General features: G+C 36.3%; 50 protein-coding genes, 2 tRNA genes and 1 rRNA gene. 52 read left to right on the top strand and 1 reads right to left on the bottom strand.

Features of this window, described 5'->3' with window-relative positions:
* From rrf to rsmI, 10 genes are all read left to right on the top strand, one after another.
* Nucleotides 1-92, top strand: a 5S ribosomal RNA gene (gene rrf / locus ABH959_RS28440); the annotation flags it as partial.
* 199 nt (nucleotides 93-291) lie between these two features.
* Nucleotides 292-471, top strand: coding sequence for a sigma factor G inhibitor Gin (locus tag ABH959_RS28435; protein ID WP_002091596.1), 180 nt, complete (start codon nucleotides 292-294; stop codon nucleotides 469-471).
* Nucleotides 472-550: 79 nt separating this feature from the next.
* Nucleotides 551-1,972, top strand: coding sequence for an aminotransferase class I/II-fold pyridoxal phosphate-dependent enzyme (locus tag ABH959_RS28430; protein ID WP_113938532.1), 1,422 nt, complete (start codon nucleotides 551-553; stop codon nucleotides 1,970-1,972).
* Nucleotide 1,973: 1 nt separating this feature from the next.
* Nucleotides 1,974-2,600 carry a dTMP kinase gene (tmk, locus tag ABH959_RS28425; protein ID WP_002009634.1) on the top strand — a complete coding sequence of 209 codons (627 nt, stop codon included), beginning with the start codon at nucleotides 1,974-1,976 and terminating at the stop codon, nucleotides 2,598-2,600.
* Nucleotides 2,601-2,635: 35 nt separating this feature from the next.
* Nucleotides 2,636-3,619: a DNA polymerase III subunit delta' gene (holB, locus tag ABH959_RS28420; RefSeq protein WP_113938530.1), complete on the top strand. Its 984-nt coding sequence runs from the start codon at nucleotides 2,636-2,638 to the stop codon at nucleotides 3,617-3,619.
* 5 nt (nucleotides 3,620-3,624) lie between these two features.
* Entirely contained in the window at nucleotides 3,625-4,452 is an 828-nt protein-coding gene (locus ABH959_RS28415; protein WP_002009637.1) for a PSP1 domain-containing protein, read from the top strand.
* Between the two features lie 14 nt (nucleotides 4,453-4,466).
* On the top strand, nucleotides 4,467-4,817 hold the full coding sequence (yabA, locus tag ABH959_RS28410; protein WP_002009639.1) for a DNA replication initiation control protein YabA: 351 nt from the start codon (nucleotides 4,467-4,469) through the stop codon (nucleotides 4,815-4,817).
* Between the two features lie 120 nt (nucleotides 4,818-4,937).
* Nucleotides 4,938-5,678, top strand: coding sequence for a tRNA1(Val) (adenine(37)-N6)-methyltransferase (locus ABH959_RS28405; RefSeq protein ID WP_002138893.1), 741 nt, complete (start codon nucleotides 4,938-4,940; stop codon nucleotides 5,676-5,678).
* Complete coding sequence (locus ABH959_RS28400) at nucleotides 5,665-5,955, top strand: GIY-YIG nuclease family protein (RefSeq protein WP_002130207.1); 291 nt, start codon at nucleotides 5,665-5,667, stop codon at nucleotides 5,953-5,955. Before ABH959_RS28405 ends, ABH959_RS28400 begins: the two co-directional genes overlap by 14 nt.
* Nucleotides 5,924-6,799: a 16S rRNA (cytidine(1402)-2'-O)-methyltransferase gene (gene rsmI, locus ABH959_RS28395; protein WP_219300699.1), complete on the top strand. Its 876-nt coding sequence runs from the start codon at nucleotides 5,924-5,926 to the stop codon at nucleotides 6,797-6,799. The genes ABH959_RS28400 and rsmI overlap by 32 nt, the downstream gene beginning before the upstream one ends.
* Before the next feature lie 20 nt (nucleotides 6,800-6,819).
* Here rsmI and ABH959_RS28390 read toward each other — a convergent pair whose 3' ends face one another.
* On the bottom strand, nucleotides 6,820-7,104 hold the full coding sequence (locus ABH959_RS28390) for a transition state genes transcriptional regulator AbrB (RefSeq protein WP_000843037.1): 285 nt from the start codon (nucleotides 7,102-7,104) through the stop codon (nucleotides 6,820-6,822).
* A gap of 520 nt (nucleotides 7,105-7,624) precedes the next feature.
* On the opposite strand from ABH959_RS28390, the gene metG reads away from it, so the two are divergent.
* The 42 genes from metG (at nucleotide 7,625) to lysS (ending at nucleotide 48,130) form a co-directional block, all read left to right on the top strand.
* The gene (metG, locus tag ABH959_RS28385) at nucleotides 7,625-9,607 is read left to right on the top strand and encodes a methionine--tRNA ligase (protein ID WP_235661827.1); all 1,983 of its coding nucleotides are present in this window, start codon (nucleotides 7,625-7,627) and stop codon (nucleotides 9,605-9,607) included.
* A 165-nt stretch (nucleotides 9,608-9,772) separates the two neighbouring features.
* A complete protein-coding gene (locus tag ABH959_RS28380; RefSeq protein WP_113938527.1) occupies nucleotides 9,773-10,540 on the top strand; it encodes a TatD family hydrolase in 768 nt (255 codons plus the stop codon).
* Between the two features lie 260 nt (nucleotides 10,541-10,800).
* Nucleotides 10,801-11,358, top strand: coding sequence for a ribonuclease M5 (gene rnmV / locus ABH959_RS28375; protein WP_002029323.1), 558 nt, complete (start codon nucleotides 10,801-10,803; stop codon nucleotides 11,356-11,358).
* The gene (gene rsmA, locus ABH959_RS28370; RefSeq protein WP_002091590.1) at nucleotides 11,355-12,233 is read left to right on the top strand and encodes a 16S rRNA (adenine(1518)-N(6)/adenine(1519)-N(6))-dimethyltransferase RsmA; all 879 of its coding nucleotides are present in this window, start codon (nucleotides 11,355-11,357) and stop codon (nucleotides 12,231-12,233) included. Before rnmV ends, rsmA begins: the two co-directional genes overlap by 4 nt.
* Nucleotides 12,234-12,350: 117 nt before the next feature.
* A complete protein-coding gene (yabG, locus tag ABH959_RS28365; protein ID WP_113938526.1) occupies nucleotides 12,351-13,214 on the top strand; it encodes a sporulation peptidase YabG in 864 nt (287 codons plus the stop codon).
* A gap of 238 nt (nucleotides 13,215-13,452) precedes the next feature.
* Nucleotides 13,453-13,716 carry a biofilm formation stimulator Veg gene (gene veg / locus ABH959_RS28360; protein ID WP_002009653.1) on the top strand — a complete coding sequence of 88 codons (264 nt, stop codon included), beginning with the start codon at nucleotides 13,453-13,455 and terminating at the stop codon, nucleotides 13,714-13,716.
* Between the two features lie 92 nt (nucleotides 13,717-13,808).
* Entirely contained in the window at nucleotides 13,809-13,988 is a 180-nt protein-coding gene (gene sspF, locus ABH959_RS28355) for an acid-soluble spore protein SspF (protein WP_002094215.1), read from the top strand.
* 196 nt (nucleotides 13,989-14,184) lie between these two features.
* The gene (ispE, locus tag ABH959_RS28350; protein WP_012260164.1) at nucleotides 14,185-15,054 is read left to right on the top strand and encodes a 4-(cytidine 5'-diphospho)-2-C-methyl-D-erythritol kinase; all 870 of its coding nucleotides are present in this window, start codon (nucleotides 14,185-14,187) and stop codon (nucleotides 15,052-15,054) included.
* Nucleotides 15,055-15,108: 54 nt separating this feature from the next.
* Nucleotides 15,109-15,957, top strand: coding sequence for a pur operon repressor (gene purR / locus ABH959_RS28345; protein ID WP_002091587.1), 849 nt, complete (start codon nucleotides 15,109-15,111; stop codon nucleotides 15,955-15,957).
* A gap of 123 nt (nucleotides 15,958-16,080) precedes the next feature.
* Nucleotides 16,081-16,455, top strand: a complete 375-nt coding sequence (locus ABH959_RS28340; RefSeq protein ID WP_000869819.1) for a RidA family protein — start codon at nucleotides 16,081-16,083, stop codon at nucleotides 16,453-16,455.
* A gap of 152 nt (nucleotides 16,456-16,607) precedes the next feature.
* Nucleotides 16,608-16,901 (top strand): septation regulator SpoVG, encoded by a 294-nt coding sequence (gene spoVG, locus ABH959_RS28335; RefSeq protein ID WP_000454042.1) that lies wholly within the window; start codon nucleotides 16,608-16,610, stop codon nucleotides 16,899-16,901.
* A 325-nt stretch (nucleotides 16,902-17,226) separates the two neighbouring features.
* Nucleotides 17,227-18,606 (top strand): bifunctional UDP-N-acetylglucosamine diphosphorylase/glucosamine-1-phosphate N-acetyltransferase GlmU, encoded by a 1,380-nt coding sequence (glmU, locus tag ABH959_RS28330; RefSeq protein WP_002091584.1) that lies wholly within the window; start codon nucleotides 17,227-17,229, stop codon nucleotides 18,604-18,606.
* Between the two features lie 18 nt (nucleotides 18,607-18,624).
* Nucleotides 18,625-19,578 (top strand): ribose-phosphate diphosphokinase, encoded by a 954-nt coding sequence (locus ABH959_RS28325; RefSeq protein ID WP_002091580.1) that lies wholly within the window; start codon nucleotides 18,625-18,627, stop codon nucleotides 19,576-19,578.
* A gap of 72 nt (nucleotides 19,579-19,650) precedes the next feature.
* Nucleotides 19,651-20,211, top strand: coding sequence for an aminoacyl-tRNA hydrolase (gene pth / locus ABH959_RS28320; RefSeq protein WP_002144538.1), 561 nt, complete (start codon nucleotides 19,651-19,653; stop codon nucleotides 20,209-20,211).
* Nucleotides 20,212-20,281: 70 nt separating this feature from the next.
* Complete coding sequence (locus ABH959_RS28315) at nucleotides 20,282-20,506, top strand: anti-sigma-F factor Fin family protein (protein ID WP_002091576.1); 225 nt, start codon at nucleotides 20,282-20,284, stop codon at nucleotides 20,504-20,506.
* Between the two features lie 105 nt (nucleotides 20,507-20,611).
* Nucleotides 20,612-24,142, top strand: coding sequence for a transcription-repair coupling factor (gene mfd / locus ABH959_RS28310; RefSeq protein ID WP_113938525.1), 3,531 nt, complete (start codon nucleotides 20,612-20,614; stop codon nucleotides 24,140-24,142).
* Nucleotides 24,143-24,277: 135 nt separating this feature from the next.
* A complete protein-coding gene (gene spoVT / locus ABH959_RS28305) occupies nucleotides 24,278-24,814 on the top strand; it encodes a stage V sporulation protein T (protein ID WP_002009670.1) in 537 nt (178 codons plus the stop codon).
* Nucleotides 24,815-25,045: 231 nt separating this feature from the next.
* On the top strand, nucleotides 25,046-26,647 hold the full coding sequence (locus ABH959_RS28300; protein ID WP_404493477.1) for a putative polysaccharide biosynthesis protein: 1,602 nt from the start codon (nucleotides 25,046-25,048) through the stop codon (nucleotides 26,645-26,647).
* A gap of 12 nt (nucleotides 26,648-26,659) precedes the next feature.
* Nucleotides 26,660-28,120 carry a bifunctional methyltransferase/pyrophosphohydrolase YabN gene (gene yabN, locus ABH959_RS28295; RefSeq protein WP_404493475.1) on the top strand — a complete coding sequence of 487 codons (1,461 nt, stop codon included), beginning with the start codon at nucleotides 26,660-26,662 and terminating at the stop codon, nucleotides 28,118-28,120.
* 14 nt (nucleotides 28,121-28,134) lie between these two features.
* The gene (locus tag ABH959_RS28290) at nucleotides 28,135-28,410 is read left to right on the top strand and encodes an RNA-binding S4 domain-containing protein (protein ID WP_002009677.1); all 276 of its coding nucleotides are present in this window, start codon (nucleotides 28,135-28,137) and stop codon (nucleotides 28,408-28,410) included.
* Between the two features lie 58 nt (nucleotides 28,411-28,468).
* Entirely contained in the window at nucleotides 28,469-28,777 is a 309-nt protein-coding gene (yabP, locus tag ABH959_RS28285) for a sporulation protein YabP (RefSeq protein WP_001059101.1), read from the top strand.
* Nucleotides 28,774-29,427 carry a spore cortex biosynthesis protein YabQ gene (yabQ, locus tag ABH959_RS28280; RefSeq protein WP_404493473.1) on the top strand — a complete coding sequence of 218 codons (654 nt, stop codon included), beginning with the start codon at nucleotides 28,774-28,776 and terminating at the stop codon, nucleotides 29,425-29,427. The genes yabP and yabQ overlap by 4 nt, the downstream gene beginning before the upstream one ends.
* Nucleotides 29,424-29,783 carry a cell division protein DivIC gene (gene divIC, locus ABH959_RS28275; protein WP_002124547.1) on the top strand — a complete coding sequence of 120 codons (360 nt, stop codon included), beginning with the start codon at nucleotides 29,424-29,426 and terminating at the stop codon, nucleotides 29,781-29,783. Before yabQ ends, divIC begins: the two co-directional genes overlap by 4 nt.
* A gap of 87 nt (nucleotides 29,784-29,870) precedes the next feature.
* Nucleotides 29,871-30,359 carry a S1 domain-containing RNA-binding protein gene (locus ABH959_RS28270; protein WP_002063394.1) on the top strand — a complete coding sequence of 163 codons (489 nt, stop codon included), beginning with the start codon at nucleotides 29,871-29,873 and terminating at the stop codon, nucleotides 30,357-30,359.
* 159 nt (nucleotides 30,360-30,518) lie between these two features.
* Nucleotides 30,519-30,592: transfer RNA gene (locus ABH959_RS28265), tRNA-Met, on the top strand.
* 13 nt (nucleotides 30,593-30,605) lie between these two features.
* A tRNA-Glu gene (locus ABH959_RS28260) sits at nucleotides 30,606-30,677 on the top strand.
* Nucleotides 30,678-30,938: 261 nt separating this feature from the next.
* Nucleotides 30,939-33,410 (top strand): stage II sporulation protein E, encoded by a 2,472-nt coding sequence (spoIIE, locus tag ABH959_RS28255; protein WP_113938521.1) that lies wholly within the window; start codon nucleotides 30,939-30,941, stop codon nucleotides 33,408-33,410.
* A 203-nt stretch (nucleotides 33,411-33,613) separates the two neighbouring features.
* Nucleotides 33,614-35,044: a tRNA lysidine(34) synthetase TilS gene (gene tilS, locus ABH959_RS28250; protein ID WP_113938520.1), complete on the top strand. Its 1,431-nt coding sequence runs from the start codon at nucleotides 33,614-33,616 to the stop codon at nucleotides 35,042-35,044.
* On the top strand, nucleotides 35,041-35,583 hold the full coding sequence (gene hpt / locus ABH959_RS28245) for a hypoxanthine phosphoribosyltransferase (RefSeq protein WP_002124550.1): 543 nt from the start codon (nucleotides 35,041-35,043) through the stop codon (nucleotides 35,581-35,583). Before tilS ends, hpt begins: the two co-directional genes overlap by 4 nt.
* Nucleotides 35,584-35,668: 85 nt before the next feature.
* On the top strand, nucleotides 35,669-37,570 hold the full coding sequence (gene ftsH, locus ABH959_RS28240) for an ATP-dependent zinc metalloprotease FtsH (RefSeq protein ID WP_002091565.1): 1,902 nt from the start codon (nucleotides 35,669-35,671) through the stop codon (nucleotides 37,568-37,570).
* 221 nt (nucleotides 37,571-37,791) lie between these two features.
* Nucleotides 37,792-38,580 carry a type III pantothenate kinase gene (locus ABH959_RS28235; protein WP_002009692.1) on the top strand — a complete coding sequence of 263 codons (789 nt, stop codon included), beginning with the start codon at nucleotides 37,792-37,794 and terminating at the stop codon, nucleotides 38,578-38,580.
* A 6-nt stretch (nucleotides 38,581-38,586) separates the two neighbouring features.
* Nucleotides 38,587-39,462 (top strand): redox-regulated molecular chaperone HslO, encoded by an 876-nt coding sequence (hslO, locus tag ABH959_RS28230; RefSeq protein ID WP_002091564.1) that lies wholly within the window; start codon nucleotides 38,587-38,589, stop codon nucleotides 39,460-39,462.
* A 117-nt stretch (nucleotides 39,463-39,579) separates the two neighbouring features.
* Complete coding sequence (gene cysK / locus ABH959_RS28225; RefSeq protein WP_113938519.1) at nucleotides 39,580-40,503, top strand: cysteine synthase A; 924 nt, start codon at nucleotides 39,580-39,582, stop codon at nucleotides 40,501-40,503.
* Nucleotides 40,504-40,726: 223 nt separating this feature from the next.
* The gene (gene trpE, locus ABH959_RS28220) at nucleotides 40,727-42,124 is read left to right on the top strand and encodes an anthranilate synthase component I (RefSeq protein WP_404493472.1); all 1,398 of its coding nucleotides are present in this window, start codon (nucleotides 40,727-40,729) and stop codon (nucleotides 42,122-42,124) included.
* A 5-nt stretch (nucleotides 42,125-42,129) separates the two neighbouring features.
* Nucleotides 42,130-42,717: an aminodeoxychorismate/anthranilate synthase component II gene (gene pabA, locus ABH959_RS28215; protein WP_002113273.1), complete on the top strand. Its 588-nt coding sequence runs from the start codon at nucleotides 42,130-42,132 to the stop codon at nucleotides 42,715-42,717.
* Nucleotides 42,711-43,583 carry an aminodeoxychorismate lyase gene (gene pabC, locus ABH959_RS28210; protein WP_404493470.1) on the top strand — a complete coding sequence of 291 codons (873 nt, stop codon included), beginning with the start codon at nucleotides 42,711-42,713 and terminating at the stop codon, nucleotides 43,581-43,583. The genes pabA and pabC overlap by 7 nt, the downstream gene beginning before the upstream one ends.
* Entirely contained in the window at nucleotides 43,558-44,418 is an 861-nt protein-coding gene (folP, locus tag ABH959_RS28205) for a dihydropteroate synthase (protein ID WP_113938516.1), read from the top strand. The genes pabC and folP overlap by 26 nt, the downstream gene beginning before the upstream one ends.
* Nucleotides 44,419-44,781 carry a dihydroneopterin aldolase gene (gene folB / locus ABH959_RS28200; protein WP_000358063.1) on the top strand — a complete coding sequence of 121 codons (363 nt, stop codon included), beginning with the start codon at nucleotides 44,419-44,421 and terminating at the stop codon, nucleotides 44,779-44,781. It abuts the gene before it with no gap.
* A complete protein-coding gene (folK, locus tag ABH959_RS28195) occupies nucleotides 44,778-45,293 on the top strand; it encodes a 2-amino-4-hydroxy-6-hydroxymethyldihydropteridine diphosphokinase (RefSeq protein ID WP_002138868.1) in 516 nt (171 codons plus the stop codon). Before folB ends, folK begins: the two co-directional genes overlap by 4 nt.
* Nucleotides 45,245-45,448 (top strand): helix-turn-helix domain-containing protein, encoded by a 204-nt coding sequence (locus ABH959_RS28190; RefSeq protein WP_000387027.1) that lies wholly within the window; start codon nucleotides 45,245-45,247, stop codon nucleotides 45,446-45,448. Before folK ends, ABH959_RS28190 begins: the two co-directional genes overlap by 49 nt.
* Nucleotides 45,449-45,471: 23 nt before the next feature.
* Complete coding sequence (dusB, locus tag ABH959_RS28185) at nucleotides 45,472-46,470, top strand: tRNA dihydrouridine synthase DusB (protein WP_113938515.1); 999 nt, start codon at nucleotides 45,472-45,474, stop codon at nucleotides 46,468-46,470.
* A 160-nt stretch (nucleotides 46,471-46,630) separates the two neighbouring features.
* Nucleotides 46,631-48,130 (top strand): lysine--tRNA ligase, encoded by a 1,500-nt coding sequence (lysS, locus tag ABH959_RS28180; RefSeq protein WP_002009709.1) that lies wholly within the window; start codon nucleotides 46,631-46,633, stop codon nucleotides 48,128-48,130.
* Nucleotides 48,131-48,449 lie beyond the last annotated feature (319 nt).

The following is a 48,449-nucleotide window of genomic DNA, read 5'->3' as shown; positions in this document are numbered from 1 at the left end:
ACACCCGTTCCCATACCGAACACGGAAGTTAAGCTCTCTAGCGCCGATGGTAGTTGGGACCTTGTCCCTGTGAGAGTAGGACGTCGCCAAGCAAGATAAAAACACAAGTCTTTTGACTTGTGTTTTTTTGTTTTTAAACGGTACATGAAAGAAGTAAAGGGAATACATAAGTAATACAAACACGTTGCCCAAGAATAAATCATATTATATAAGAAATTGATGTATATTTTCCAGAAATTTGTTAAGGAATAGAGGTATATAATATGTTTATTTAAAAAGGGAGGAAAGATTATGAAATTACCAAGTGAAATTTGCATCGTTTGTGAGACAAAAAGAGGGGAAGGAATATATGTATATAATAATTTAATATGTTACGAGTGCGAAAGAAATCTGGTGAATACTGAGACAAATGACCCGAAGTATATACATTATTTAAAACAACTGCGAAAATTAGAAGTATCATATTTTTAAATAGGCATTATGCCTATTATTTTTTTTGCCCTAATATCTGTATAATAGATACACAATGAATAATAAGGAAGAGATATATATGAATCAAAATCGTATGCCTTTATATGAGGCGCTAATAGAATTTAAAGAAAGGCGACTACTATCTTTTCATGTTCCGGGTCATAAGAATGGTTTAAACTTCCCTCAGAAAGCTTCAGGGGGGTTTAAGGACATATTATCAATTGATGTAACAGAGTTAACAGGATTAGATGATTTACATAGCCCGTTTGAATGTATAGATGAAGCACAGCAATTATTAGCTGAAGTATACGGCGTGCACAAAAGTTATTTTTTAATTAATGGTTCAACAGTTGGAAATTTAGCAATGATTTTATCTTGCTGCGGCGAACATGATATTGTCCTCGTACAAAGAAATTGTCATAAATCGATCATTAATGGTTTGAAATTAGCAGGGGCGAATCCGGTCTTTTTAAATCCATGGATTGATGAAGTATATAACGTACCAGTAGGTGTTCGTGATGAAGTTATTAAGGAGGCAATTACAAAGTATCCAAATGCAAAAGCACTTATTTTAACACATCCTAATTACTATGGTATGGGCATTGATTTAGAGGCAAGTATCGCTTACGCACATGCACATAAAATTCCTGTTCTAGTAGATGAAGCCCATGGGGCGCATTTTTGTATAGGGGACCCCTTCCCGAAGTCAGCATTAGTTTATGGTGCGGATATTGTGGTTCATTCCGCACATAAAACATTACCTGCGATGACAATGGGATCTTATTTACATATAAATAGCCGTTTGGTGAGCGAAGAAAAAGTTTCCTCCTATTTAAGTATGCTACAATCTAGTAGCCCATCGTATCCAATTATGGCTTCTCTTGATATAGCACGTTTTGCAATAGCAGTTATAAAGGAAGAGGGTCATGATGAAATCGTTGAGTTTTTACGCCGATTTAAAGAAGGATTGCGATCTATCCCACAAATAGCCATTTTGCAATATCCATCGCAAGATGAATTAAAAGTTACGGTGCAAACTCGCTGTCAGTTATCGGGGTATGAATTACAGTCTGTATTTGAAAAAGTCGGTATATATACGGAAATGGCAGATCCATATAACGTCCTACTTATATTGCCGTTACAAGTAAATGAGGGGTATATGAAAGCCATAGAGATCATTCGATTAGCTATGCAGCAATATAAGGTAAAAGACAAGACAGCATCAATTCGTTATACTTATAAAGGGGAGATTTCCTCTTTACCGTATACGTATAAACAATTAGAGAGATACGAAACGAAGTTAGTATCTATAGAAGAAGCCGTTGGTATGATAGCTGCAGAAATGGTGATTCCGTATCCACCTGGAATTCCATTGATCATGTATGGAGAGAGAATTACTCAAGAACATACAAAGCAAATTACTCATTTAGAGAAAACAGGGGCTCGTTTTCAAGGTAGCACGAAATATATGAACGTGTATGATATAGAAAGTAGGTTTTAGGATGAAGGGATTATTTGTAACAATTGAAGGGCCAGAAGGTTCGGGTAAAACAACATTAATTAAAAGTTTATTACCATATTTTGAGCAAAAGGAACAAAAGGTAATGGCGACCAGAGAACCGGGTGGTATTGCAATTTCTGAAGATATTAGAACAATTTTACATAAACAAGAGTATACGATGATGGAAGCACGTACAGAGGCGCTCTTATATGCTGCTGCACGTAGACAACATTTAGTGGAAAAAGTTATGCCAGCACTTGAGGAAAACTATCTTGTACTATGTGATCGTTTTATAGATAGCTCTTTAGCATATCAAGGATATGCAAGGGGCTTAGGTATGGATAAAGTATTTGAAATTAATCGTTTCGCAACGGAAGATTGTATGCCTAGTTTAACAATCTATTTAGATATTGAGCCAGAGGTAGGTTTAGCACGAATTGGAAAAGATGCAGGACGTGAAGTAAATCGACTAGATATGGAAGATATCTCTTTCCATAAACGTGTGCGTGAAGGGTATTTACAAGTTGTAGAGCGTTTCTCTAATCGCATTGTATTAGTAAATGCTGATCAACCAATGAAAAAACTTATAGAAGAAGTTGTTCAGATTATAGAAGATAAATTGTTATAATAGAAGGAAAGAATGAAATAAGTGAGGTATGCAGTATGATAAATACGTGGGAGCAGCTTTCTGTTATACAGCCCATCGGTGTCAAAATGTTGATGAATAGCATTGCAAAAGAGCGTATATCCCACGCTTACTTGTTAGAGGGAGGGAAAGGGACTGGGAAGTTCGCCACAGCAATTCAAATGGCAAAAAGTTTTCTCTGTTCACAAAGAAATGGTGTAGAGCCTTGTCATGTATGTACGAATTGTCGCCGAATTGATTCAGGTAACTACCCAAACTTACATATTGTAAAACCAGATGGATTATCTATTAAAAAACAGCAAATTCATGATTTACAAGAAGAGTTTTCAAAAACAGGATTAGAAGCAAATAAAAAAGTATATATTATTGAGCATGCAGATCGTATGACAGCAAATGCAGCGAATACGCTCTTAAAGTTTTTAGAAGAACCAAGTAGTGATACAACAGCTATTTTACTTACTGAACAAAGTCATCAGATTTTAAATACAATCTTATCTCGTTGTCAAGTTGTTACGTTTAGGCCGTTGCCTACAGAATCTTTAATTAAGAGGTTAGAGGAAGAAGGTATTACAGTTTCTTTATCTACACTTGCTGCGCAGCTTACAAATAGTTTTGAAGAAGCTTTATTAATGTGTAATGATGAATGGTTTGCACAAGCGAGAGCTTTAGTGATAAAATTATGTGAAGCGCTCGAAAAAGATAAGGCCTCTATTTTTTTTGTACAAGAAAAATGGGGGAAGCACTTTGGAGAGAAAGAACAATTACAGCAAGGCTTAGATATGTTACTCCTTATTTATAAGGATTTATTATATGTTCAACTTGGAGAAGAAGATCGTCTTGTTTTTCATGAGCAGAAAGAGATGTTTGAATCCTTTTCTTATGCTCAGAAGCGCATTGTATCAGCTCTCTTTAATATATTAGAGGCAAAAAATAGAATCAACGCTAATGTAAATGCGCAGCTTGTGTTCGAACAGTTAGTGTTGCGGTTGCAGGAGGGATGACCGTTTTGTATGATGTAGTAGGTGTTCGCTTTAAGAAGGCCGGAAAGGTATATTACTTTGATCCAAATCAGTTCGATATCTCAGAAAATGAGTTTGTAATTGTAGAAACGGTAAGAGGTATTGAGTACGGAAAAGTAGTTATTACCAAAAAGCAAGTTGATGAAAATGACGTTGTATTACCGCTAAAAAAAGTTATTCGTATTGCAAATGAAAATGATCGTACCATTGTTGAAGAGAATAGGCATGCTGCGAAAGAAGCATATCAAGTTTGTCAACAAAAGGTAGGAGAACATAATCTTGATATGAAGCTTGTAGATGTAGAGTATACGTTCGATCGTAATAAGATTATTTTTTACTTTACTGCGGATGGCCGGATTGATTTCCGGGAACTAGTGAAAGACTTAGCGGCAATTTTTAGGACAAGAATTGAGCTGAGACAGATCGGCGTTCGTGACGAAGCAAAAATGCTTGGTGGTATTGGTCCATGTGGTCGTATGCTTTGTTGTTCTACTTTTTTAGGAGATTTTGAACCTGTATCCATTAAAATGGCAAAGGATCAAAATTTATCATTAAATCCTGCAAAAATCTCTGGTTTATGTGGTCGCTTAATGTGTTGCTTAAAATATGAGAATGATGAATATGAGGCAGCAAAGGAACAACTTCCTGATTTAGATCAACGTATACAAACACCGCACGGTACTGGCCGTGTTATCGGATTAAATATTTTAGAAAGATTAATTCAAGTGGAACTAGTAGACAAGGAACGGATAGTAGAATATACGTTAGATGAATTAATGAATAAAGGGGTCGTTTCGAGTCAAACCACAGATTAATGAGGTGGGTGCTTGTGGAGAAAAAGGATATTTTTGCATCGGTTTCTAGTATGGAAGAGCAAATTGGACATTTATACAAACAGTTGGGGGAATTAAAACAACATCTTGCAGAATTATTGGAAGAAAACCAACATATAAAAATGGAAAATGAAAATTTGCGACATCGTTTTGAAGAAGTGCAGAACAAGGAAAAACAAAAAACTCAAAAACGCAAAGAAATGAAGGCGAAGACAGATATTGGTGAAGGCTACGATAATCTAGCGAGACTATATCAAGAAGGTTTTCATATTTGCAATCTACATTATGGAAGTGTACGTAAAGAGGGAGATTGTTTATTCTGTCTGTCATTTTTAAATAAAAAGTGAGATTACCTTTCCAATATAATTGGAAAGGTAATTTTTTATACATGAGAGTAGAATGAAATTTATTTTTACATTAATAGAAGATGAAATAGGATAGGTTAAGTGTAAGAAAGGGAGCAATATATGAATTTATATGAAGATGAGCGTTTAGATTACTTATTAGCGCAAGATATGAAGATTGTACAAAGTCCATCAGTATTTAATTTTTCTTTGGATGCTGTTTTACTTGCAGATTTTGCTTGGGTGCCAATTCAAAAAGGTAATTTACTTGATTTGTGTACAGGTAACGCAGTTATCCCTCTTTTATTAAGTACAAGGACAAAAGGGAAAATTACAGGTGTAGAAATTCAAGAGCGCTTATATGATATGGGAATAAGAAGCGTTCAATACAATAATTTAGAAGAAAGAATTCATTTAATCCATGGAGATTTGAAAGATATGCCGGAGAAACTTGGACGTCATCAATATGATGTTGTAACATGTAATCCTCCTTATTTTCAAACACCACAAACTTCTGAGAAGAATATGAATGAACATTTAGCGATAGCTCGTCATGAAATTATGTGCACACTAGAAGATGTTGTATACGCAAGTAGCCAGCTAGTGAAACAGGGTGGGAAAGTAGCATTTGTACATCGTCCAGGTCGTTTGCTCGACATCGTCACATTAATGCGTAAATACAAAATTGAACCGAAACGTGTGCGATTTGTTTATCCTAAGGCTGGTAAAGAAGCGAATACATTGTTAATTGAAGGAATTAAGGATGGGAATGCTGATTTAAAAATCTTACCACCTCTTTTTGTATATGAAGAAAACAATGAATATACAAAGGAGCTTCGTTCAATTTTATATGGAGAAGAATAAGCATTGTTTTTATGTGGTGGAGTGTTCTGATGGAAGTTATTATGCTGGATACACGAATCATATAGAAAAACGGATTCAGACCCATAATAGTGGAAAAGGTGCTAGATATACACGCGCTAGACTTCCAGTTGTTTTAAAATATGTAGAGGATCACGAGGATAAACGAACGGCTATGCAAGCTGAGTATCACTTTAAGCAGTTAACGAGGAAAAAAAAAGAAGAATATATGCAAAAAGGAGAACGCTATGTGGCAGCAAAAAAGCTTTCAGCAAAATGAAAAGGGAGTTTTATATTTAGTACCGACTCCAATCGGAAATTTAGAGGATATGACATTTCGTGCAATCCGAATTTTAAAAGAGGCAGACATTATTGCAGCGGAAGATACAAGGCAAACGAAGAAACTTTGTAATTACTTTGAAATTGAAACACCAGTTATGAGTTATCATGAGCATAATAAAGGAGTAAGTGGACGGAAAATTTTAGATAAGTTGGAAGAAGGTAAGACTGTAGCCATTGTGAGCGATGCAGGTATGCCATGTATTTCAGATCCTGGTTATGATATCGTTGTAGAGGCTGTAGCAGAACAATATCATGTTATCCCGCTTCCTGGGGCAAATGCAGCCCTTACAGCATTGATTGCATCAGGACTTGAGACAAAACATTTTTATTTCTATGGTTTCCTGCAAAGAAATAAAAAGGGACGTAAGCTTGAATTAGAAAAACTACGCTATATTCCAACTACAATGATGTTTTATGAGGCGCCACATCGTTTAGATGATACTTTAATCTCTATGCAAGAAGTATTAGGAAATAGGGAAATCGTATTATGTCGTGAGCTAACGAAAAAATTTGAAGAGTTTATTCGTGGAACAATTGAAGAAGCGATTGAGTGGACGAAGCAAAATGAAGTTCGTGGTGAATTTTGTATTTTAGTAGCAGGTTCAACAGAAGAACCTACTCCAGAAGAAAAATGGTGGGAAGCTATTTCAGTATATAATCATATTGAACATTATATAAATGAAAAAGGTATGAATTCAAAAGAAGCGATAAAAACAGTCGCTAAAGACCGAGATTTGTCGAAACGAGACGTATATCAAATCTATCATGTGGATAAAAAATAAGCTTCTCATAATTGAGAAGCTTATTTTGCTGTTTCGATATAATCTTGAAGTTCGTTTAAGACTTGTTCAGCGCCTTCTTTACTTAAGATAATTTTACCTTCAGCTAAAGATAGGTTACCATCAGATACTTCACCAGTTACTTGGCAAGTCATGTTTGGTTTATATTTCTTTAAGATGATTTTTTCATCATCAACGTAGATTTCAAGAGCATCCTTTTCTGCAATACCTAAAGTACGGCGTAATTCGATTGGAATTACTACACGACCCAATTCATCAACTTTACGAACGATACCAGTAGATTTCATAATTCTTTTCCTCCTAAATAAATAGTTTATAAGTTTCGAGTCTATTTTTTTGATTCGTCATTTTTCGACAAAATACCCTATGGACATATGATACCAATCATTTACATTTCCGTCAATTATTAAATTCTATATTTTAAAAAAAGATTTATAGATTTTTATACTTCTTATATATGATAGAATGTAAGTCATTTCTACAATTGTTTTGTATTGTTTTTTGTAATGTTTATACTTTTCGGGAAATATATTGTATATTTTTTTGAATATGAGTAATAGATGATAAAGATATCGAGCATTAACTCGTTTTTATCCCGCTATTTGCGAGCAGTAAGACTCCCACTTCAAAATTTAGCCGGAGCAAAGAAGTTAAGTGGGAGTCGGGCTGCTCGTAAAAGCCCGATTGGTGTGGGCTAATAATCCATGGGGGATGAACCCTCTCCACGGATTAAAGTTTCACTTTATATATGAGTTTTTGATATACTGTTTATAAATACATATGAGGTTATTCGGGAGGTCCAAAACGATGAAAGAGGAAAATAAGTCCTTTTATATTACTACCCCAATTTATTATCCAAGTGGAAAGTTACACATTGGACATGCTTATACGACAGTAGCAGGAGATGCGATGGCACGATATAAGCGTATGCAAGGATACAATGTTCATTATTTAACAGGAACTGATGAGCATGGACAGAAGATCCAAAAGAAAGCAGAAGAACTAAATGTTACACCACAGGCATATGTGGATAACATTGTATCAGGGATTAAAGAACTTTGGGAGAAGATGGATATCTCTTATGATGATTTTATTCGTACAACTGAAGATCGTCATAAAGATGTTGTTGAGAAAATCTTCAAGCAGCTAGTAGATCAAGGCGATATTTATCTTGATGAATATGAAGGTTGGTATTCTGTACAAGATGAAACATTCTATACAGCGCATCAATTAGTAGATCCAATTATGGAAGGTGACAAAGTAGTTGGTGGAAAAAGCCCAGATAGTGGTCACGCTGTAGAACTTGTTCGCGAAGAGTCTTATTTCTTTAGAATGGGTAAATATGTAGACCGACTATTAAAGTTCTATGAAGATAACCCTCATTTCATTCAGCCGGAGTCCCGTAAAAATGAAATGATTAATAACTTCATTAAACCAGGATTAGAAGATTTAGCGGTTTCTCGTACTTCATTTGACTGGGGAGTTCGTGTTCCAGGTAACCCAAAACACGTTATTTACGTATGGGTAGATGCGTTGTCTAATTACATTACTGCATTAGGATATGGAACAGAAAATGAAGAGAAGTATAAAAAATTCTGGCCAGCAGATGTCCATTTAGTTGGGAAAGAAATCGTTCGTTTCCACACAATTTATTGGCCAATTATTTTAATGGCTTTAGATTTACCACTTCCGAAGAAAGTCTTTGCTCATGGCTGGATTTTAATGAAGGATGGAAAAATGAGTAAGTCAAAAGGAAACGTAGTAGATCCAGTTACATTAATTGATCGTTACGGATTAGATGCATTGCGTTACTACTTACTTCGCGAAGTTCCATTTGGATCTGATGGAGTATTCACACCAGAAGGATTTGTTGAACGAATCAACTTTGATTTAGCGAATGATTTAGGTAACTTATTAAATCGTACAGTAGCTATGATTGATAAATACTTTAACGGGGAAATCCCTGCATTTAAAGCAAATGTAACTGAGTTCGATGAAACGTTAGTGACATTTGCCGAAGATACATTGAAAAAAGTAGAAGAGGCAATGGAGAATATGGAATTCTCTGTAGCGCTAAGTTCCATTTGGCAATTAGTTAGCCGTACGAACAAATATATTGATGAAACGCAGCCGTGGGTATTAGCGAAGGATGAGAATGATCGTGAAAAACTTGCGTCTGTAATGTCCCACTTAGCTGAGGTACTTCGTCAAACAGGTATTATGCTTATGCCATTCCTAACAGTAGCACCAAGTAAGATGTTTGCTCAACTTGGACTTACTGAAGAGGCGCATAAATCTTGGGAAAGCCTATCTACAATTGGATGTATTCCAGCTGGAACAAAAGTAGAAAAAGGAAACCCAATTTTCCCTCGTTTGGAAATGGAAGTAGAAGTGGGATATATTAAAGAACAAATGCAAGGTTCTGCTCCTAAAGTAGAAGAGAAAAAAGCAGAAGAACCAAAGGCAGAAGAAATTACAATTGATGATTTCTTTAAAGTAGAATTACGAGTAGCTGAAGTAATATCCGCTGAACCTGTGAAAAAAGCAGATAAGTTGTTAAAAATTCAGCTTGATTTAGGTACAGAGAAGCGCCAAGTGGTTTCTGGGATTGCTAAATTCTATTCCCCAGAAGAACTAAAAGGTAAAAAGGTTATTTGTGTAACGAATTTAAAACCTGTAAAATTACGTGGTGAATTATCACAAGGTATGATTTTAGCAGGTGAAGAGAATGGCGTATTGTCATTAGCATCAATTGACCAGAATTTACCAAATGGTACAAAAATCAAGTAATTGAGACAAGAAAAGAGATGTTTCACGTGTAACATTGGTGAAGCGTCTTTTTTCTTTTTACATTCCGTTTTTTGCATTAAAATTGAAGTATTGTTATCGTTAAGTTAGAAAGAGTGTAGTTTTTCTATGAGAGAATTGATTTCAATATAAAAGGAGTTATTTATTATGTTGTTTGATACACATTCACATTTAAATGCAGAGCAATTTGAAGAAGATTTACAAGAAGTTATCGCGAGAATGAAAGAAGCGGGAGTTACATATACAGTTGTTGTTGGATTTGATGAAGTAACGATAAAGAAAGCAATTGAATTAGCAGAGGCTTATGATTTTATTTACGCTGCAGTTGGATGGCATCCTGTTGATGCAATTGATATGAAAGAAGAACATTTAGCTTGGTTAGAAGAATTAGCGGCTCATCCTAAAGTAGTTGCAATTGGGGAAATGGGATTAGATTATCACTGGGATAAGTCTCCAAAAGAAATACAGAAGGAAGTATTCCGTAAACAAATTGCATTAGCGAAAAAGGTGAAATTACCGATTATTATACATAACCGCGATGCAACTCAAGATATTGTTGATATCCTAGAGGAAGAGAATGCAGCTGAAGTAGGGGGCATTATGCATTGCTTTAGCGGTAGTGTAGAAGTAGCGCAGCGATGTATCGATATGAACTTTTTAATTTCATTAGGTGGGCCAGTAACATTTAAAAATGCCAAGAAACCGAAAGAAGTTGCTATGGAGATTCCGTTAGAAAAATTATTGATAGAGACAGATTGCCCGTATTTAACACCACATCCATTTCGAGGGAAACGAAATGAACCTAGTTATGTAAAACTGGTAGCAGAAGAAATTGCGAATTTAAAAGGAATTTCTTATGACGAAGTAGCACAAGTAACAACAAAGAATGCCAAGGCCTTATTTGGTGTTGAATAAAAAAGAATGGGGAGTCCCATTCTTTTTTTGTTTTTTGAGAAGAGAGATAATAGAAGTGATAAGAACCCACTATTTACGCATAACATAAGTGTAGAAATACTGCGGATAAATTAAGATGGAGATAGAAGTGTTACAATAAGGATAGTGAACAAAGATTTTTCTCTTCTACTTTTTAAAATGTAAGATTGGGAAAATAATAATGGAAAAGTCGTCATTTTTTTGTTTTACTAAGTAGAGATGAAAAGAGTGTGGAGGCAAGCATGAAAATTAAAGAGATTATCGTTGTAGAAGGTAAAGATGATACAGTTGCGATTAAACGTGCTGTTGATGCGGATACAATCGAAACGAACGGTTCAGCAATCGGTGATCACGTTATTGAGCAAGTTAAATTAGCGCAGCAAAAACGAGGCGTTATTATTTTCACAGATCCGGATTATCCTGGAGAGCGTATTCGAAAAATTATTTCTGACAAGGTTCCTGGATGTAAGCATGCTTTTTTAACGAAGGAAGAAGCACTTGCTAAAAGGAAAAAAGGTGTTGGAATCGAACATGCTTCTAATGAGTCGATTCGCCGTGCTTTAGAGAATATACATGAAGAAATGGAAGCTTACACAAGTGAAATTAGTTGGAGTGATCTAGTCGATGCGGGCTTAGTGGGCGGAGAAATGGCAAAGAGTCGCAGAGAAAGAGTGGGTAAGCTATTAAAGATTGGTTATACAAACGCAAAACAGTTACATAAACGTTTACAAATGTTTCAGGTTTCAAAGGAATCATTTGCAGAAGCTTATAAGCAAGTAATACAGGAGGAAAAAAAATGAAGGATATCGCAACGCCAAATCGTACGAAAGACATTGTTGAAAAGTATGGATTTTCATTTAAAAAAAGTTTAGGACAAAATTTTTTAATTGATACGAATGTATTAAATCGTATCGTTGATCACGCAGAAATCGGTTCAGAAAGTGGCGCAATTGAAATTGGACCAGGTATCGGTGCGTTAACAGAGCAATTGGCAAAGCGTGCTAAAAAAGTAGTGGCTTTTGAAATTGATCAGAGATTATTACCAATTTTAGACGAGACGTTAGCTCCATATAGCAACGTTACAGTTATAAATAAAGATGTACTAAAAGCAGATGTACATGAAGTGTTTAGTGAGCAATTTGAAGAAGGACAAGATGTAATGGTAGTAGCTAACTTACCATACTATATTACAACGCCAATTTTATTTAAATTGCTCGAAGAAAAATTACCGGTTCGTGGATTTGTTGTTATGATGCAAAAAGAAGTTGGGGATCGTTTAGCTGCTAAACCAGGAACGAAAGAGTATGGTTCTTTATCAATTGCCATTCAGTATTATACAGAGGTAGAAACAGTTATGACTGTACCGCGTACAGTGTTTGTGCCACAACCAAATGTTGATTCTGCGATTATCCGTCTTCTAAAGCGTCCTAAACCAGTTGTAGAAGTGACAGATGAAACTTTCTTCTTTGAAGTAGTACGAGCAAGTTTCGCACAGCGTCGTAAAACTTTAATGAATAATTTATCAAATAATTTAAATGGTTTCCCGAAAGATAAAGAGCTGTTGGATCGAATTTTGACAGAAGTAGGAATTGATCCGAAGCGAAGAGGCGAAACGCTATCTATCGAAGAGTTTGCAACATTAAGTAATGCATTAATTCTTCATAAATTGTCATAAGAATATGAAAGGGACAGTTCAACTTGAGCTGTCCCTTTTGTCACCTTTCCGTTCCTAAATTCATACTTTAAAAACAGGTAAGATGGCCTAACGAGTTTGGAGTTTGGAGGTAGGAGAATGGCTTTACATGTTGGAGAATTAGTTGAACGATATTCTCATAATAGGGATATTCTTTTTCGTATTATAGAAATAAAAGGCGATATGGCAATATTATTTGGAGAGGAAATTAGACTTGTGGCGGATGCACCACTTGCAGATTTAGTTAGTATAGATCAACGAGAACATAAAAATAGAGTGAAGCGTGAAACAGAAACGATGGAGCGTACTTACCGGTTGTTTCAGCAAGATTACGTGTTGATGAAACAAAGACATGAACATACTTCAACTGGTGGATATACAAGTGAAGTGAATTATTTTCAAATGCCAGGACGTGTATTGCATATAGATGGAGATCCTTTATATTTGCGCAAGTGCTTAGATTTATATAATAAAATAGGCGTTCCTGTTCAAGGTATTCATTGTAAGGAAACGGAGATGCATGAAAAGGTAGTAGACTTAATAGATCATTTTCGCCCAGACATTTTAGTTATTACAGGACATGATGCATATACAAAGTCAAAAGGAGTTATGGGAGATTTAGCAGCATATAGACATTCTAGACATTTTGTACAGGCTGTTCGAGAAGTGCGAAAAAAATATCCATCATTGGATCAACTCGTTATTTTTGCTGGGGCTTGTCAATCACACTTTGAGGCGTTGATTCGGGCAGGTGCTAATTTTGCTAGTTCACCGTCTAGAATTAACATTCATGCTCTAGATCCTGTATATGTAGTTGGCAAAATTAGTTTCACTTCATTTATGGAAAGAGTAAATGTATGGGACGTTGTGCGTAATACAATTACTGGCGAAAAGGGACTAGGCGGAATTGAAACAAGAGGGATTTTACGAACAGGATTGCCCTTTCAACATTATGACGAATGAGCAAGGTACATACGTATCTTGCTTTTTTATGTGGAAATGATTTAAATGAGTCTGGATAAAAAGCGTCAAGAACGTGCAGACTATACAATGATACTTTTAGAATATAGTATTTCTTCTATCTATTTGAACGCATGATGCTTTTATAATGATATTGTCTGTGAATTGCGGTTAATAATTGGGATAGATATATCGTGTTTTAAGTGTTCAATCTAAATTACAGCGAGGTGTAGCAAAGTATATGTCAAAACGTTTAGATGAAATTAAAAGCGAATTAGATCACCATCTTGGACAGCGACTTATGTTAAAGGCAAATAGTGGGAGAAGAAAAACTGTGGAGCAATCAGGTGTACTTGCAGAAACGTATCGTTCTGTGTTTGTTGTACAATTAGACCAGCAAGAAGATGCATTGCAACGTGTATCTTATAGTTATGCAGATGTTTTAACAGAGACAGTAGAGCTAACATTTTACGATGAATCTCAAAATGAAGTATTTTATAATTAATGTATTTTTTTGTTACATATATTCCCATAAATGAAAAGCTATATTATTTTGCATACTAATTATACCGTAGCAAAATAAGGAGGGACTCTGCATTGAGTAGACGAAGAGGAGTCATGTCAAATCAATTTAAAGAAGAGCTTGCAAAAGAGCTTGGCTTTTATGATGTTGTTCAGAAAGAAGGATGGGGCGGAATTCGTGCGAAAGATGCTGGTAATATGGTGAAACGTGCTATAGAAATTGCAGAACAGCAATTAATGAAACGAAACCAGTAGTTGTAAGATACTTTCTATGCTACGGTAGCCGAGGAGAGATTCCTCGGCTTTTTGCACGCTAAAAGGTGCCATCATTTGACATAAGTAGTTTCATTCTGAATGCTTTTCGATATAATTAGGGAAGTGTCATCGTCTTACTATAAATTTATGGTAAAATAAACGATAAAAGATTGAGTACATAGAGTGGGTGAATAGATTGAAGCTACTAGTGAAAGCACCAGCAAAGATTAATCTGTCGTTAGATGTACTGGGAAAAAGACAAGATGGATATCATGAAGTGAAAATGATTATGACAACAATCGACTTGGCAGATCGTTTAGAGCTAACGGAATTAGCAGAAGACCGTATTGAAATTTTGTCCCATAATCGGTATGTCCCAGACGACCAACGCAATTTAGCTTATCAAGCAGCGAAATTATTAAAAGTGAAGTTTAATGTAAAAAAAGGTGTGTCTATTACTATTGAAAAAACGATTCCAGTAGCCGCTGGATTAGCAGGTGGAAGTAGTGATGCAGCAGCGACATTACGTGGCCTTAATAAGTTATGGAATTTAGGGCTAACAATCGATGAATTAGCAAAGCTTGGCGCAGAAATTGGGTCAGATGTATCGTTCTGTGTATATGGTGGAACTGCTATTGCCACTGGAAGAGGAGAAGAAATTGAACATATAAAGACTCCGCCTTCTTGTTGGGTTGTTTTAGCAAAGCCCCACATTGGTGTATCTACTGCTGACGTGTACGGAAATTTAAAATTAAATCGTGTTACTCATCCAAATGTAGATAAAATGGTTGAAGTCATTAACCATGGCGATTATAAAGGGATTTGTGATACTGTTGGTAACGTTTTAGAAGATGTGACGTTTGCGATGCATCCCGAGGTTGCACGTATTAAATCACAGATGAAACGCTTTGGGGCAGATGCCGTATTAATGAGTGGAAGTGGCCCAACTGTATTTGGTCTTGTACACCATGATTCGCGAATGCACCGCATATATAACGGGTTAAAAGGATTTTGCGAGCAAGTATATGCAGTGCGTTTATTAGGAGAGCGAGAAACGCTTGAATAAAGACGTATAATACGTTATGATTTGTTTAGAATATTCGTGATTTGAGGTGAGGGTATGAAAATTAGACGAAGTACAAGATTGGTCGATCTGACGTATTACTTGTTACAAAATCCTCGTCAGCTAGTTTCTCTCACTTTTTTTGCTGAAAGGTATCAATCGGCTAAATCTTCCATTAGTGAAGATTTGGTTATAATTAAGCAAACGTTTGAACAACAAGGTGTCGGCACATTGCAAACGGTACCAGGAGCAGCAGGAGGAGTGAAATATATTCCCTATATAAGTGAAGAAGAGGCAAATCTGATTATTAACGAGCTTTGTAGCTTATTTGAAAACCCAGACCGTATTTTGCCTGGCGGTTACTTATATATGACGGATCTTTTAAGTAATCCTCGCCAGATTAATGGCGCAGGTCGTTTATTTGCTTCTGTTTTTGCTAGGCAACCAATTGATGCGGTTATGACGGTAGCGACAAAAGGAATTCCGCTTGCTTATGCAGTAGCGAACTACTTAGATGTACCGGTAGTAATTGCGAGAAAAGATAATAAGGTAACAGAAGGACCCACTGTTAGTATTAACTATGTATCAGGTTCCTCTAAGCGAATCCAAACGATGACTTTAGCAAAGCGTAGCCTTCCAGAAGGGTCCAATGTTTTAATTATTGATGACTTTATGAAAGCTGGCGGAACCATTCAAGGTATGATGAGCATGCTAGAAGAGTTTAAAGCTAATGTTGTTGGGATTGGCGTATTAGTAGAGTCTACGGATATTGAAGAAAGACTTATTAATAACTTTGTATCATTAATTCGTTTGTCAGAAGTTGATGTGAAAGAAAAAGCGATTCAAGTGGAAAAGGGGAATTATGCACTTGCACCATTTGATAAAGGGCTTGTAGAGGCTGAGTAAAAAGGTAAAGCAGATAGCTTTACCTTTTTTTATTCCTATTTATAAATTACAAAATAGATGGACAAACTGCCTTTGGTACACTATTTTTAAAGAGTAAAAATAAATAATAAAAGGGTGAAAAGTATGAAAGTTGTTCAAACAAGCAAAGCACCACAGGCAATCGGACCATATTCACAAGGGATTATTGTAAATAATATGTTCTATAGTTCAGGACAAATTCCGTTAACGGCAAGTGGAGAACTTGTAACAGGAGATGTAACAGTACAAACAGAGCAAGTATTTGAAAATTTACAAGCGGTATTAGCAGAAGCAGGTGCTTCATTTGATACAGTGGTAAAAACAACAGTATTCTTGAAGGATATGGATGATTTTAATGCTGTTAATGAAGTATACGGTTCTTATTTCTCTACTCATAAACCAGCGCGTTCTTGTGTACAAGTAGCAAAATTACCGAAAGATGTTTCTGTTGAAATCGAAGTAATTGCCCTAGTTAAGTAACTCTTTGTAAGCGATAACCTCTACTAATCCTTATATTCAACTACAATAAAAATTTTTATCTTAAAAATTTTTAAAAAATTAAAGGGAAAATAGAAAATTTGTGGAATTTATACAAATATATCGCTTATTTAGAAAAGGGTGGTGAACACAAGATGGAAGTGACTGACGTAAGATTACGCCGCGTAAACACAGAAGGCCGCATGAGAGCAATTGCCTCTATTACTCTAGACCATGAATTTGTTGTTCATGATATTCGTGTAATTGATGGTAATAATGGATTATTTGTAGCAATGCCAAGTAAACGTACTCCAGATGGAGAATTCCGTGACATTGCACATCCAATTAATTCTAATACACGCTCTAAAATTCAAGATGCGGTTTTAACAGAGTATCATCGTTTAGGCGAGTTAGAAGAGGTTGAGTTTGAAGAAGCAGGCGCTTCGTAAAATTCGAATGAAAAGGGCTTTTGAAAGAAAGTCTTATAATTTTGTAGCAAACTCCTGTAAGCATTTACAGGAGTTTGTTTTTTTTTTGAATAATACACGTTTCTAATTATAAAAATTCATATTTTGAAAAAATAAAGATGAAAAACTTCTAATTTTTTCATCTTTATTTAAAATAGTATAGCTTATTCCTTAAAAAAGATACTAAAGAGTAAAACATCTTATAAGAATTATGGTAAAATTTAATAGTTATAATGTGTTTCTTGAAATATATGATGATTTAGGATAATATCGTTAATGGATAAATAGGTTGCGATGGAGGGTCTATATGTCAAACAGATTTGCAGTGATTCTAGCTGCAGGTAAAGGCACACGTATGAAGTCCAAGCTATACAAAGTGCTGCATCCTGTATGTGGAAAACCAATGGTACAACATGTAGTCAATGAAGTATCTCAATTAGGATTGCAGAAACTTGTAACAGTCGTTGGACATGGTGCTGAAAAGGTACAAGAACAGCTAGGAAACGTAAGTGAGTTTGCATTACAAGCAGAACAACTTGGTACAGCTCATGCTGTCGATCAAGCTGCAAGTGTACTTGCAAATGAAGAGGGAACAACTTTAGTTATTTGTGGTGATACACCTCTAATAACTGCTGAAACGATGGAAGCATTACTTCAGCAACACGAAGAAGCGGGAGCAATGGCGACGGTACTAACAGCGTACATAGAAGAGCCTGCTGGATATGGCCGTATCGTTCGTAATGAGAATGGTCATGTTGAAAAGATTGTTGAGCATAAGGATGCGAATGAAAAAGAATTAGCTATTAAAGAAATCAATACAGGTACGTATTGTTTTGATAATAAAGCTTTATTTGCTTCACTTTCTAAAGTTTCAAATGATAATGTACAGGGCGAATATTACCTTCCGGACGTTATTGAAATTTTAAAAAATGAAGGTCATATTGTATCAGCTTATCAAACAGAGCACTTCGATGAAACGTTAGGTGTTAACGACAGAGTCGCTCTATCGCAAGCGGAAATTATTATGAAAAATCGTATCAACAGAAAGAACATGGTAAATGGTGTTACAATTATTGATCCAAGTAACACATACATTTCTGCGGATGCAATTATTGGTAGTGATACAGTCCTTCACCCAGGAACGGTTATTGAGGGGAACACTGTAATTGGTTCTGATTGTGAAATTGGACCGCATACAGTAATTCGCGATAGTGAAATTGGAGATCGTACGGTAATTCGTCAATCTACTGTACATGACAGCAAACTTGGTACAGAAGTATCAGTTGGTCCATTTGCACATATTCGCCCAGATTCAGTTATTGGAGATGAAGTGCGCGTTGGAAACTTCGTAGAAATCAAAAAAACTGTTTTTGGTAATAGAAGTAAAGCTTCACACTTAAGTTATATCGGGGATGCACAAGTTGGAGAAGACGTGAATCTTGGTTGTGGTTCAATTACGGTGAACTACGACGGCAAGAATAAATTTAAAACTGTAATTGGTAACGGGGTATTTATTGGATGTAATTCAAACCTTGTTGCTCCTGTAACAGTTGAAGATGGTGCTTATGTGGCAGCAGGCTCTACAATAACAGAGAATGTTCCATCAAAAGCATTATCAGTAGCACGTGCACGTCAAGTTAACAAAGAAGACTATGTTGATCAATTGCTGAATAAGAAAAAATCATAATGTGGAGGGTTAATCTAGATGTCGACTCAATATCTAAATTCTAATTTGAAAGTATTCTCTTTAAACTCTAATAAGGAACTTGCTGAGCAAATCGCAAAGCATATTGGAGTAGGACTAGGAAAATGTTCTGTTGATCGTTTTAGTGATGGAGAAGTTCAAATTAACATTGAAGAAAGTATCCGTGGTTGCGATGTATTCATTATTCAATCTACAAGCTTCCCAGTAAACGAACATATCATGGAATTACTTATTATGATTGATGCATTAAAACGTGCATCTGCAAAAACAATTAATATTGTTATTCCTTACTATGGTTATGCGCGTCAAGACCGTAAAGCGCGTTCTCGTGAACCAATTACATCGAAACTTGTAGCAAACTTGCTTGAAACAGCAGGTGCAACTCGTGTAATCACTCTAGATTTACATGCTCCGCAAATTCAAGGATTCTTTGATATCCCGATCGACCACTTAATGGGTGTACCGATTCTTTCAGACTACTTTGAAGCAAAAGGCCTTAAAGATATCGTAATCGTATCTCCTGATCACGGTGGTGTAACGCGTGCTAGAAAAATGGCGGATCGCCTAAAAGCGCCAATCGCTATTATTGATAAGCGTCGCCCTCGTCCGAATGTATCTGAGGTAATGAACATTATCGGTAACATCGAAGGCAAAACAGCAATTTTAATTGATGACATCATTGATACAGCTGGTACAATTACATTAGCGGCAAACGCTCTTGTTGAGAACGGTGCTTCTGAAGTATATGCTTGCTGTACACACCCAGTATTATCTGGTCCAGCAATTGAGCGTATTCAAAATTCGAATATTAAAGAGTTAGTTGTAACGAACTCTATCGTATTACCAGAAGAGAAGAAAATTGATAAAGTACATGAACTTTCAGTTGCTCCATTAATCGGAGAAGCAATCATTCGTGTATACGAAGAAGAATCTGTAAGTGTATTATTCAATTAATTGGATAGAATGAGACGTAACCAAGCTTGGTTACGTCTTTTCGTATCGAAAAAAGAAAGTAGTGGTACAAGAATGAAATTAATAGTAGGACTTGGGAACCCAGGTAGAGAATATGAATTAACAAGGCATAATATTGGATTTATGGCAATCGATGAACTTGCAAAACGTTGGAGTATTTCTTTGAATGAACAAAAGTTTAAAGGGGTATTTGGCGCAGGCTTTGTTAATGGGGAAAAAGTAATCTTACTAAAGCCACTTACATATATGAATTTATCTGGGGAAAGTATCCGTCCACTCATGGATTATTATAAAATTGATGTCGAGGACTTCATTGTTATGTACGATGATTTAGATATTCCTGTAGGTAAATTACGCCTTCGCATGAAAGGTAGTGCGGGTGGACATAATGGTGTGAAATCAACAATTTCACATTTAGGAACACAAGAATTTCAACGTATCCGCATGGGAATCGATCGTCCGAAAAATGGGATGAAAGTAGTGGATTACGTATTAGGACGCTTTACATCTGAAGAAATATCTGGCGTTAATCAATCCATTGAAAATGCAGCAGATGCATGTGAGGAATGGTTAAATAAACCTTTTCTCCAAATCATGAATACTTTTAATAGTTAAGCGCACAATCTGGAATATTTTATTTTGTTTTATCCCATACTAGTAGCAATTGGATATTTAGGAGGCTAGTATGGAAGGTTATTATTACTGTAGACATTGTGGAAGTAATGTGGGCTCCATTATCGCAGAAAAAGTATATAGCGACGTTTTGTTTCAACTAACAGAGCAAGAAGTAGTGGATATGATTCATTTTCATGAGAATGGAAATATATATATAAAAACGATTTGTGAATCGTGTCAAGAAACGCTCGCATCTTATCCTGAGTATTATGAATATGAAAAATTTCTGCAATAAAATGTTGTCGCTTTGGCGTGTCCAAAGCATTTTTCTGTTTTCTTTTTCCAAAATATTTGCATAAAATATAGTAACTTGCTCTTTATGTTGAGAGGAGTTTTGAAAATGATAGGTTTATTAGAGCAATTTTATAAAAATGAAGAAATACAATCGGTTATTAATGGGCTAGAAAATGGGTTGAAAGAACAACTTGTATCGGGTATGGCAACATCCTCTCGTTCTTTATTAATGGCAGCTTTATATAAAAAGACAAAGCAATCACAACTTATCGTGACGCACAATTTATACCAAGCACAAAAAGTACATGAAGATTTAGTGGCGTTACTTGGTGAAAAAGATGTTTGGCTATATCCGGTAAATGAATTGATAGCATCGGAGGTTGGTGTTGCAAGTCCAGAATTGAAGGCACAGCGTATTGAAGTGTTAAATCGCTTAGCTGCAGGAGAGAATGGGATTATTGTAGCGCCAGTTGCAGGGCTGCGTAGGTTTTTACCAATAAAAGAATTATGGAAGCAAAGGCAAATTGAAATCAATCTAGGGCAAGAGATTGATTTAGATGCACTCTTGCATACCTTACATCATATTGGTTATGAGCGTAAGTCGATGGTAGAAGCTCCAGGAGATTTTAGTCTACGCGGGGGAATATTAGATATTTACCCATTAACTGAAGAATTACCATTTCGTATTGAATTCTTTGATACACAGGTTGATTCTATTCGATTATTTGATGTGGAAGAACAGCGCTCTCAAGATAAAAGGGAAAGTGTTCGTTTTGGTCCGGCAACAGAGTTTTTATTTTCACAGGAAGAATTGAAATCGGGAATTAAGCATCTTGAAGAAGGTTTGACTAAGACGATGCAAAAGCTTTCCGATGATAAATTAAAGACTACTGTGCTTGAGACGGTTAGTCATGAACTTGAAATGTTGAAAAACGGGCAAAGTATAGAACAAATGTTTAAATATTTATCTATTTTCTATAAAGAACCTGCTAGTCTGATAGATTATTTACCAGAAAATGGTGTTGTGATTTTAGATGAGATTTCCCGTATTCAAGAAACAGCATCACATCTTGAAACAGAAGAAGCGGAATGGTATATCTCACTTCTTGGCGAAGGAACAATTATTCAGGATTTATCTTTCTCCCACTCGTTTGAGGAGTTTCTTCATAATAAAAAAAGAAGTTTTGTATATTTAACGTTATTCTTACGCCATATAGCACACACACATCCTCAAAATATTGTGAATGTGACATGTAAAACGATGCAAGATTTCCACGGACAGATGCATTTGTTAAAAACTGAAATTGATAGATGGAATGAAGGTAATTTTACGACCGTTGTGCTTGGAACAGATGATGAACGTGTAAAAAAACTACAACATATTTTAAGTGATTATGATATTGATGCAGACATTGTAGAGGCGACAGATATCTTATTGCCTGGAAGGTTACAAATTGCTGTAGGTGATTTACATGCAGGCTTTGAAATGCCGATGCAAAAGTTTGTTGTCATTACTGAAAAGGAGCTTTTTCATAAGAAGGTTAAAAAATCACAACGTAAGCAAAAGTTATCTAACGCTGAACGTATTAAAAGTTATTCGGAATTAAAAGTTGGAGACCATGTAGTTCATGTAAATCATGGTATAGGTAAATTTTTAGGTATTGAGACATTAGAGATTAATGGTGTTCATAAAGATTATTTAAATATTAAATATCAAGGTAATGATAAGTTATACGTTCCAATTGAACAAATTGATCAAGTGCAAAAATACGTAGGGTCTGAAGGTAAGGAACCAAAAGTTTATAAATTAGGCGGAAATGATTGGAAGAAGGTCAAAACGAAAGTTGAAAAATCTGTACAAGACATTGCAGATGACCTAATTAAATTATATGCCGAGCGTGAAGCCTCAAAAGGTTATGCATATACACCAGATACGGCAGAGCAACAAGAGTTTGAATCTTTATTTCCATATCAAGAGACAGAGGATCAATTACGTTCTATTGAAGAGATTAAGAAAGATATGGAACGCGGACGTCCGATGGATAGGCTTCTTTGTGGTGACGTAGGATATGGAAAGACTGAAGTAGCTATTCGTGCGGCATTTAAAGCAATTATGGATGAAAAACAAGTTGCGATTTTAGTACCAACAACAATCCTTGCACAACAACACTATGAAACAATTCGAGAGCGTTTTCAAGATTACCCGATTAATATAGGGTTACTAAGTAGATTCCGCACACGAAAACAACAAAATGAAACGATTAAAGGTTTAAAAGATGGAACGGTGGATATTGTAATCGGAACGCATCGTATTTTATCTAAAGATGTTACTTATAAAGATTTAGGACTTCTTATTATTGATGAAGAACAGAGATTCGGCGTTACACATAAAGAAAAAATTAAACAATTGAAAGCAAATGTTGACGTGTTAACATTAACGGCAACTCCGATTCCACGTACACTTCATATGTCTATGCTTGGTGTGCGCGATTTATCTGTTATTGAGACACCACCAGAGAATCGTTTCCCAGTACAAACATATGTAGTAGAGTATAATCCGGCGTTAATGCGAGAAGCGATAGAGCGAGAGTTGGCAAGAGGCGGTCAAATTTACTTCCTATATAACCGTGTGGAGGATATTGAAAGAAAAGCAGATGAAATTTCGATGTTGGTTCCAGATGCTCGTGTAACATACGCACATGGGAAAATGAATGAAGGTGAATTAGAGTCTGTTATGCTATCGTTTTTAGAAGGGCAGCATGATGTTCTTGTAAGTACAACAATTATTGAGACGGGTGTAGATATTCCGAATGTAAATACATTAATTGTATTTGATGCAGATCGTATGGGATTATCACAGTTGTATCAGCTTCGTGGTCGTGTTGGACGTTCTAATCGCGTCGCGTATGCATACTTTGCATACAAACGTGATAAAGTGTTATCGGAAGTTGCAGAGAGGCGTCTGCAAGCAATTAAAGAGTTTACAGAGCTTGGATCTGGTTTCAAAATTGCGATGAGAGACTTATCAATTCGTGGTGCGGGTAATTTGTTAGGGGCAGAACAACATGGATTTATTGATTCTGTTGGATTTGATCTATATTCTCAAATGTTAAAAGATGCAATTGAGCAACGTAGAGGAACAGACGGAGTTGAAAATACCGTTAATGTTGAAATTGATTTAGAAGTAGATGCATATTTACCGGATGCGTACATTTCAGATAGTAAACAAAAAATTATGATGTATAAACAATTTAGAGGTATTTCTGCAATTGAAGATATTGAAGAGTTGCAGGAAGAGATGATCGACAGATTTGGTGATTATCCACAAGAAGTTGGTTATTTATTACAAATTGCAAACATTAAAGTGTTGGCAATGAAAGAACAAATTGAGTTAATTAAGCAAAATAAATTTGAAGTAACATTCCTGTTTTCTGAACAAGCGAGCCAAAATATAGATGGTGGAAAATTATTCATGCTAGGAAGTAGTTTTGGCCGTATGATCGGTCTTGGTATGGAGGGGTCACAATTGAAAATTGTGATGAAAACGAATGGATTAGAGACGTCGAAATGGTTAACAATTGCTGAAAATTTATTAAAAGGCTTGCCAGATGTAAAAAAAGAAGTAATAAATGCCTAATATAAGATAAAAAATACAATTCGACGTGCATAGAAGAACTAATGTGTAAAATACTATGTTTAATAGTTGGTGATTTTTACATGAACAGGTAAATTCACCACTTTGATCATCAGTAGAAAGTGAGGCAGCATTAGAATGAAAGCAACTGGAATCGTACGTCGAATTGATGATTTAGGCAGGGTAGTAATTCCGAAGGAAATTCGTAGAACTTTACGTATTCGTGAGGGAGATCCACTAGAAATATTTGTTGATCGCGATGGAGAAGTGATTTTGAAAAAATATTCTCCAATTAGTGAACTAGGTAATTTTGCAAAGGAATATACGGAAGCTTTATACGATAGCTTAGGACATAATGTGCTTGTATGCGATCGTGATTCTATTATCGCAGTAGCAGGCGCATCTAAAAAAGAATACTTAAATAAAAGTGTTGGCGATTTAATTGAGAAGACAATGGAAGAGCGTAAGTCTGTAATTATGACAGATGAAAGCGAAATTTCAATTATTGATGGAGTAACAGAAAAAGTGAGCTCTTATACAATTGGCTCGATTATTGCAAATGGAGATCCAATCGGAGCTGTCGTTATCTTCTCTAAAGAGGCTATTATAAGTGAAGTAGAGCATAAATCAGTAAATACAGCTGCAAGCTTTTTAGCGAAACAAATGGAGCAGTAGCGAAGTGTAATTTCTATAAGTAGCAATCTTTCCTAATTATGATATTTCTATTTGAGAAATTAACTATTTGGAGATATAAGTATATTGAACGAAGGTAGCGCTTTGCTACCTTTTTTCATTGAATATTTTTGCTGTTGAAAGAAGTCAGTGAATGTAAGGAATATGAAGGAGAGCCAGTTTTTCTTTGTGATATAATACGAGGGGTGAGAATAGAAAAAGGAGTTTTCTTGTATGGAAGCGAAGAAGTACCAAGCCTTTTGGCGTGGGGCTATTATATTAACAATCGCAAGTTTTGTTACGAAGGTATTAAGCGCTTTTTACCGTATTCCATATCAAAATATAGCGGGTGATGTTGGTTTTTATATTTACCAACAAATTTATCCGTTTTATGGATTTTGTTTGATTTTAGCTACTTATGGGTTTCCCATTATTATTTCAAAAATGGTCGCAGAAAGATTAGAACGAGGAAAACAAAAAGAAGCAGAAGAAATTATTTGTGTATCTTTTTGGTTTTTATTAGGAATTGGCTTTATAGGATTTTTCACATTATTCTTTGGGGCCAAAACAATTGCATCGGTTATGGGCGATATACATTTAGATAAATTATTACGTGTTATTTCGTTTTCATTCCTACTAATGCCATTTTTATCTGTAGCGAGAGGATATTTTCAAGGTTTCAATAATATGATGCCGACGGCTGTTTCGCAAGTAATTGAACAAACGATTCGTGTTTCTATTATTGTATTTTTATCACTATTCCTTATTGCTCATGGATTTGATTTATATACAGTTGGTGCGGGTGCCATGCTAGGTTCAATTGCAGGCGGGCTTATTGGGATTATCGTACTTTTACTTTATATGCGTCATGATTTCCATGCTATTTTCTTCAAAGGATGGAAGGGAATTAGAAATAAAAAAGGGATTGTTCGAATCCTTTTTTGGCAGGGATTAGCGATTTGTGTTAGTAATTTAGTCCTTATTTTTATACAAATGGCGGATTCTATTTCCTTGTATACTTTGCTTATTCGTGCGGGAGAGCAAGTTGAAAATGCAAAGGTACTAAAAGGTGTTTATGATAGAAGTATCCCGCTTATGCAATTAGGTACTGTTGTGACAACTTCTTTCTCATTGTCACTTATTCCTATTATTACAGCGGCGAAAGAAAGAGGAGATCTTTCTTTTATTCAAGAAAAGGTAAAGTTAGCAATGAAAATAACATTCGTTATTGGATTTGCAGCTGCTATTGGATTAACTTGTATTATTCAACCTACAAATATTATGTTGTTTGAAAATAGTGATGGATCAGATGTGTTATCGATTTTATCTTTATCTATTTTATTTAGCTCATTGTCAATTACAACTGCTTCTATTTTGCAAGGGTTGGGACAAACATTAAAACCAGCAATATTCGTTGTATTTGGAGGTTGTTTGAAGCTAGCTTTAAACTATATATTAATGCCTTATTTTGGTGTGAAGGGAGCTGCAATTGCAACTTTAGTTGCGCTTATTGTAATTGCCTTGCTAAATAGTGTGTTGCTTATGCGAGCTGTATCAGATCCGCTTATTGATAAGCGGAATATGTTAGGTGTAGTTATTAGTGGTATCTGTATGGGGTTTGTATTAATAATCTTTATGCGTGTGTTGCGAATGTCTGGATTAGTAATTGATACAGGACATAGAGGAATTGCGACGCTTGAAGCGCTGCTAGGTGTAGCTATCGGCGGATTAGCATATATGTTTTTAATTTTAAAATTACGTGTATTTACAAAAGAAGAATTAGGAACCGTTATGAAACAAGAGAAAAAAGAAGGTTCATTGAAGAAGAGTGGATAGAGGTGACTGGTTGTGAGTGGAATCATTACTGTTTTAGGATTAGGTGCTGGTGAGTTAGATCAGTTAACGATGGGTGTATATCGAAAGATAAAAGAAGCAGACCATATGTTTGTTAGAACGAAGGAACACCCAGTTATAGAAGAATTGGAGAAAGAAGCTATAAAGTATACGGCCTTTGATAATGTATATGAGGCACATGATACATTTGAAATCGTATATGAAACAATTGCGAATACATTGCTAGAACAAGCTAAAGGCGCAGAAATTATTTATGCTGTTCCAGGTCATCCGCTTGTAGCAGAAAGAACAGTTCAGCTACTTTTGGAAAAAGGAGAAGCAGCAAATATTGAAGTGCGAATTGAAGGTGGACAAAGTTTCCTTGATCCGATGTTTGCAAGTCTAAAAATTGATCCGATCGAAGGGTTCCAATTAATTGATGCTACATCATTTGAAAGAGGGCAATTAGAATTACGTCAACATTTAATCTTTTGCCAAGTGTATGATGCATTCGTTGCTTCAGATGTGAAGCTAACGTTAATGGAGATTTTGCCAGATGATTACGAAGTGTATATCGTAACAGCTGCAGGGACTTCATTCGAGCAAGTGAAAAAGGTACCGTTATACATGTTAGATCACGAAACAGAATTAAATAATTTAACGAGTGTGTATGTACCGCCAGTTAAGGAACGTGCGTCCTTATATCAGCAGTTTGATGTGCTTAGAGCAATTATTGCTGATCTTCGTGGACCGAACGGTTGTCCATGGGATAAAAAGCAAACTCATCAATCTTTAAAGAAATACTTAATTGAAGAAGCGTATGAAGTGCTAGAGGCAATTGATGAAGAGGATGATGATCATTTAGTAGAAGAACTAGGTGATATATTATTACAAGTTATGCTTCATGCCCAAATTGGAGAGGATGAAGGTTGGTTCTCTATAGATGACATTATTCGGACTTTAGCTGAGAAAATGGTTCGTCGTCATCCACATGTGTTTGGGGATACGGATGTAAATAATGCTGATGAAGTGATTGCAAATTGGGAAGAAATTAAAAAACAAGAAAAGGGATTCGTGAAAGAATCTGTTTTAGCGGGTATTCCAAAAAGCTTGCCACAACTAATGCGTGCTTATGAAATTCAGAAGAAAGCTGGAAAGGTTGGATTTGATTGGGTTGATGTGCAGCCGATGATAGAGAAGGCCTTAGAAGAATGGCAAGAATTCCAACAAGAAGTTGTAAACATGGATGAGAAAAAGATGCTAGGTGAATTTGGTGATTTACTATTTGCATTTGTTAATATAGCTCGTCATTATAAATTAGATCCAGAAGAAGCGTTACGTTCAACTAATGAGAAATTTATGGCTCGCTTTTTATACATGGAAGCAAAAGTAGCTGAAATGAATAAGGAAATGCAAGATTTATCATTAGAACAGTTAGATGTTTTATGGGAAGAGGCAAAACAAACAGAGCGTTAATAGGGGGATTTGATATGCGTCTAGATAAATTTTTGAAAGTATCACGTTTAATTAAAAGAAGAACATTAGCAAAAGAAGTGTCTGACCAAGGAAGAATTTCGATTAATGGCCAAGTGGCAAAAGCGAGTTCAGATGTGAAGGTAGAGGATGAATTAACAATTCGTTTCGGGCAAAAAATAGTAACTGTGAAAGTAAATGAATTGAAAGAAACAACTAAAAAAGAAGATGCAGCAAACATGTATAGTCTCGTTCGTGAGGAAAAAGTGAAAGCGGAAGAAGGCTTGTTCTAAAATAGGTTAGCCCTTCATACATTACTATTAGCTAGTATAAAGCTATGGGGGGATTTTCGTGAATAATGGCTACTCACCTATGTCTTCTAATCAACAAAATGTTTCTGTAGAGCATGATATTATCATGCGTGGCAGGCGTGTAATCGATATTACTGGTGTAAAGCAAGTAGAGAGTTTTGATAGCGAAGAGTTTTTACTCGAGACTGTAATGGGTTTTTTAACAATTCGTGGTCAAAATTTGCAAATGAAGAATTTAGATGTAGAAAAGGGTGTTGTATCAATTAAAGGGAAAGTTCATGAAATGCTGTATATTGATGAGAACCAAGGGGAGAAAACTAAAGGCTTCTTTAGTAAGTTGTTTAAATGAGCCTAACAATTCAGTTGTATACAATGCTTTCGATGATTGGAATGGGTGCTTGGATTGGTGCTTCTTTAGATACATACCAACGGTTTTTAAAACGCCAAGAGCGTAAACGTTGGTTTGTATTTATACATGATATACTATTTTGGATTGTCCAAGCATTATTCGTTTTTTATGTATTACTGCGTGTAAATGAAGCCGAACTACGTATATATGTATTTTTGGCGTTACTATGTGGTTTTGCAGCATATCAAAGCTTATTGAAAGCACTATACATGAAGATGTTAAATTTTCTCATCTGTATTTTTGTACAAACAACACAATTTTTTGTTCGAATTATACAGCTACTCATGATAAAACCTGTTATTATTATAGCACAGCTATTTATTGCATTTATATTATTCTTATTTCGTATACTGCTTTCAATTGGACATGTGTTATGGAAAATGGTGATTTGGATATTACTTTTCATATGGAAAGTTTTTTTCTCGCCTGTTCGGTTTATTGCTTCGCTCATATGGAAACTTCTCCCTAATCGTGTTAAACTTTTTATAATGAAGCATGTAGGGTTCCTGCAATATGTAGCAAAATTGAAGGGACATATCTTCCAATTATGGGTGCGTATAAAAAAGAAGTTAGGGGGACCTCGGAAATGAGGGAACTGAGACAAAGAACAATCGAAAAACAGAGTCCAAATCCTGTTAAAGAACATATAATACAAACGGATGAGAACAGGAAGCGACTTTATCGCCGTTTAGCGGTTTTTCTTGTCTTTGCTTTTACAATTATTGCTAGTATTAGTGTGACGTTTTATCAACAAAACAGTTCCATTAAAGCAAAAGAAGCAAAAGTTAAGGACATGAAAAAAGAACTGGATTCATTAACGAAAAAAGAAAAGAATCTAAAAGATGAAGTTCAAAAGTTGAATGATGAAGAGTACGTTTTAAAGATTGCTAGAAGGGATTATTTCTTCTCCGGAAAAGGGGAGATAATTTTTCCTGTTTCTAAGTAGAGTATGTCTTATTGACACTACATTTTAGGATTATATATAATAAAGTAAAATTTGACTTTTTAACCACTAAGGAGGAGCATTTTTTTTATGTCAATCGAGGTAGGCAGCAAGTTACAGGGTAAAGTAACAGGTATTACAAATTTTGGGGCTTTTGTGGAGCTGCCAGAAGGCTTAACAGGTCTTGTTCATATTAGTGAAGTTGCTGATAATTATGTGAAAGATATTAACGATCACTTAAAAGTAGGCGACCAAGTAGAAGTAAAAGTTATCAATGTTGAAAAAGATGGCAAAATTGGCCTATCTATTAAGAAAGCGAAAGAACGTGAAAAAACAGAAGGAGATCGTCCGCGTGGTGAATACCAACGTGGTGGTGATCAACAACGTTCTGGACGTCCACAACGTAATAATAATCGTTCTTCCAACAGAGATAACCGCGGTGGCGGTAACGAACGAGCTCCAAAAGAAACATTTGAGCAAAAGATGGCACGCTTTTTAAAAGATAGTGAAGATCGTTTAACTTCTTTAAAGCGTAACACAGAATCTAAACGTGGTGGTCGTGGCGCACGTCGCGGATAATAAGTCCGTTTAATTCTTAACATATAGAGAGGTACCCAGAGTAATTACTCGGGTACTTTTTTATGTGAGAGAATATATTTTTAAAAAAGTTTTTGAGATGTATTGACTTTAAAATATATCTGATGTAATATACTAATTGTCCGTTAAATACGACGACATGGCGGTGTAGCTCAGCTGGCTAGAGCGTACGGTTCATACCCGTGAGGTCGGGGGTTCGATCCCCTCCGCCGCTATATTTAATTTAACGGCCCGTTGGTCAAGTGGTTAAGACACCGCCCTTTCACGGCGGTAACACGGGTTCGAATCCCGTACGGGTCATCTAAAAAGATCATGCAAATTTGCATGGTCTTTTTTTGTTAAATATAAATTAAGACGTACAATACTTCTACAAAATCACCCTATATTTTCTGAACATTCTTTCAACTATCTTTAAATAATTTAAATACTATGTATATATGTAGATTTATTTCGAATAAAAAGTCGAACGATTATAAAAGTCAAAACTGTTGTTTTGACAAAAAAACCAATAATCATCTTTTATAATAACAGTAATTAAACTATGCAGGTGGTGTTAAAAATATGCCTAAAGCAGGAAGGAATACTATGAATACAAGTGCATTGGCGATGAATGAAAGTCAGCTTGGAACAATAAAGTGGGCGAGTAAGTTGCGAATGAAGTTTGAAAAAGTTTTCTTTAGATGGGGATTCATTATTGCTGTTATTGGTTTTCTTTTGGGACGAGCATATATATTAACAAACATTTTACCGTTTGCATTGCCGTTTTTTGCTGCTGTTTATGTTATGAAGCGAGATAAAATGCCGCTCGCGTTCTTAGCCCTAATGGGGGGAGCACTTTCAGTTTCAATAGATAATTTATTTTTTACTTTTGCATCTATCTTTACCTTCTTTATTTATAATATCTTCTTTAGTCGGTTTACACGTAAAACTGTTGGACTTGTACCATTCCAAGTATTTATCTCCGCATTAACCGCACATTTAGTTGTTGTATATTTTGCACAGCAAACCGTCACCATGTATGATCTGCTCGTCAGTACGATCGAAGCGGGGCTTAGCTTCGTATTAACGATGATATTTTTACAAAGTGTTCCGCTTTTAGTGGAAAGGAAAGGGAAGCAACAAGCGTTAGAAACAGAAGAAATTGTTTGTTTAATTATATTACTAGCATCTGTTTTAACGGGCACAACGGATTGGTTTGTTTATGATGCTTCTATTCAACATATTTTCACTAGATATTTAGTATTAGTATTTGCCTTTATTGCAGGGGCAGCTACAGGGTCCACGGTAGGAGTTGTCACTGGGTTAATATTAAGTTTAGCAAATGTGGCGAGCTTGTCTCAACTTAGTCTCCTTGCCTTTTCAGGATTGCTTGGGGGATTGTTAAAAGAAGGGAAGCGTATAGGAGTTAGTTTAGGTTTATTAATTGGTACAAGCTTAATTACATTATATGTAGACAAGCAAACAAGTATTGTAACAACTTTAATTGAATCTGGTGTAGCAATTGTTTTTTTCTTATTAACACCGAAGCTTATTATGGATCGTATTGCTAAATTTATGCCGGGTACACAGGAACATTCACAGGATCAACAACAATATTTAAGAAGAGTGCGCGATGTTACAGCAAACAAAATCAATCAATTTGCTAATGTATTTGCTGCTTTGTCTAATAGCTTTTCTGTATACGGGTATGTGGAGGAAGAAGATAAAGAAACAGAAGCTGATTTATTTTTAAGTACAATTACTGCAAAAACATGTCAAACATGCTTTAAGAAGGATCAATGTTGGGTAGTTAATTTTGATAAAACATACGATTATATGAAACAAATAATGAGTGAAACAGAAGAAGGAACGCTGCAGCATAATCGGAAGTTAGTTCGTGAATGGGACAAGCATTGTGTTAGAGGGAAGAAAGTAACGGATTTAGTAGCGGGTGAATTAGATCACTTCTATGAGGGGCAGAAATTAAGAAAACAAATGAAGGAAAATCGTAGAATTGTAGCGGAGCAATTACTAGGTGTATCAAAAGTGATGGAGGATTTCGCTAAGGAGATACAACGAGAAAGAGAGAACCATCAAGCGCAGGAGGAGCAAATTTTACAAGCGTTTCGTGATTTTGGTGTCGAAGTGGAGCATGTTGATATTTATTGTTTAGATAGAGGAAGTATTGATATTGAAATGTTGATTCCGGCTGCATCTAATGAACATGGGGAATGTGAGAAGTTGGTTGCTCCAATGCTTTCAGATATTTTAAAAGAGAATATCGTCGTTAAGCATGAAGAGAAATCCTCATATCCAAATGGGCACAGTTTAATATCATTTGGTTCAGCGAAGACGTATTCTCTTGATACAGGATTGGCCACAGCTGCAAAAGGTGGTGGGTTTATTTCAGGTGATTCCTACGCGATGATGGATTTGAGCGTTGGTAAATATGCACTTGCGATTAGTGATGGTATGGGAAATGGACAAAGGGCTCATATGGAGAGCAGGGAAACGGTAAAATTATTACAAAAGATACTTCAATCAGGTATTGATGAAGAAATAGCGATTAAGTCCATCAATTCGATTCTTTCTTTAAGGACGACAGAGGAGATGTATACAACGCTTGACTTGGCTATGGTAGATTTAAGGGATGCGAGTGCGAAGTTTTTAAAGATTGGATCGACGCCGAGCTTTGTTAAACGCGGAAATAATATTTTGAAAATTGAGGCAAGTAATTTGCCGATGGGAATCATTGAAGATGTTGAAGTTGATGTGGTTGGTGAGCAATTAAAAACGGGTGATCTTCTTATCATGATGAGTGACGGCATCTTTGAGGGAGCGCAACATGTGGAGAATCACGAATTATGGATAAAACGTAAAATTAAAGAACTACAAACAGAGGACCCACAGGAAATCGCTGATATTATTATGGAAGAAGTAATTCGCTCTGGTGATGGTTATATAAATGATGATATGACTATTGTGGTGGCGAAAGTAAAGAAAAATATGCCGAAGTGGGCTACGATTCCAATAGTAGGAATGCAGGCGCAATAAAATAATCAAAAAACCTAGGTAGATGCCTAGGTTTTTTTGATTAAAAAGGTAATGTGATTACTTTGTTAAATATACAGGAGGGATGTAAGATAAAAATATGGATTTTGTACATCTTTTTTTTGCACAATGTTTGTAAAAGTTGTACCATTATATACAAGGTAACTAATGTTGTTGTTCTTGTTTAATGAAAGGTGATTGCGAAGTTGAAAGATGCATTTGTTGAAAAAGTAGATGACTTTGTAAAGCAGCATGATGTATTAAAGAAACATTCAACAATTGTTGTAGGGGTTTCTGGTGGTCCTGACTCTTTGGCTCTTTTATATTATTTGTTAGAAAAAAGGGCAGAAAAACAGCTAGAAATTGTAGTAGCACATGTGGACCATATGTTTAGAGGTAATGAATCTTATGAGGATTTACAGTTTGTACAGGGTCTTTGCAAAGAGCTAGGAGTTATTTGTGAAACGCTAAGGATTAATGTGTCGCAATATCAACAGCAATATGGAATGAATGCACAAGTTGCAGCTAGAGAATGCAGATATGCATTTTTGGAAAGAATAATGAAGAAATATGATGCGAGTTATGTAGCTCTTGGTCACCATGGAGATGATCAAGTAGAGACGATTTTAATGCGCCTTGTACGAGGGAGTACTCCGAAAGGATACGCAGGAATTGCAGTGAAGCGATCTTTTCATAATGGATATTTAATTAGGCCGTTACTTGGGGTAACTAAGGAAGAAATTGTTGATTACTGTAATAAATTAAAAGTTATTCCGCGTATAGATCCGAGTAATAAAAAAGAAGTATATACAAGGAATCGATTACGTAAATATGTCCTTCCTTATTTGAAAGAAGAAAATCCACAAATGCATGAGAAATTTCAAAAATTTAGCGTGCAGATGCAAGAGGATGAGGCTTATTTGCAGGAATTAGCTTTTGAGAAAATGAATAAAGTAATTACAAAAAAAAGCGATAAACAAATTAGCTTATCAATTCCTGCCTTTGAATCCATGTCTATGCCTTTACAAAGAAGAGGGATTCAACTAATATTAAACTATCTTTATGAATATAAGATTCCATCTTCGCTTTCTTCTATACATATTGACAAGGTGATTGAATTTTTTAAGCGGGCACAACCTTCAGGTTCACTAGATTTTCCAGGTGGTTTGAAAATTGTTCGCACATACGAAGAATGTGGTTTTGGATTTAAACAAGAAGTTGTTTCTCCTTTTTCGCAAGATTTATCAGTACCTGGGACAATTATATTGCCGAATGGGGATAAACTTGTAACAGAGGTGAGCGAAGATATACCGAGTAACATGAATGAAACAGTATTTGTTGCTAAGTATAATGATATATCGTATCCACTTCGTATTCGGTCTAGGGAAAATGGAGATCGCATGTCAATGCAAGGTATGGATGGTACAAAAAAGATAAAAGCTGTTTTTATCGAAGCAAAAGTACCAAAAGAAAAAAGAGAAGAATGGCCGATCGTTTGTGACGCAAGTGGAAATATTATTTGGGTACCCTTGTTGAAACGATCTGCGTTTGCTACTTCGAAAGAGCTAGCAAAGAAGGGTAAATACATGATTATTCACTACAAAAGCAAGGAGTCTTCCGGGAGGATAATGAAATGATGAATCAAGATATCGAAAAAGTATTAATTTCTGAAGAACAAATACAAGAAAAGGTACACGAACTAGGTGCAGTTATTGCAGAGGATTACAAAAATACAGTACCTCTTGCGATTGGTGTACTAAAGGGTGCAATGCCATTTATGGCAGATTTATTAAAGAGAACAGATACATATCTTGAAATGGATTTTATGGCTGTATCTAGCTACGGTCACTCTACAGTTTCGACAGGCGAAGTAAAAATCTTAAAAGATCTTGATACTTCGGTAGAAGGTCGCGATATTTTAATCGTTGAAGATATTATTGATAGCGGTCTTACACTAAGCTATTTAGTGGACCTGTTTAAATATCGTAAAGCGAAATCTGTAAAAATTGTTACTTTATTAGATAAGCCAACAGGCCGTAAGGTTGATCTGAAAGCAGATTATGTTGGATTTACTGTTCCTCATGAATTTGTTGTAGGATATGGATTAGATTATAAAGAGCAGTACCGTAATCTTCCTTATGTAGGAGTATTAAAACCAAGTGTTTACTCAAATTAATTAAATATAGGCGTTACAATTGTATAGGAAATTTTTTTTATGTTACGATTTACTATAGTGTTTATGCCGTGAGAGGAGGTTAGGAATGAATCGTATCTTCCGTAATACCATCTTTTATTTACTGATATTCCTAGTAGTAATTGGAATCGTGAGCTATTTTAATGGTTCGACGCAAAAAACGACATCAGTTAGCTACGATAAATTCATTACTCAACTTGAAAAAGGTGAAGTGCGTAATGTGCAGCTTCAACCGAAAAATGGTGTGTTTGAGGTAAAGGGACAATTCAAGACTTCTAGCCAAGGAGAACAATTTGTTACTTATGCACCAAATACTGAGGAATTACAAAAGAAAATTAATGATAAAGCGCAAGGGGCTGAAGTTAAGTATCAACCAGCAGAAGAAACAAGTGCTTGGGTAACGTTCTTTACTTCTATCATTCCGTTTGTCATTATCTTCATTTTATTCTTCTTCTTATTAAACCAAGCTCAGGGCGGCGGTAGCCGTGTTATGAACTTCGGGAAAAGTAAGGCGAAGCTATACAATGATGAAAAGAAAAAAATTCGTTTCAGAGATGTTGCTGGAGCGGATGAAGAGAAACAAGAACTTGTTGAGGTAGTTGAATTCTTGAAAGACCCTCGTAAGTTCGCTGAAGTTGGTGCCCGTATTCCGAAGGGTGTTCTATTAGTGGGACCTCCAGGTACAGGTAAAACTTTACTAGCACGTGCTGTTGCAGGTGAGGCAGGCGTTCCGTTCTTCTCTATTAGTGGTTCTGACTTCGTAGAGATGTTCGTCGGTGTCGGTGCATCCCGTGTACGTGATTTATTTGAAAATGCAAAGAAAAATGCTCCTTGTATCATTTTCATTGATGAAATTGATGCAGTAGGACGTCAACGTGGCGCGGGTCTTGGCGGTGGTCATGATGAGCGTGAACAAACGTTGAACCAATTGCTTGTTGAAATGGATGGATTCGGTGCAAACGAAGGTATTATTATCATCGCTGCGACAAACCGTCCTGATATTCTTGATCCAGCGTTATTACGTCCAGGTCGTTTTGACCGTCAAATTACAGTAGATCGTCCAGATGTAAATGGTCGTGAAGCTGTACTTAAGGTACACGCTCGTAATAAACCGCTTGATGAGAATGTCAACTTAAGAGCAATTGCAACTCGTACACCAGGATTCTCTGGTGCCGATCTTGAAAACTTATTAAACGAAGCTGCTTTAGTAGCTGCGCGTCAAGATAAGAAGAAAATTGATATGAGTGACATCGATGAAGCAACGGATCGTGTTATTGCAGGTCCAGCTAAGAAAAGTCGCGTTATCTCTGAAAAAGAACGTAATATCGTTGCATTCCATGAGGCTGGCCATACTGTAATTGGTGTTGTCCTTGATGAAGCAGATATCGTTCATAAAGTAACAATTGTCCCTCGTGGTCAAGCTGGTGGATATGCGGTAATGCTTCCGAAGGAAGATCGTTACTTCATGACAAAACCAGAGTTACTTGATAAAATCACTGGTTTACTTGGTGGTCGAGTAGCTGAGGAGATTGTATTTGGTGAAGCAAGTACAGGTGCTCACAACGACTTCCAACGTGCGACTGGTATTGCAAGACGTATGGTTACAGAATTCGGAATGAGTGATAAGCTTGGACCGATGCAATTTGGTAGCTCACAAGGTGGTCAGGTATTCTTAGGAAGAGACTTCCATTCAGAACAAAACTACAGTGATGCAATCGCGCATGAAATTGATGTGGAAATGCAAATAATTATTAAAGACTGTTATGCTCGTGCGAAACAAATTCTTACTGAAAAACGAGATAAGCTTGATATTATCGCGAAAACGTTACTTGAAGTAGAAACATTAGATGCAGAGCAAATTAATCATTTATATGATTATGGCAGATTACCCGAGCGTCCAACATCTTCAGATGATGTGAAAGTAAACATCAATATGAAGAAAGACGATGAAGATACAGAAGATAAGTAAGAAACGAAGGAGTGACAATAGTCACTCCTTTTTTTTGTGGAATGAATTTAAGTGGCAAAAAAATTGAATGAAACTATTATTTAAAATTGAAATAGAGAGTAATCTTTTTGTACAATGATGAGTATAGAAAAACTGATTATATAAGTATGTGTGATATGATGTTTTTATAAGTTTTATACATACTGCGCAAATATAGATTAAATAAGATAAGTGGTGAGAATATGATTTTTGTATTGGATGTAGGGAACACAAATGCGGTACTAGGTGTGTTTGAAGAGGGGGAACTTCGTCAGCATTGGCGCATGGAAACAGATCGTCATAAAACAGAAGATGAGTATGGGATGCTTGTAAAGCAGTTACTTGAGCATGAAGGTCTTTCTTTTGAAGATGTGAAAGGTATTATTGTGTCTTCAGTCGTACCGCCAATTATGTTCGCTTTAGAGCGTATGTGTGAAAAGTATTTTAAAATTAAACCGCTTGTAGTGGGGCCTGGGATAAAAACTGGCTTGAATATTAAATATGAAAATCCACGTGAAGTAGGCGCGGACCGAATTGTAAATGCAGTAGCAGGAATCCACTTATATGGAAGTCCACTTATTATTGTTGATTTTGGTACGGCTACTACATATTGTTATATTAACGAAGAGAAGCATTATATGGGTGGCGTCATTACGCCAGGAATTATGATTTCGGCAGAGGCTTTATATAGCAGGGCAGCAAAGCTTCCTCGTATTGAAATTACAAAACCGGGTAGTGTTATCGGGAAGAATACAGTAAGTGCAATGCAATCAGGTATTCTTTATGGATACGTTGGACAAGTGGAAGGTATTGTTAAGCGTATGAAGGAAGAAGCTAAGCAAGAACCGAAAGTTATTGCAACAGGTGGATTAGCAAAATTAATTTCAGAAGAATCAAATGTAATTGATATTGTAGATCCGTTTTTAACGTTAAAAGGTTTGTATATGTTATATGAGCGTAATGCAAATTTACAACATGAGAAGGGTGAATAAATAAGTATGAAAGATTATTTAGTAAAAGCGTTAGCGTTTAATGGAGAGGTTCGTGCTTATAGTGTACGTACAACAAATACAGTAAGTGAGGCGCAAAAGCGTCATGATACATGGAGAACAGCTTCAGCGGCACTTGGTCGTTCTTTAACTGCGGGTACAATGATGGGTGCTATGTTAAAAGGTGAGCAGAAGTTAACGATTAAAGTAGAGGGTAACGGTCCGATTGGTCCTATCTTAGTCGATGCTCATGCAAATGGGGATGTACGTGGTTATGTAACGAACCCACATGTTGATTTTGAAGGAACGGAACAAGGAAAATTACGTGTATATCAAGCGGTAGGTACAGAAGGATTTGTAACGGTAATTAAAGATATCGGTATGCGTGAACCGTTTATTGGTCAATCTCCAATTGTTTCAGGAGAACTAGGGGAAGATTTCACATATTATTTCGCGGTTTCTGAGCAGACACCTTCTTCTGTAGGTGTTGGTGTTCTTGTAAATGGAGATGATAGCGTATTAGCGGCGGGTGGATTCATTCTTCAAATTATGCCAGGTGCGCAGGAAGAGACAATTTCATTTATTGAAGAGCGTCTTCAACAAATCCCGCCAGTATCACAATTAATCGAACAAGGTCTTTCTCCAGAAGAATTACTGTATGAAGTGCTTGGAGAAGATAAAGTGAAAGTGCTAGAAACAATGGATGTTCAATTTAATTGTACATGTTCACGTGAGCGTATTGAAAGTGTGCTAATTAGTTTAGGGAAAGCGGAGCTAGAACAAATTCGTGCAGAAGAAGAAGAGACGGAAGTTCACTGTCACTTCTGTAATGAACGACATAAATTCGCTAAAGAAGATATTACAAGTCTAATTGAGAACCTGTAATAAAGAAGTTTAGGCGGAGAATCAGCCGCCCGAATAGATTGACAAACAGGGAATTTTCTGACAAAATCTAAATATAGATAAAACCAATAAAAATACTCGGTGTTAGGAGTGACAGGAATGCGAGTGGCACAATCAGTTTCAGAATTAATCGGGAAAACGCCGATCGTTAAGTTGAACCGCATCGTAGAATCAGACAGCGCAGATGTATACTTAAAATTAGAATTTATGAATCCGGGGAGCAGTGTTAAAGATCGTATCGCGTTAGCTATGATTGAAGATGCTGAAAATAAAGGATTATTAAAAGAGGGCGATACAATCATTGAGCCGACAAGTGGTAACACAGGTATTGGCTTAGCGATGGTAGCAGCTGCTAAAGGATATAAGGCAATTTTAGTAATGCCAGAAACAATGAGTATTGAGCGTCGTAATTTATTACGCGCTTACGGTGCTGAATTAGTATTGACTCCAGGACCTGAAGGAATGGGCGGAGCAATTCGAAAGGCAACTGAATTAGCAGAAGAACATGGGTACTTTATACCACAACAGTTCCAAAATCAAGCGAATCCAGAAATCCATCGTATAACAACAGGTCCAGAAATTGTTGAACAGATGGGGGATCAATTAGATGCGTTTATCGCAGGTATTGGTACAGGTGGAACAATTACAGGTGCCGGTGAAGTACTGAAAGAAGCCTATAAAGATATCAAAATTTACGCGGTAGAACCTGCGGATTCACCAGTATTATCTGGTGGAAAGCCAGGGCCACATAAGATCCAAGGAATTGGAGCGGGGTTTGTTCCGGAGACATTGGATGTAAAGGTATATGATGAAATTATCCAAGTGAAAACAGAACAAGCGTTCGAGTATGCGAGAAGAGTGGCTAAAGAAGAAGGTATTTTAGTGGGTATCTCTTCAGGAGCGGTCGTTTACGCAGCGACAGAAGTTGCGAAGAAATTAGGTAAAGGGAAAAAGGTACTTGTTATTATCCCAAGTAACGGTGAACGTTATTTAAGTACACCACTTTATCAATTTGAGTCATAATTGAATGTGATTTGAAAAGCATCCTTAAAAAAGGATGCTTTTTCTTTTTTGATTGGAAAAAGGAAAAGAGTGAATGACTAGAAAACTTCATGTAAAATAAGAAGTAGTATAATTAATTTATTTTCACTAGCCCTCAAGTATAATCATTCTCTATATAAATAATTTTATGTAGTTTGAGTTGATTGGCTTAAGAGGGTGGGATAACAGAAGACGGGGTGTTGATATGCAACGAAGAAAATCTTTAGCGCTTTCTATTCCATATCAGTTAGATTTCTTTAAGCAATATAAATTTCTTTCTCAGGATAAGCCGCAACATATTTTGTTAGAAAGTGGACGTGGTGGTCGTTATAACATTGTTGGGCTGGATCCAGTAGCGGTAATTCAGGGTAAGAATGAGACGTTACATATAAGTGAAAGTGGTAAGGAAACAATAGAGCGAGGAAATCCATTAGATTTAATGCAAGCGTATATGGAGAAATGGAAAACGGATTATAATCCGGAGTACCCACCTTTTCAGGGTGGGGCAATTGGATACTTTAGTTATGATTGTATCCGTTATATTGAAAAACTTTCTTCTCTTGCGAAGGATGATATTAATATACCTGACATATTCTTTTTGTTATTTGATGACGTGTTTGTGTATGATCAACAGGAGAGAGTATTATGGATTATTACGCATTATGTAGATGAGTGTGAAGAGGCAGAAGAACGATTAAATGAATGGAAGGGTCTTTGGATGAAAGAAGCCCCCGAAGTGAATATGCCGTTTGAATCTCCTGAAAAGAAAAATGAAGCAGTCGCTTTTACGGAAGAGGGCTTTATGAAGGCCGTTGAACGTATTCAAGAATATATTGGAGCGGGTGATGTGTTTCAAGTAAACTTGTCGACAAGACAAGAAAGAACATTACAAACACATCCACTAGAAATATATACAAGTCTTCGTGAAATTAATCCATCTCCATATATGGGTTACTTGGAGTTTGGAGATTTTCAAATTGTTAGTGCTTCGCCTGAATTGCTAATTAAAAAGCAAGGAAAAGAAGTGAGTACAAGACCGATTGCTGGTACGCGCTCTCGAGGAGCAAGTGAGCAAGAGGATGAAGAATTAGCGAAAGAATTAATTGAAAATGAAAAGGAAAGAGCAGAGCATGTAATGCTTGTGGATTTAGAACGAAATGACTTGGGCCGGGTTTGTAAATATGGCACTGTTGAAGTAGATGAATTTATGGTAATTGAAAAATACTCACACGTTATGCATATTGTTTCTAATGTGCGTGGTGAGGTGGAAGCAGATAAAGATGCTTTCGATTTGGTGAAGGCTGTATTTCCTGGTGGGACAATTACCGGTGCCCCGAAAATACGTACGATGGAAATCATTGAGGAATTAGAACCTGTTCGCCGAGGAATTTATACGGGTTCTATTGGTTGGATTGGTTATTCTGGAGATACGGAATTGAATATTGTAATCCGAACACTACTTGCTAAAGATGGACAAGCGCATGTGCAAGCTGGAGCGGGTATTGTAATTGATTCAAATCCAAAAGATGAATATAAAGAGTCGTTAAAAAAAGCAATCGCTTTATGGCGTGCAAAAGAAAGTAGCGAAGAAACGGTTAGGTGAGAGAAATGATATTGATGATTGATAATTATGATTCTTTTACATTTAATTTAGTGCAATTTCTTGGAGAACTTGGACAAGAGCTTGTTGTTAAGCGTAATGATGAAGTGACTATTTCGGATATTGAGAATATGAAACCAGATTTTTTAATGATTTCGCCAGGTCCATGTAGTCCTAATGAGGCGGGAATCAGTATGGATGTTATTAAATATTTTGCAGGTAAGCTTCCGATTTTTGGGGTCTGTCTTGGACATCAATCAATTGCACAAGTATTTGGAGGGGATGTTGTCAGGGCAGAGCGTTTGATGCATGGAAAAACATCTTTAATGCATCATGATGGGCAGACGATTTTTTCTGATATCCCAAATCCATTTACCGCGACACGTTATCACTCTCTTATCGTTAAAAAAGAGACGTTACCGAATTGTTTAGAGATAACATCTTGGACTGAAGAAGGTGAAATTATGGCGCTTCGTCATAAAACGTTGCCGATTGAAGGGGTACAATTCCATCCGGAATCTATTATGACTTCTCATGGGAAAGAGTTGCTACAGAATTTCATTCGCAAATATAGCCCAAGTGTGACATCGTGTTAATTTACGTAAATGGCACGTATGTAGAAGCGAGTGAAGCGAAAATTTCTCCTTATGACCACGGTTACCTATATGGGCTTGGGGTTTTTGAGACATTTCGTATTTATAATGGTCATCCCTTTTTATTGGATGATCATTATGAACGCTTAATGGATGCGCTCGATATATTGCAAATCAAATGGACAATGACAAAAGATGAAGTGATGCTTATTTTAAAGAATCTACTTGTTAAGAATGAGTTAAAGCATGCGTATGTGCGCTTAAATGTATCGGCGGGTATAGATGAAATAGGATTACAAACGGAAGTATATGAAGAACCGTCTGTTATTGTTTTTATAAAACCTTTAGCAGCCCCAGGGAATGTAGTGGAAAAAGAAGGAGTTATTTTAAAGCAAGTGAGAAATACACCTGAGGGTGCATTTCGCTTGAAGTCCCATCATTATTTAAATAATATTTTAGGGAAACGCGAAATTGGAAATGTTGTGAATAAGGAAGGTATTTTTCTTACCGAAACAGGTTATGTTGCAGAGGGTATTGTTTCGAATCTCTTTTTTGTTAAAGGAGGTATTTTATATACTCCTTCATTAGAAACAGGGATTTTAAACGGAATCACTCGTGCGTTTATTATAAAGGCTGCTGAAGAGCTAGATATAGAAGTAAAGGAAGGTTTCTTTACAAAAGATGAATTGCTTTCAGCGGATGAAGTGTTCGTAACGAACTCTATTCAAGAGATTGTCCCCCTTTATCGTATAGAGGAGAAAGATTTCCCGGGTAAAGTGGGAGTGGTTACAAAAAGACTTATGGATCTTTATGGAGTGCAGAGAGAGAAATTGTGGAGCAGAAATGAATTGCGAAGAGGAGATGTGTAGTTTGAAGTGGGATTATGATTTGCGCTGCGGCGAATATACATTGAACTTAAATGAAAAGACATTAATTATGGGGATTTTAAATGTAACGCCAGATTCATTTTCTGATGGTGGGAGTTACAACGAAGTAGATGCTGCGGTGCGACATGCGAAAGAAATGAAAAATGAAGGTGCTCATATTATTGATATCGGTGGTGAATCTACCCGCCCGGGTTTTGCTAAAGTTTCGGTAGAAGAAGAAATAAAGCGAGTCGTTCCGATGATTCAGGCGGTTTCGAAAGAAGCGAAATTACCTATTTCTATCGATACGTATAAAGCTGAAGTTGCAAAACAAGCGATTGAAGCTGGTGCTCATATTATTAATGATATTTGGGGAGCGAAGGCGGAACCGAAGATTGCTGAAGTTGCAGCCTATTATGATGTACCTATTATCTTAATGCATAACCGAGATAATATGAACTATCGCAACTTAATGGCTGATATGATTGCTGATTTGTATGAAAGTATTAAAATTGCTAAAGATGCTGGTGTACGAGATGAGAATATTATTTTAGACCCAGGTATCGGTTTTGCGAAAACACCTGAACAAAATTTAGAAGCGATGCGTAATTTAGAACAGTTAAATGTACTGGGTTATCCAGTCCTCTTAGGTACTTCAAGAAAGTCCTTTATTGGTCATGTATTAGATTTGCCAGTGGAGGAGCGTCTTGAAGGAACGGGTGCTACCGTTTGTCTTGGTATTGAAAAGGGCTGTGAATTTATCCGTGTTCATGATGTGAAAGAAATGGCGCGTATGGCTAAGATGATGGATGCGATGATTGGTAAGGGGGTAAAGTAATTGGATAAAATTTATATCCATGATATGGAGTTTTACGGTTATCATGGTGTATTCCCAGAAGAGAATAAATTAGGTCAGAGATTTAAAGTAGATTTAACGGTGGAGTTGGATTTAAAACGCGCAGGAGAAAGTGACGACTTAGAGCATTCTGTCAATTACGGGGAACTTTTTGAGCTGTGTAGAAAAGTTGTTGAAGATAGAACGTATAAGCTTGTAGAGAGTATCGCTGAAAATATCGCTACAGATATATTGAAACAATATGAGAGTATTTCACGGTGTACAATTAAGGTAATTAAACCGGATCCGCCGATACCAGGACATTATCGTGCTGTAGCGGTAGAAATTACGAGAGAGCGTCCATGAATAATATAGCGTACATTGCATTAGGTTCCAATATTGGGGAGCGTTATACTTATTTAACTGAAGCAATTCAGTTTTTAAATAAAAACCAGCATATCCAAGTTGATGATGTTTCGTCTGTATATGAAACCGATCCGGTTGGCTATACTGACCAAAATTGCTTTTTAAATTTAGTTATAAAAATTTCTACCAATTTATCACCGCAAGAATTATTGAAAGTAACACAAAGGGTAGAGAATGACCTAGGAAGAAAAAGGGAAATTAGATGGGGCCCGAGGACCATCGACCTTGACATTTTACTATATAATCAAGAAAATATTGAAGCAGAGAATCTTATTGTTCCGCATCCGCGGATGTTCGAAAGAGCTTTTGTTATCGTTCCGTTGTTAGAAATCAATCAAGATATAAAACAAGACATTTCACGTTCACAAGTAGAAGAAATGAAAAGGCGAGAGGGAGTAACGGTATGGAAGCAGAAAAATGGGGAAGACGCATTCGTGCTTTTCGAAAGCTAAAAGGCTATACACAAGAAGGTTTTGCGAAAGAATTAGGGGTATCTGTATCTGTTTTAGGTGAAGTTGAGAGAGGGAATCGATCGCCTTCCCAAGATTTTGTAGTAGAAGTTGCTAAAGCATTAAAGGTCTCGATAGATGAATTAATGCCGAAGTGACTATGAAGGAAGGAGTAAATCGAGTGTTAAAGATTGCAAATATTCAGATGAAAAATCCGGTTGTATTAGCACCGATGGCGGGAGTGTGTAACTCTGCATTCCGTTTGACAGTAAAAGAATTTGGTGCAGGTTTAGTTTGTGCCGAAATGGTAAGTGATAAGGCAATATTACTTAATAACAAAAGAACATTAGATATGCTATATATCGATGAGAGAGAAAAGCCATTAAGCTTACAAATTTTTGGTGGAGAGAAAGAAACTCTTGTGGATGCTGCGAAATACGTAGATAAATATACGACAGCAGACATTATTGATATTAATATGGGGTGCCCAGTACCGAAAATCACTAAGTGTGATGCAGGAGCAAAGTGGCTTTTAGACCCAAATAAAATATATGAGATGGTAGCGGCGGTTGTAGATGCTGTTGAAAAGCCAGTTACAGTTAAAATGCGTATTGGTTGGGATGAAGAACATATTTTCGCAATAGAAAATGCTAGAGCTGTTGAGCGTGCTGGTGGACAAGCGATAGCGGTTCATGGGCGTACACGAGTACAAATGTATGAAGGTAAAGCAGATTGGAATATTATTAAACAAGTAAAGCAGGCTGTAAATATTCCGGTTATCGGAAATGGTGATGTCGAAACACCACAAGATGCAAAGCGTATGCTTGATGAAATTGGTGTAGATGGTGTTATGATTGGTCGCGCTGCTCTTGGAGATCCGTGGATGATTTATCGTACGGTAAAGTATTTAGAGACAGGTGAGTTAATGCCGGAACCAACAGTGCGTGAGAAAATTGATGTATGTATGTTGCATCTAGATCGTCTTATCGATTTAAAGAACGAAAATGTTGCCGTAAGAGAGATGAGAAAGCATGCAGCTTGGTATTTAAAAGGTGTTCGTGGTAATGCGAGTGTGCGTAATGGTATCAATACTTGCGACACACGTGAAGACCTTGCGAATGTATTAGGTGCATTTGTAGAAGAAGTAGAAGCGAAACAACAAACAATTTATGTTGGTTAATAAGGGGGCATAGGAGATTGACATTCTTCTATACACTTCCTATAATTACGTGAAAGAAAGAAGAACTGCCAGTTAGTTGCTGGCAGTTTTTCTAGTTGAGTAGAAAATGCTATACTGTATATATTGTAAAAATTAATAGAGCTGGAGTGATATTAATATCATGGATAACATGAACCACGAAGAATTAAACGACCAATTGCTTGTTCGTCGTGAAAAGCTACATAATTTGCGTGAGCAAGGAATCGATCCGTTCGGTAAACGATTTGAACGCACAAATTCAACAACTGACTTAGTAAGTCTATATGGAGAATTCTCTAAAGAAGAATTAGAAGAGAAAGAAATCACTGTTTCTATCGCTGGTCGTATTATGACAAAACGCGGTAAAGGAAAAGCAGGATTTGCGCATATTCAAGATTTACAGGGGCAAGTTCAAATTTATGTTCGTAAAGATACTGTTGGAGATGAAGAGTACGAGTTATTTACGACAGCAGATTTAGGTGACTTAGTAGGTATTGAAGGTAAAGTGTTCAAAACAAACGTTGGAGAACTTTCAGTAAAAGCAATAGGATTTACACTTTTAACGAAATCCCTTCGTCCATTACCGGATAAATACCATGGATTAAAAGATGTTGAACAACGCTATCGTCAACGTTACTTGGACTTAATTACAAGTATGGAAAGCCGTGAAACGTTCGTTACACGTAGTAAAATCATTCGTGAAATGAGAAGATATTTAGATGACAACGGTTATCTTGAAGTAGAAACGCCTATGATGCACGCGATTGCAGGTGGAGCGTCTGCTCGTCCTTTCACTACACACCATAATGCGTTAGATATGGAATTATATATGCGTATCGCAATTGAACTTCATTTAAAACGTCTTATTGTGGGTGGATTAGAAAAGGTTTATGAGATCGGCCGTGTATTCCGTAATGAGGGTGTATCAACTCGTCATAACCCTGAGTTTACGATGATTGAATTATATGAAGCGTACGCTGATTATAATGATATTATGAAACTGACAGAAAATATGGTTGCTCATATCGCGAAAAAAGTATTGGGTACAACAACAATCCAATATGGTGATTATGAAATTAATTTAGAGCCAGAATGGACACGTCTTCATATGGTAGATGCAATTAAGCAACACTCTGGAGCAGATTTCTGGAATCCAATGAGTGTAGAAGAAGCGCGTGAACTTGCAAAAGAACATAATGTGGAAATTAAGAATACAATGGAAGTTGGTCATATTATTAATGAGTTCTTCGAACAAAAAGTAGAAGATAAATTAATCCAACCAACATTTATTTACGGTCATCCGGTAGAAATTTCGCCACTTGCGAAAAAGAATGACGAAGATCCACGATTCACAGATCGTTTCGAGTTATTTATCGTTGCACGTGAACATGCAAATGCATTCACTGAGTTAAATGATCCAATCGATCAAAAAGAACGTTTTGAAGCTCAACTAAAAGAGCGCGAGCAAGGTAATGACGAAGCTCATATGATGGATGATGATTATATCGAAGCTCTTGAGTACGGTATGCCTCCTACGGGCGGGTTAGGAATCGGTATTGATCGTCTTGTTATGTTATTAACAAACGCACCATCTATTCGTGACGTATTATTATTCCCAGCTATGCGCCATAAACAAGACTAAGCTTTGGAGATTTCTCCAAAGCTTTTTTTATTTCTTTATTTATTTGAGGGGAGAGAAACCTTCTATTAAAAGGAACGCGAGATTATTACTCGTTAAATGGATGCCAGATTAAAAAAACTATACTTATATAGAAGAAAGGTGCTGTTTTTATGCTTTTTTACTAAGTTAAAAATTTTATTAGAAAAACTATTGCATTTCATTTTTCTACATGATATATTAATAACCGTCGCTGATGCAGAAACGCAGAAAACGGCAAAAAAGAAATTGAAAAACTTAGTTGACATCGAAAAATGAAGATGTTAACATAAGGAAGTCGCAA

This window comes from Bacillus sp. RC51, from assembly GCF_044908115.1.
Classification (GTDB): domain Bacteria; phylum Bacillota; class Bacilli; order Bacillales; family Bacillaceae_G; genus Bacillus_A; species Bacillus_A mycoides.
This window is presented reverse-complemented; position numbering and strand designations above follow the sequence as displayed.

Bases quoted from the DNA above. Each gene is read 5' to 3' on its own strand.
- ABH959_RS28435 (WP_002091596.1), top strand. From the start codon at position 292: ATGAAATTACCAAGTGAAATTTGCATCGTTTGTGAGACAAAAAGAGGG.
- ABH959_RS28430 (WP_113938532.1), top strand. From the start codon at position 551: ATGAATCAAAATCGTATGCCTTTATATGAGGCGCTAATAGAATTTAAA.
- tmk (WP_002009634.1), top strand. From the start codon at position 1,974: ATGAAGGGATTATTTGTAACAATTGAAGGGCCAGAAGGTTCGGGTAAA.
- holB (WP_113938530.1), top strand. From the start codon at position 2,636: ATGATAAATACGTGGGAGCAGCTTTCTGTTATACAGCCCATCGGTGTC.
- ABH959_RS28405 (WP_002138893.1), top strand. From the start codon at position 4,938: ATGAATTTATATGAAGATGAGCGTTTAGATTACTTATTAGCGCAAGAT.
- ABH959_RS28400 (WP_002130207.1), top strand. From the start codon at position 5,665: ATGGAGAAGAATAAGCATTGTTTTTATGTGGTGGAGTGTTCTGATGGA.
- rsmI (WP_219300699.1), top strand. From the start codon at position 5,924: ATGTGGCAGCAAAAAAGCTTTCAGCAAAATGAAAAGGGAGTTTTATAT.
- ABH959_RS28390 (WP_000843037.1), bottom strand. From the start codon at position 7,104: ATGAAATCTACTGGTATCGTTCGTAAAGTTGATGAATTGGGTCGTGTA.
- metG (WP_235661827.1), top strand. From the start codon at position 7,625: ATGAAAGAGGAAAATAAGTCCTTTTATATTACTACCCCAATTTATTAT.
- ABH959_RS28380 (WP_113938527.1), top strand. From the start codon at position 9,773: ATGTTGTTTGATACACATTCACATTTAAATGCAGAGCAATTTGAAGAA.
- rnmV (WP_002029323.1), top strand. From the start codon at position 10,801: ATGAAAATTAAAGAGATTATCGTTGTAGAAGGTAAAGATGATACAGTT.
- rsmA (WP_002091590.1), top strand. From the start codon at position 11,355: ATGAAGGATATCGCAACGCCAAATCGTACGAAAGACATTGTTGAAAAG.
- yabG (WP_113938526.1), top strand. From the start codon at position 12,351: ATGGCTTTACATGTTGGAGAATTAGTTGAACGATATTCTCATAATAGG.
- veg (WP_002009653.1), top strand. From the start codon at position 13,453: ATGTCAAAACGTTTAGATGAAATTAAAAGCGAATTAGATCACCATCTT.
- purR (WP_002091587.1), top strand. From the start codon at position 15,109: ATGAAAATTAGACGAAGTACAAGATTGGTCGATCTGACGTATTACTTG.
- ABH959_RS28340 (WP_000869819.1), top strand. From the start codon at position 16,081: ATGAAAGTTGTTCAAACAAGCAAAGCACCACAGGCAATCGGACCATAT.
- spoVG (WP_000454042.1), top strand. From the start codon at position 16,608: ATGGAAGTGACTGACGTAAGATTACGCCGCGTAAACACAGAAGGCCGC.
- glmU (WP_002091584.1), top strand. From the start codon at position 17,227: ATGTCAAACAGATTTGCAGTGATTCTAGCTGCAGGTAAAGGCACACGT.
- ABH959_RS28325 (WP_002091580.1), top strand. From the start codon at position 18,625: ATGTCGACTCAATATCTAAATTCTAATTTGAAAGTATTCTCTTTAAAC.
- pth (WP_002144538.1), top strand. From the start codon at position 19,651: ATGAAATTAATAGTAGGACTTGGGAACCCAGGTAGAGAATATGAATTA.
- ABH959_RS28315 (WP_002091576.1), top strand. From the start codon at position 20,282: ATGGAAGGTTATTATTACTGTAGACATTGTGGAAGTAATGTGGGCTCC.
- mfd (WP_113938525.1), top strand. From the start codon at position 20,612: ATGATAGGTTTATTAGAGCAATTTTATAAAAATGAAGAAATACAATCG.
- spoVT (WP_002009670.1), top strand. From the start codon at position 24,278: ATGAAAGCAACTGGAATCGTACGTCGAATTGATGATTTAGGCAGGGTA.
- ABH959_RS28300 (WP_404493477.1), top strand. From the start codon at position 25,046: ATGGAAGCGAAGAAGTACCAAGCCTTTTGGCGTGGGGCTATTATATTA.
- ABH959_RS28290 (WP_002009677.1), top strand. From the start codon at position 28,135: ATGCGTCTAGATAAATTTTTGAAAGTATCACGTTTAATTAAAAGAAGA.
- yabQ (WP_404493473.1), top strand. From the start codon at position 28,774: ATGAGCCTAACAATTCAGTTGTATACAATGCTTTCGATGATTGGAATG.
- divIC (WP_002124547.1), top strand. From the start codon at position 29,424: ATGAGGGAACTGAGACAAAGAACAATCGAAAAACAGAGTCCAAATCCT.
- ABH959_RS28270 (WP_002063394.1), top strand. From the start codon at position 29,871: ATGTCAATCGAGGTAGGCAGCAAGTTACAGGGTAAAGTAACAGGTATT.
- spoIIE (WP_113938521.1), top strand. From the start codon at position 30,939: ATGCCTAAAGCAGGAAGGAATACTATGAATACAAGTGCATTGGCGATG.
- hpt (WP_002124550.1), top strand. From the start codon at position 35,041: ATGATGAATCAAGATATCGAAAAAGTATTAATTTCTGAAGAACAAATA.
- ftsH (WP_002091565.1), top strand. From the start codon at position 35,669: ATGAATCGTATCTTCCGTAATACCATCTTTTATTTACTGATATTCCTA.
- ABH959_RS28235 (WP_002009692.1), top strand. From the start codon at position 37,792: ATGATTTTTGTATTGGATGTAGGGAACACAAATGCGGTACTAGGTGTG.
- hslO (WP_002091564.1), top strand. From the start codon at position 38,587: ATGAAAGATTATTTAGTAAAAGCGTTAGCGTTTAATGGAGAGGTTCGT.
- cysK (WP_113938519.1), top strand. From the start codon at position 39,580: ATGCGAGTGGCACAATCAGTTTCAGAATTAATCGGGAAAACGCCGATC.
- trpE (WP_404493472.1), top strand. From the start codon at position 40,727: ATGCAACGAAGAAAATCTTTAGCGCTTTCTATTCCATATCAGTTAGAT.
- pabA (WP_002113273.1), top strand. From the start codon at position 42,130: ATGATATTGATGATTGATAATTATGATTCTTTTACATTTAATTTAGTG.
- folP (WP_113938516.1), top strand. From the start codon at position 43,558: ATGAATTGCGAAGAGGAGATGTGTAGTTTGAAGTGGGATTATGATTTG.
- folK (WP_002138868.1), top strand. From the start codon at position 44,778: ATGAATAATATAGCGTACATTGCATTAGGTTCCAATATTGGGGAGCGT.
- ABH959_RS28190 (WP_000387027.1), top strand. From the start codon at position 45,245: ATGGAAGCAGAAAAATGGGGAAGACGCATTCGTGCTTTTCGAAAGCTA.
- lysS (WP_002009709.1), top strand. From the start codon at position 46,631: ATGGATAACATGAACCACGAAGAATTAAACGACCAATTGCTTGTTCGT.